The following is a 57,671-nucleotide window of genomic DNA, read 5'->3' as shown; positions in this document are numbered from 1 at the left end:
TGTGGCCAACACCAAACGGATCGTTCAACGTGGCAACCATCGAATCGACGGCCGAGGCATCACCCATGCGAGCACCCGAACGCATGGCCGGCAGCATATAGGTGCCGCGCGACATGACTTCGACACCACCACCGATGCCGTAGTCGCTGTCACCAAGCATGATGTTCTGTGCCGAACTGACGATTGCCTGCAGACCTGATGAGCAGAGGCGGCTGACCTGCATGGCGATGGAGTCCATCGGCAAACCGGCCTGAATGGAGGCAACGCGCGAGACGTAGGCAAAGCGCGAATCGGTCGGAATGACGGTACCTACGGTCACATAATTGATTTCCTTTGGATCGACTCCGGAACGGGCAATCGACTCTTTCATGACGATACCGGCCAACTCGCATGGCTCGATGAAGGCAAGTGAACCGCCAAAGGTACCGATCGCCGAACGGGCTGCGCTTAAAACAACAATATCTCTGCTCATGTGAAAACTCCTCCAGTTAATTAATGAATTAATGATTCTATTTGTATTTTTTGATTACGCTCCCACCAGACTGGCCAAACCCAACAACAGCAACAGCAACAACCAGAGCACCAAAGCCCGCCAGACCAGGCCGACAGCACTCTGCATGAAATCCACATCGGCTTCGTCACCGGTGCCCATCTCGGCACGATCGGCAATTTCGCCGGCCTCGACCACCGGCATGCCCAGACGCACACCCAGCGCACCGGCACCGCTTGCCAGAACAATGCCGATGCCACTACCCAGTTGGCTATCCGGCCATTTGTCCGCCTGCGTACGCCAGCAATAAATCGCATCTTCAAAATCACCGACAATGGCGAATCCGGCGGCGGTAACCCGCAAGGGTAGCCAGTCTATAACAGCAAAAGCTTGTTGTGAGAATTTTCCGAAATGCCCTGCATCGGCGTCGCTGCGCCGTCCCCAGGCGTCAGCAAAAATTGCTGCTGCGCGATAAAGAACTGCACCGCACGGCCCCGGCAACAGCAAGAAACACACGAGCACGCCGAACACATGACGATGTGATGCGCTGAGCGCTTCCTCAATCGCCAGCCGGGCGATATCCGATGATGAAAGATCATCGGCAGGACGCTTCCGCCATTCAGCCAGCAACTTGCGCGCGTGCGGCAAATCGTCCATGCGCAGGGCGAGTTGAATATCGGTGTAATAGTGGCTGAACTGCCGGAAACCCATGGTCAGATAAAGCATCAGGACGTTCCACAGCCAGGCCAGTAGCGGGTTGAGTTTGCTGAGGGCCAAATGAACACCACCGGCAACCAGAACAAGTCCACCGACGCCGATCAGCCAGGCGATCAAGCCGTGAACGCGCTCACCTGCGTTAAAGTGACCTTCAAGAAACCGGGCGAACCGTGAAAGCGGTTCGTGAACAGCCCAGTCGTAGGGCAATGGCCGGAACTGTTCTATCAGCAGAACGGCGATCAGAGAAAAAAGACCCATAGTAAAAATTTGATGGCACGACGCAAAATCTTCCGCGCCCGCCTAGTATCTTAAAAGCTCAAGATAACATAATTCATAAGCATTTGCAGAACAGGTCAAATGCATGGCATGGGTAAATTTGTTCTAACCATCCGTCGTCATACCGGCGAAGGTGACCGAAGGAAATGCAGAGCCCGGTATCCAGATTCGTCCATCTGATCAAGATGTTAAAAGACCTGTTTGATAAACGAACTGGCTCTGCATTTCCTTCGGTCAGATTCCGGGTCAAGCCCGGAATGACGGTATATCAATGGGTTAGCGGTAGAACAAATTCACCCTGAAATGCATGGAGACTCGATCCAGCAAGGAGTTTCAAGGGTAATAACCTGGCTCATTCGGCCAGCGCCCGGGAAAGGGTTACTATAATTCCGGCGGTTGCGCCCCAGATGAAATACTCTCCGTAGGGCATCGCGAAATAGTGCCGCAACTTTCCGCGATAGTGCATTGAATGCCGTTGATGGTTGGCTGAATCCATCAGGAATGCGAACGGCACCTCGAAAATTTCCGCAACCTCAAAGGGATCCGGACGCAAATCAAATGGCGGCGTCAGTATCGCCACCACGGGGGTAACGCGAAAACCCGTTCCAGTGCGGTATTCGGGAAGATATCCGACGATCTCGACATGCACCGACGACAGGCCGATTTCTTCCTCGGCTTCACGCAATGCGGTGTGCGCCGGCGAATAATCTTCGGGTTCGACACGGCCGCCGGGAAAGCTGATCTGCCCCGGATGATCCTTCAGGTGCGCTGTACGCTGGGTTAGCAGCACCGAAGGCCCGCTTTCGCGCAAGACGATGGGAAAGAGCACTGAAGCCGGTGTCAGTTCCTCGTCACCGACACCATCCTCCAGAACAAATTCGGTTCGCGACGGGACCGGCAGCAGCACCGAGCGCAGCCGATCAAGATCAATGACTTCCGGATTCAAGCGGCTTGGCGTCTGGGCAAAGGTACCCGTTTCAGTCGACAGCTTCCTCATCCTCGATTTCGGCACGTACGGCATTCAGAGCGTCCTGCAATGTTTCTTCAGGCAGCGCATTGATCGTCGTGGCCACCAGATCGGCAGATTCTACGGATCCGACTGGCAGACGCTTGCTGTCCAGACTGGCGATCAGGGCAGCGGTCGCACCCACAACCTGCAGCAGGGTCTGCCGCTCGCCCATCAACAATTCAAGTTCGCGGCGCAACATGATGATTTCCTGGTCGCGATGGGGCATGTAATTCTCCTAGTAGCGTTTCTTCAGCGTCATGGTATCTCCATCACGCTGCATTTCCATACGGTTCAAAAAACTCATGCCAAGCAATGCAATTGGCAGATCGTTTTGATGCACTATGGCGTCGACATTATTCATGACAATTTCACCGACGCGCACGGTATCGAGCTTGACACGCAACACCATCGTCTGACCATTGGCGGTATTGGCGATTCCAGGCTGCCCTTTGCTGGAGTCGATGCCAAGTCGGCGTGCATCGCTGGCACCGAGGGAAATCAGGGAGGCGCCAGTATCAACTATAAAACGAACGGTCTTCCCGTTAATGCTCCCGGTCGCCAAAAAATGCCCGCCCGAGTCTGCCGTCAGCACGACCGTTGCCGGACCGCTACCTGACGACTGCGAGGCAACGTTCTGGCCGACACGCAGCACCCGCTTCTTGCCATCAACTTCGAGAGTGGCAGTTTCTCCCTCGATGGAAAGCACTTTCACCCCTTCGTCAGTCTTGACACCCAGCGCTACGATGCGAGGTGCTCCACCATTGATGGTCAGCAAGGCCTTGCCCGGAAACAAGCCGGCCAGACCGACGTCTGCGCCATGGAGCAAGGGGGCGGCCAGCAATAGGCAGAGTAAGGTCGCGCGCGTAAAATTCACCGCACACCATGAAACATCGCCTCTAGCCATCAATCGTCCAATCATGAAACCCATCGCAATTTTCCGTCACACCGAAACCGAGGGAGCAGGCTATTTTGCCACATTCCTCGATCGTCGCTCGATTCCATGGAAACTGATTGCTATCGACCGGGGTGAAACCGTTCCCGCACAGGCAAACGAATTCTCCGGTATCTGCCTGATGGGCGGACCGATGAGCGTCAACGACCCGTTGCCGTGGATCGATAAGGTATGCGCGCTGATTCGCGCTGCCGACGCCGGGAACATCCCGGTCATCGGACATTGCCTGGGCGGGCAGTTAATCAGCAAGGCACTCGGCGGCAGCATCACGCGCAGCCCGGTCAAGGAAATCGGCTGGGGAAGTGTCAGCGCAGATAACAACGAAAGCGCGCGTCAATGGCTTGGCGATTGGCGTGAGGAAACAGGCATGGCGACGGTGTTCCAGTGGCATGGGGAAACTTTCAGCCTTCCGCCCGGTGCGCAACGTATTTTCACCAATGAGTTCTGCCCCAACCAGGCATTTACCCGTGGCCCGCATCTGGCGCTGCAGTGCCATGTCGAAATGGATGTTGAAATGATCAGCGAGTGGTGCAAATCCTGGGCCGCCGAGGTGGAGGGACTCGATCCGTTGCCAGCAACGCTACAGACACCGGAACAAATGCTGGCGGAGACGCCAACCCGCCTCCCGACCATGCGTCGCCTGGCCGACCAGTTGTACTCGGCATGGATCAGAGGGTTGAATTACAGCGCCTCTGAATGACTTGCTTTCAGGTATTGCAGCCACGACACCAATCTTAAGAAATTCTGCATGAACAAATTTTTCTTAACCGAGCTGCGAGGCAGGCAGAATGGACGTCTTGAGATGACCATCCGTGGGAGTCAATGTTTACGGGGCTCCAACGGCATGCATCGCCAGGATCGCCTGTTTATGCGGCTCGCAGCCCTTCGCCTCTGGTATGTAAACTCCCATATTTGGCTGCGTTCATTTTATTGCCCTGCCCCCACGGGTAAGCCTCTATTGATTTTCTCCTTTTCCACGCTATGATAGTAAGCAACTAATTACTTACTTATATCGGAATGAATCCAGCCAAACCACTCAAAGTGACCGCAATCCGCCTCAGTTCTGAGGCAAGAAAAACGCAAATCATCGAGACGGTGCTGGCCCTCGCCGCGGAACATAGCCCAGGACAGATCACCACACAGGAGATCGCCAACCTGGTTGGCGTCACGCAGGGCGCACTCTTTCGCCACTTCCCGAGCAAGGAGGCGATCTGGCTGGCAGTCATTGCCTGGGTTGAGGAAAACCTGCTCAACGCGCTGGAAGCGGCGGCAAGCCAAGCGCCAAGCCCGGTCGACAGCCTGCAACGGGTGTTCTTCTGCCACGTCGATTTCGTTGTTGCCAGACCCGGAGTGCCACGCCTGATTTTCAATGAATTGCAGCAGCCCACCGATTCGGCCATCAAGGTAGCCGTACGGAAAATGCTCCAGCGCTATCGCCAACTCGTGATCAGCCTGATTGAAGCGGCTGCTGCATGCGGCGAGATTGATCGAAATGTCGATGCCGGCGCTGCCACCACCCTCTTTATCGGATCTTTCCAGGGACTGGTCATGCAATCGATGCTTTCCGGCAGCGTGAACTCCATGCAGCAGACGGCCGAACAGATCTTTCCCCTCTTTCTGCACAGCCTCAAGGAATCGGCATGAATACGCCTTTCAAGCTGCACTATTTTTCGCAAAGATTCTGGCTGATCATCGTCGCTATTGTCGTGCTTTCAGGTTTCGGGTTTGTCGTTGCACGTAGCGGCCCGCTGGCTCCGATAAAGGTGACTGTCGCCGAGGTTATCGAAGCCGATCTGGCGCCCACGCTGTTCGGAATCGGCACTGTCGAAGCGCGTCGCAGCTACCAGATTGGTCCTACCGCCGCTGGCCGGGTGCAAAGCGTAGCGGTAGATGTGGGGGAGTTGGTCAAGGCCGGGCAATTACTGGCCGAAATGGACCCTATTGACCTTGATCAGCGCGCGGCAGCCGGCGGCGCCGCACTGGCCCGGGCAAGCAGCGCAATCGCCGCCGCCGCGGCGCAACGACGCGATGCCCAGGTTCGCCGCGAGCTTTCTGGCGCCAACGCCAGGCGTTACGTCGAACTGGGTGAAAAGGCTTTCGTCACGCGCAGTGTTGTCGACGGCAAACTTCAGGAAGAACAGTCGGCCATTGCCCAACTCAACGCCGCCGAAGCCACTCTTTCCGGCGCCCGCCAGGATCAGGCCCGACTGAGATCCGAACACGCTGGTCTGCTTCAACAGCGGGCAAAGATCCGCCTTGTCGCACCGGTCGACGGCATCATCACCGCACGCGACGCCGAACCCGGCTCGACCCTCGTGGCCGGCCAAAGCGCCGTGCGCATGATCGACCCCGGCAGCCTGTGGATCAAGCTCAGGCTGGATCAAAGCCGATCCAGCGGCCTGCAACCGGGCCTGTCGGCCAAGATCACCCTGCGCTCGCAACCTGGTATCGAGATCTCCGGCAAGGTCGCTCGCGTTGAACTGATCGCCGACAGCATCACCGAGGAGCGCCTCGCCCAGGTGAGCTTTGAGCGGATTCCAGACACGCTGGCGATCGGAGAAATGGCCGAGGTCACCTTGCAACTCCCTGCCATCAAAAAAGCACGGGTCATCCCCAGTGCCGCCTTGCGTTATCAGGGTGACATAGCTGGCGTATGGAAACTGGTCGATGGCGCACTGCAATTTACCCCGGTAAAGTTGTCCGCAAGCAGCAGCGACGGCAAGATTCAGGTCAACGAAGCTTTATCCGTGGGAGACAGCATAGTCGTCCATAGCGAGAAGGAGTTGAAGTCCGACAGCCGTATCAAGGTCGTTACCGCGTTGACTGGATCGGGAAAATGATCAGTCTGGCTGGACGCGACATCCTCCACTCCTGGCCAAAGTTTGTCCTGACCGGCGTTGGCCTGGGGCTGCTGATTGGTGTCACGCTGAGCATGGCCGGCATCTACCGCGGGATGGTCGATGATGCGCAGGCACTGCTCACAAACAGCGGCGCCGATCTGTGGGTGGTGCAAAAGGACACGCTCGGCCCCTATGCCGAACCCTCAAGCATCCGCGACGACATTTATCGCGACCTTCTCGGCATGCCGGGTGTGCAACGCGCCGCGAATGTCACTTATCTCACCATGCAGGTGAGCAAGAGCGGTGCCGAAAATGCCGACGAAGTGCGCACCATGGTCGTTGGCTTCGAACCCGGACAACCAGGTGAACCGCCCTATCTCGTTGCTGGACGACAGATCATGCGTAGCCACTATGAGGCCATTGTCGACATCAAGACCGGCTTTGTCGTCGGTGACCGCATCCGCATTCGCCGCCATGACTACACAGTCGTTGGCGTCACCAGGCGCATGGTCTCCTCGGGCGGCGATCCGATGATCTTCATCCCGCTGAAAGACGGGCAGGAGGCTCAATTCCTCAAGGACAATGACGCCATCCGCAACGAACGTTCGCGCACGGCCGCCAATCCGACTTTGAACCGCCCCGGCACGCCCGGACTGCTCGAAGCGATACAGTCTTCACAAACCATCAACCACAACGTCAATGCCGTGCTGGTAAGGGTTTCGGATGCCTATTCAGCAACCGCTGTGGCGCGCAACATTGAGCGCTGGAAACACTTGCAGGCCTTCACGCAGGCCGAAATGAGCGAGATTCTGGTGGCCAAGCTGATCACTACCTCGGCCCGGCAGATAGGCATGTTTCTGGTCATCCTGTCCATCGTCAGCGCCGCTATCGTAGCCTTCATTATCTACACCATGACGATCAGCAAAATTCGCGAAATAGCCGTGCTCAAGTTGATCGGCACCCGCGACCGCACGATCGCCGGGATGATCCTGCAACAAGCGCTTGGACTGGGCCTGATCGGCTTCATGGTCGGTAAAACAGTGGCCACGGCTTGGGCGCCCATCTTCCCGAAATACGTTTTGCTCGAACCCGGCGATGCCGTGCGCGGCTTCGTGCTGGTCATGCTGATTTGCGCCATCGCCAGCACTCTGGCCATCCGCGTCGCCTTGAAAGCCGATCCCGCTGACGCCATTGGAGGCTGAGGAATGAACAGCAGAACAAGCAGTACCGGACTCGGCATTCGCATCGAAGGGTTGCGCAAACGTTATGGCGAAGGCGACATGGCCGTCGAAGCGCTGCGCGAGGTCAACATGATCGTCGCCCCTGGCGAAGTGGTCGGCCTGGTTGGCCCCAGCGGCTCTGGCAAGAGCACCTTGCTCAAGTGCCTCGGCGCCATCATCACGCCGACGGCGGGGAAAATGTGGCTGGGCGATCAGCCTATTTTCGATAATGGCTGGAAGACCAACGACCTGCGCGCCTTGCGCCGCGACAGCATCGGTTTTATCTTCCAGGCGCCCTACCTGATCCCGTTTCTCGACGTCACCGACAATGTCGCCCTGCTTCCGATGCTGGCGGGGCTCTCGAACGACAAGGCGAGAAGCAGGGCGCTTGATCTGCTCACCGAACTCGATGTCCAGCACCGCGCCAAGGCTCAACCATCAAAGCTTTCCGGCGGCGAACAGCAACGCGTTTCGATCGCCCGCGCTCTGGCCAATCAGCCGCCGGTAATTCTCGCCGACGAACCGACAGCGCCGCTCGACAGCGAACGGGCTCTGGGGGTGATGCGCATCCTCAACCGCATGGCCGTGCAGTACAAAACCGCGATCATTGTTGTGACGCACGACGAAAAGATCATCCCCACCTTCAAGCGCATTTACCACATTCGTGATGGGAAAACCTACGAGGAAGCGGGCGAAGGTCGAGAGCCATAAAAAAAGCGCGGCACACAAGGCCACGCGTTTTCAGGATTTCGCAACACCGGTACGCCCTCAATCGGGCGAGACCGCATTCAGGGTTTGTGCTCAACCACAACGCACTGATAAACACCGCCGAAGAACGTTTTCTTGCTCCAGGAAAAGCGGTCGGACTGGCTGGCGTAAGCGCTTATTTCGTTCTTCCAGAGTGCCTCGGCAAACGGTTCCAGATAGTGATTGACGAGTTTCAGGACGTAACGAATCGGCTGCCACTTTGCCGGGTTATGGTAATCGACAAACACCGCCTTGCTGCCCTTGGGCAATTTTTCCAGCATTTTGTTGACGATTTCGTATTTTTTCTCTTCAGGGACTTCGTGCAACAGGAAAAAGCTGCAGATCAGGTCGTAATCGACAAACTCTTCACCAATGAAAGCTGCGGCATCACTACGAATGACTTTGGTCCATTCCATGCCATCCAGCTTGCGAAGGCCATGCTCGACCTGAATCGGAGTAACGTCTGTCAGATGAAAAACGCCTTTGGGCCCTACCTTCTGCGCCGCGCGGGTTACCAGATCGCCATATACGTGGGCCAGTTGCCAGACGCGCATACCTTCCTTGATCTCGTTCAGGTAGGCACGCATCAGACGCTGGTCGTTCAGGAACAGCAACACCCGCACCACCCAGATGCGATCAAGCGCATGAACCCACTTGGGATTTACATAAGCCCAGTCATACACATCGGTCATGTAAACGGGGACGCCGTCGTAATAGGGGTCTATGGCGAGTGAGGCGTGATTCTTGGTCATTACTCTGATCCTATCTAGTCAAATCACAAGCAGTCTGCCAAAACCTCCAGACATGAGAAACACCTGTGTGGCAATCCGAACAGCGGATGAGGCATAAAGTTTTGAATTATCCCTGACCTGGTCATTCCGGTCAAACAACTATAGCTATGAAACTCGCTGAAAACCCCTTGTATTTCATGGCATTCGTACTGATGAAGCGCCTGTTCGAAAGCCTTATTTTATGTCTTATAGATACAATTTTCTGTTCTCACCGCACTACGACTGATCTTGACCACAGATAAACCAGAAAGGAAACCAGAATACTTATCATTGATATTGTTCAAATAATCAGACTTCCAACATCCTTATAGGTTCCAAAATTTATTATTGGACAATGGATTTCGCTATAAAGCGCAATGAAAAGTGCTGACACCGGAATCAACCCATACAGGTAGGCAAAACATCGTCAAACCGCAAGAAAATTCTATTGCGAAGGGAAAAGGCAAGGTGCACCAGCACTTGAATACACCCCGCCCTGCACCGACTTTGCGTCAAACGGGGAGCGGGGCAAAAAGAGCGGCTATGTCGTCTTCGCCAAACTTCAGGTTGATAGTGCGATCCTCGGAGAGAATACCGGCCGCAAGGTCTGCCTTGCGTTCCTGCAGGACGAGAATTTTTTCCTCAATACTGCCAGCGATGATGAGTTTGTAGACAAAAACCGGCTTGTCCTGGCCGAGACGATGGGCGCGATCAGTCGCCTGATTTTCCACCGCCGGATTCCACCACGGATCATAGTGAATCACGGTGTCGGCCGCCGTGAGATTGAGGCCAACGCCTCCGGCTTTGAGGCTGATCAGGAAAATCGGAACCTCACCAGCCTGGAATCGACGCACCGGCGTTTCGCGGTCAGTGGTATCGCCGGTCAGAATTACGTAGTCAAGACCGGCATGTTTCAGTTCGGTCTCAATCAGTGAAAGCATGCTGGTAAATTGCGAGAAAAGCAGAATGCGCCGACCCTCTTCAACCTGCTCGGGCAGCATGGTCATCAACAGTTCCAGCTTGGCGCGCTCCTTGACCCGTTGCGCTGAAACGGTCTTGACCAGGCGAGGATCACAGCAGATCTGCCGCAGTTTGAGCAGCGCATCGAGGATGACGATCTGGCTGCGGCCGAAGCCCTTGCTGGCAACCTCTTCTCGCACCATGATATCCATGGCCGCGCGGACGGTTTCGTAGAGGTCGCGCTGGCTACCGGCAAGTTCGACCTTGCGCAGGATGATTGTTTTTGGCGGCAACTCACGTGCCACTTCTTCTTTCTTGCGGCGCAGGATGAAAGGTCGTATCCGCCGGGCAAGCAAATTGCGGCGGGGCGCATCGCCCTGTTTCTCGATTGGCGTGCGCCAGTATTTGGTAAAGGTATTGCTGTCGCCAAGCAAGCCGGGCAAAAGAAAATCAAACTGGCTCCACAACTCGCCGAGATGGTTCTCCAGCGGCGTGCCGGTCAGGCACAACCGGTGCCGCGCATCGATCTTGCGCACGGCTTCGGCCCCCTTGCTGCGGGCATTTTTAACGGTTTGTGCCTCGTCGAGAATAAGCAGGTGATAGCGGTGCCGGGTCAACTCGTGGGCATCACGCCAGAGAAGAGGATAGGTAGTCAGCACCACATCGTGCTGCGAGATTTCAACAAACCGGCTTTTTCGTTCGGCACCGTGCAGCGAAAGGATCGACAGGCTGGGCGCAAAGCGCGCTGCCTCATTCTTCCAGTTGAAAATAAGTGAAGTAGGCAAAACGATCAGTGCCGGGCGATCCAGCCGCCCGGCTTCCTTTTCCAGAAGCAAGTGGGCCAGCGCCTGGGCTGTTTTGCCCAGCCCCATGTCGTCGGCCAGAATGCCGGACAGATTTTGCTCGCGAAGAAACTGCAGCCAGGCCAGCCCCTCCTTCTGGTAGGAACGCAGTTCCAGCCCCAGACCGGCAGGTGCGTCAATGTGACTGATTCCCTGCGCCGCCGACAACTGGTCGGCAAGCGCCAGCAAGTCCCGCTGCCCGCGAAACTGCCAGCGGCTGGTGTCGCTGAGTTCAGCCAGACGCGGGGCATCAAAACGTGACAAGCGAATGGTATTTCCACCAGAAAAACCGTCGAAGAGATCAATCAAGGTCGCAGCGAGTGGCTTCAAACGCCCGGCTGGTGCGCGGATACGCTGGTTGGCCGGCGTTTTAAGCTCGATCATCTCGTCATCAGCAATCCGCTCCAGCAGCGCCGTGTCCAGCCAGCGTGGGTCACGCCGAAACAGGGACGCCAGAAGCGGCGCCAGCGGCAATCGCTCGCCTTCTACGATAATGCCCATGTCGAGGTCAAACCAGCCGTTTTCCGATTCGAGAAGCTCGGCTTCCCAAGACTCTACCTGCAGCGTGTGATGACGAAAGTCGTCTTCAAACTCGATCTGCCAACCTGCATTGCGCAATGCAGGTAGCGCTTCCTGCATGAAGAGAGACCAGCTTGATTCATTGGCCAGACCATACGCACTATCGGGTGGACTGCCGAAGGTATGGAGAGCATAGCCCGGTATTTTCTGCAGCCCCGTTTTAGCCAGGCTGTCCATCAAGGCGTTTTCCCGCTCGTTCTGACGCAGGATACGAACGGTTTCACCATCAGGCAATGTTGAAAACTCGCGAATGTCGTCCGGCTTGATCTCGGCGTCCTGATAGCGAAACACCGGCAGAACCACGTCGAAAGAACCCGCATTATAGCTAGAGGAATAACCGCGCCAATTCCTGTTACCGTGCGTATCCAGGGTCTGCAGGCGCAATACAGGAACCGGACTGGCTTCTATGCGGCGCAGGCAGGCACTGGCGTTTTCAGCGGAAATCTGCAATTCGGGCGCCAGTTCAGTCAGCGTTTCGGTAACCAGTGCTGCCTCCTTCGCCGAAAGCGGTGGCAGCGAAAACAGTCGCGCAATGACTGCCGGGTTGCCAAGGACTTCAAGAGTGCCGATGACACCTTCATCCAGATCGACATACCAGGGAGGTTGCAGCGGGATAACCAGACTGGCTGCCAGCGTCGGCTTGAAACAAGGCCTTTGCCGCCCATTGGCATCAAACTGCCAACTCACGATCGCCGGACGCGCCTCGCCCAGCAATAGCGGGGAGAAATCATTTTCCGGATAGAGACGACCCGTGCGTGCCATCCGCTGCAGAATATCTCCGCCGTGCTGCGGGCCCAGACCAAAGGCCCGCAAACCGGAGTCATGGGCCCGCTCCGCCCACAGCAAACGAAGAATGCCTAGATCCTCCTCGGCTACGAAAAGTGGCTGTTTGATCAGCGCCCGATCAATGGTCCACCACTCCTCGGCACTCTCGGGGTCACGGCCCTTGTGAACGGTCACCCCGAAGCCACAAGCGTCCGCTGTCCATTGCAGGATATAGAACAACTGGGTTCGGCTGGCGGATGCCTTGCTGGTCTTCTTGCTGACCGCCATCGAAACCTGGCGTAATTCTTCCACCCAGGAAAGTACTCCAGGATTGATGCGCACTTTTTCTTCTTGATTTTCAGCAGTCTTTGACGACATGGGCATCAGAACTCAATTGGCAAACAGCGCCGTACGTCGGCAGAAACAAATGCCATGCACTTGCAGGAGATATTTCATGAAGCGGGCCAGAAGCGAGACATGTTTAACTGGCAGGACTTTCAATTGACACCGCGAACATACCCCCGGTTCAACAAAGATCTCAATCGCGAAAGTTGCCGTACTTGATCGGAAAGTCGGTAATCGCCTTCTTGACCAGGGAAATGGCTTCCTGCAGCACATCGCGCTTGGCACCGGTCACCCGCACGGCGTCGCCCTGAATGGCCGCCTGCACCTTGAGCTTCGAGTCCTTGAGCAACTTGACGATTTTTTTGGACAGTTCGCTCTCGATGCCGATCTTGATTTTCAAATCCTGCTTGACCTTGTCGCCCGAGACTTTCTGTACACCCTGATGATCCAGGCGCTTGGTGCAGTCCGGCTCTTTCTTTTCCATCTCCGGGAAAAGAATATCCTTGATCTGGTTGAGCTGAAAGTCCGAGTCGGCATAAAGGGTAATGAGCTTATCCTTTTCGTTCAACTCGACCTTGGCACTCGTACCCTTGAAGTCGTGGCGCCCGATGATTTTTTTTCCGGCCGAATCGATGGCATTCTTCAGTGCCACCATGTCCACTTCAGAAGAAAAATCGAAAGATGGCATCAGAACCTCCGCTTAAGCGAAATGACAAACGTAATGATAGGGTTCGTCGCAAGCGATTTCGAACGACGATTCGCCGGGCACATTAAAAGACTGCCCGGCAGCGTAGGTTTTCCAGTCACTTTCACCCTTCAGGCAAACCCGGCAGGAACCACCGACGCCTTCCATGACTTCAGGCGCTCCTGTATTGAAAGTCAGCGATGAGGGCAGGATCACACCCACCGTCTTCCTGGTGCCGTCAGCAAAGAATACGTTGTGGCTGATGCACTTGCCATCGAAGTAGACGTTAGCCTGCTTGACGACACTCACGTTATCAAATTGCGACATGATCACATTCCCCAAAATATTTGAAAGACTGACTTGGCGATAAAACCAAGCATGCCGAAAGAGAGTACGAAAAACAGGACGAAGGTGCCGACCTTGCCGGCCTTCGCCTTCCACGCCAACTCGCCGATGATGAAAAGCATGTAGAGCATGAAGGCACCGATCCCGAAGGTCATGCCGAAATCCGAAACCTGCGCTTCAGTCAGTCCAAACATGGATGAACAATTTCAACGCTTGTTGCTGTTGGCAAGATTGGCCGCGATGCGCATGCGCAGGGCGTTGAGTTTGATGAAGCCGCCGGCATCCTTCTGGTCGTAGGCGCCGGCATCGTCCTCAAAGGTCGCAATAGTCGAATCAAACAATGAATCGGTCTTCGAATCACGAGCGGTGATGATGACGTTACCCTTGTAAAGCTTGAGCCGCACCCAGCCGTTGACCGTTTGCTGGGTGGCATCGATGAGCGTCTGCAAAACACGGCGTTCCGGACTCCACCAGTAGCCGTTGTAGATCATGCTGGCGTAACGCGGCATCAGATCATCCTTGAGGTGGGCAACCTCGCGGTCCAGTGTGATCGACTCGATGGCGCGGTGCGCGCGCAGCAGGATCGTTCCACCCGGCGTTTCGTAGCAGCCACGCGATTTCATGCCGACGTAGCGGTTCTCGACCAGATCAATACGGCCTACACCATGTTTGCCACCCATCTGATTGAGCAGAGCGAGCAATTGATCGGCCGGCATGCGCTTGCCGTTGATGGAGACCAGATCACCCTTCTCGAATTCCAGGTCAACGTATTCGGCCGCATCGGGAGCGGCTTCAGGCGACACGGTCCAGCGCCACATCGATTCTTCAGCCTCGGCTGATGGCTCTTCCAGATGGCGCCCTTCGTAGCTGATATGCAGCAGGTTGGCATCCATCGAATAGGGCGAACCGCCTTCCTTGTGCTTCATTTCTACCGGAATGCCGTGTTTCTCGGCGTAGGCCAGCAATTTCTCGCGCGAGAGCAGGTCCCACTCGCGCCAAGGGGCAATTATCTTGATGTTCGGCTTGAGCGCGTAGGCGCCTAGTTCAAAGCGCACCTGGTCGTTGCCCTTGCCGGTCGCACCGTGCGCAACCGCATCCGACCCTGTCAGGTTGACGATTTCAATCATCCGCTTGGCGATCAGCGGACGCGCAATCGAGGTGCCGAGCAGATATTCACCTTCATAAACCGTATTGGCGCGAAACATCGGAAAGACGTAGTCGCGCACGAATTCTTCGCGCAGATCTTCGATGTAGATGTTCTCAGGCTTGATGCCGAACTTGATGGCCTTCGGGCGCGCCGCTTCCAGTTCATCTCCCTGACCAAGATCAGCCGTGAAGGTCACGACTTCGCACTGATAGGTATCCTGAAGCCACTTGAGAATCACCGACGTATCCAGACCACCCGAATACGCCAGAACTGCCTTCTTGATATCGCTCATTGATTTACTCCAGTAAGTAGCGAAGAGAGATGAGTGAGGAGTGTGGAGTGGAACTGGATTCGCTCCTCACCCCTTACTCTTGTCATTTCACTGATCAACTTTGCCAAGGATCAGATACTCCATCAGCGCTTTTTGTACATGCAGACGATTCTCGGCCTCATCCCAGACAACGCTCTGCGGACCGTCAAAAACCTCGGCAGAAACTTCTTCGCCTCGATGCGCCGGCAAGCAGTGCATGAATAGTGCATCCGGACGGGCGACACGCATCATCTCGGCATCCACCTGCCACTCGGCGAAATCGCGCAAACGTTCGGCGTTCTCGGCTTCAAAGCCCATCGAGGTCCATACATCGGTCGACACGATGTCTGCATCCTTCGCCGCCGCCATCGGATCAGCAAATTGCTCAAAGTTGTCGGTACCGTAGAGGCCAGCACGTTCGACTTCCACCTCGTAACCCGGCGGCGTTGACACATGGACATGAAAATCAAGCACCTCGGCGGCCTGCAGCCAGGTATTGCAGACATTGTTCGAATCACCAATCCAGGCTACCGTCTTGCCCTGAATCGGGCCCCGCTGTTCGATATAGGTGTAGATATCCGCCAATATCTGGCACGGGTGGTACTCGTTGGTCAGCCCGTTGATCACCGGCACCCGCGAGTTCGCCGCCAGCCGCTCGACAATTCCCTGCTCAAAGGTACGGATCATGATCAGGTCGCTCATGCGGGAAATCACTTGTGCGGCATCCTCGACTCGCTCCCCGCGACCGAGCTGTGAATCACGTGTGTTGAGATAGATTGCTGCACCGCCAAGCTGCTGCATGCCGGCCTCAAAGGAAAGACGAGTACGGGTGCTGGCCTTCTCGAAAATCATCACCAATGTCCGGTCAATCAACGGCCAGTGCTTTTTGTAGGACTTGAACTGCTCCTTGATCCAGTGCGTACGCTCGAACAGATATTCGAACTCCGCACGCGTGAAGTCCTTGAACTGAAGGAAATGTTTGACGCCTGGTTTGGCAGTTGTCATGGCAGCTTTCGATCAGGCAGCGAGAAAATCACGAATCAAAACAGAAAGTCGCCTGACCAACTCACGCCCTTCTTCAGTACTGAAGGTCAACGGCGGCAGCAGGCGCACGACCTTGTCTGCTGTCACGTTGATCAGCAACCCGGATTCGAGAGCCCGTGTCACCAATTCACCACAGGGACGATCCAGTTCGATGCCGATCATCAAACCCTGACCACGGATTTGGACAACACCTGCGGCGCCGGAAAGCTCCTGCGCCAGACCTTCCCTAATCAAGCATCCGACAGATTCGGCATTAGCGATCAACTGATCATTTTCAATCACCTCGATGGTGGTCAACGCAGCCGTTGTCGCCAGTTGGTTGCCACCGAAGGTCGATCCGTGATTGCCCGGTTTGAAGAGGCCTGCCGCTTTGCCTGCGGTAAGGCAAGCACCAATCGGAACGCCCCCGCCAAGCCCCTTGGCCAAGGTCACCACATCCGGGCGAATAGCGGCATGCTGAAAGCCGAACCAGGTTCCGGTACGACCCATACCACACTGCACCTCATCGCAGATCAATAGCCAACCGTTTTCGTCGCAAAGTTTACGCAGCCCTTGCTGAAACTCGCTTTCAGCGATACGGATACCGCCTTCGCCCTGCACGATTTCGAGCATGACTGCTACAACACTCTTGTTATGTTCGGCAATCGCACGAATCGCTCCAAGATCGTTGTAAGGCACCCGCGCAAAGCCCGAAACGAGCGGCTCGAAACCGGCTTGTGCCTTGCGGTTACCTGTTGCCGAAAGAGTCGCCATGGTGCGCCCATGGAAAGCATTTTCCATGACGATGATGGCTGGAGTGTCAATACCCTGCTGGTGCCCATAAAAGCGCGCCAGCTTGATCGCTGCTTCGTTGGCTTCACAACCCGAGTTGCATAAAAACACCTCTTCCATGCCGGCCAGTGCTGTCAGCTTGTCGGCCAGAAGCTCCTGTTGCGGCATACGGTAAAGATTTGAGGTATGCAGAAGTCGCCCAGCCTGCGCAGCAAGGGCAGCCACCAACACGGGGTGATTGTGCCCCAAAGTGGAAACGGCAATACCCGACAGCGCATCGAGATAGATTTTCCCCTCGCTGTCAGTTATCCAACTTCCGTCGCCATGACTGAAAGCAACCGGCAACCGGGCATAGGTATTCATTAGGTGTGACATATAAAACCCCTGGATGAGGCCCTGAAACTGAAACGGCGGCTTGCGCCGCCGGAATGATCACGCATCAGTACAACATCGGTACTTACCGGCAAACCCTTGAAAGCCTTGCCTGCCGATATGGCAAGGGGAAGAATTTTAAGGGAAAACCAGTGGCTTGTATATAAAATCGAAAAGCACGCGCGCTACGTACAGCACGCTATAATGTGGAATGCGCATCGCTCTTTTCAACCAGAAAGGTGGCGTCGGAAAAACCACGACGGCGCTCAACCTCGCTGCCGCCATTTTTAGAGAAGGCGGCCAGCCGCTACTGCTGGACCTGGATCCACAGTGTCACCTTACAGTCATTCATGGATCAACCCCGCGCGATTCAGGGCGTAGCCTTTTCGGTTTTTTTCAGGGCATCCGCGCTCTTGATGAACTGGCCATTCCCTGGGAAGGCATTGGCAGGCTTGTTCCCTCGCACCAGCAATTGATCAAGGTCGACTCGATATTCGGCAAAGGCCCTGCCATTCTGAACAAATTGCGCCTTGGCCTCGATGTCATTGATGAATCCATACCAGGCAATGCGGCACAAAACACAATCATCGACTGCTGCCCCTACGTTGGAGTTCTGGCGCTTAACGCCATCTTTGCGTGCGATGTATTGCTCATCCCGATATCGACCGATTACATGTCCTTGCAGGCCGCAGAACAAATGACACGGACGCTGGAAATTCTCGAACCAGTGCTAAAACGGCGTGTAGAGCGTCGCTATCTGCTGACGCGCTATGATCGCCGACGAAATATGAGTAAAGACATTCAGAACCAGCTTCGCCAGCGCTATGATGAAGAGGTCTTGCAAACCGTGATTTCGGAGAATGTGGCCATAGCAGAAAGCCCTTCGAAAAAACGGGATGTGTTTAATCATAATGCATCCAGCGTCGGCGCAAAAGACTACATGGCTCTATACAAGGAACTTCGGCAACAAAATCTCATTTGATAACACCCAGCAAACGCCGCTATTTTGCGTGCTGGACCGAATTTGAACCCGCGATGAGATCAACAACCTCTTCAAAACTAACCGGGCCAGTTCTCGGCGCTTGAATTACCAAACGCTTTGCATCGATAATTTCACACCCAAGATAAATCTGGCGCAACTTACGCTCCGCATCCGGTTCGTCCTTGCCAAATATCAACAGATTATCGACAACGGCACCACTCCGTGTGCGAATACGGAAACCATACTTGGCTGTAGGCGAAACCTGCATAAATTAGCTCTATATCAATGAGATAATTGAACTATATGCAGTAAATTATCTGAATGCAAGCCAAGGATCCATTTTTCCGATATAACCGATTTTTTCAGACACATAATTTCGACATGATACGGATCCAGGTATCTGCGATAAAGACTGCTTTCTGTTAAAATTGCCGCATCCACTTGGCCCGCAGGGCTTCAAAAAAACAATTTTCGGCTGAACCCGCCAATACATGCGATTTTCGTCCAATATCCCGTTCATCATCGTCGGCCTGACCATAGATGGCAAAAGATTCCGCCCCAGCGACTGGGCTGAAAGGCTATGTGGCGTTTTATCTGCGTTTGGCGCTGAGAAAAAAATGAAGTACTCGCGCTATGTTGGTCCAGGGCACTACAACGGCGAAAAAGCTGTTTTCGTCGATGGACAACTCTACGAGATTGAGCCGATGGCTTATCGTTTTGTGCTCAACTTTGCACAGGACAATGATCTTCAGCTAATCGAGGGTGCCTGCAAAATCGACATCAAGGATTAGCAAACCTGATTTGAGAAAATGGCAAACGCCCCCACACCGGTATTTTATTGTAGATGGGTGCGCGATTCTAAAAGCGTGCCTAAAAGCGTGCCTTGCACCCTGAAAGAATTCCTCGGGGAGAGTAATGCAAGCAGGCCGGGAACTCACCTGAATTGGGGCAAACCAAGTCCATGCCCGTTATCTGGTTCAGCAATGAAAAACGGCGCCTAAAGACGCCGTTTTTAAATTTCCGAACCCAACGAGGATCAGGCTGCTAGCGCCTTGATCTGAGCCGACAGGCGGCCTTTGTGGCGGGATGCCTTGTTCTTGTGGATGATTTTCTTGTCGGCAATGCGATCTATCACCGAAACGGATTCCTGATAAATGCTTTGAGCAGCAGCCTTGTCGCCAGCTACAATCGCCTTTTGCACACGCTTTACTGCCGTGCGCAAAGTAGAGCGCAGGCTAGCGTTGTGGGCGCGTTGCTTAACGGATTGGCGTGCGCGCTTGCGAGCTTGTGCGCTGTTGGCCATGGTTGGTCCCTAAAAAAGCTGATTGGTTAATCGAGAACGCGTTATTCTATAGATTTCAGTCGCCTAACGCAAGCCTCATTTGTGAGATGCCATTCAGTTTGTCTCCGATAAAAAATCCAGCTTCGCACAATGACAGCGCCGAGGCCGTGAAGAAATTTCAGCCCCCCCGAGCGCAGATGTGCCCAAAGAAAATCCTTTTGGTGGGGCATCTCCGCGGTTGCGCCGGCATGGCCTTGGGCCTTGGATTTTCAATATTTCCCCTGGTTTTCAAAGAAAATAGTCAAATCCATCTTCATAATGCTGCCATCGGCGGATCACGAAAATGTGCGCCATGTCATGGGCCGGATCCAGTTCGACATAGGCTTTCGGGCCACGCCAGAGATAGCGCTCGTCGGTGAGTAGATCGTGCGCTTGGTACATCTCGTCCTCGCGTATGCCAAACTTGGCGATCGGCATGTGGATGAACGAATGGTGTTTGTGGAAAGGGTCCAGATTGACTACGCACACGATGATGTTGGACTTATCCTCAGTCATCTTGAGATAGGCGATGACGTGGGGACTATCGACCTCCAGAAAAACAACATCGTTGTAGCTTTGCAGTGCAGGGTTCTCGCGACGGGCTTGATTGATACGCGTGATCAGCGGTGCGATGCTGTGAGGTGCATTCCAGTCGCGCAGCTTGATCTCGTACTTTTCTGAATCCAGATACTCTTCCTTCCCCGGAATCGGTGCGTTTTCGCTCAGTTCGTAGCCGCTGTAGATGCCATAGACGCTGGACAAGGTCGCGGCGAGCACGGCGCGCATGATGAATGCCGACCGGCCGCCAATCTGCAAGATGGTGGGCAGGATATCCGGAGTGTTGGCGAAGAAATTGCCAGTGTAATACTCCTTCATCGGACCGGCGGTCAACTCGCTGACGTATTCAGTCAGCTCATGCTTAGTGTTGCGCCAGGTGAAGTAGGTGTATGACTGCGTGAAGCCGGCCTTGGCGAGTAACCGCATCATTTTTGCTTTGGTAAATGCTTCGGCCAGGAAGATGACACCAGGATGCTGTTTATGCACTTTACCGATCACCCACTCCCAGAATTCGACTGGCTTGGTGTGTGGATTGTCAACGCGGAAGGTGGTGACACCCTTCTCGATCCAGAACAGGAAGATTTTCAGCATCTCCTGCCACAGTCCGGCACGGTCTGTCGTGCCGAAGTTGAGCGGGTAGACGTCCTGATACTTCTTGGGCGGGTTTTCTGCGTACTTGATCGAGCCGTCGGGTCGGTGGTAGAACCAGTCTGGATGATCGGTGACATATGGATGGTCAGGCGAGCAGTTCATCACATAATCAAGCGCAATCTCGATTTCCAGTTTGCGGCAACTGGCGACGAATAGCGCCCAATCGTTCCAAGTGCCAAGCTTCGGTTCCAGCGCCATGTGGCCGCCATGCTCGTTACCGATCGCCCAAGGGCTACCTACATCGTCAGGTGCGGCCACCAGGTTATTGTTCTTGCCCTTGCGGAAGGCATGGCCGATGGGGTGGATTGGCGGCAGATAGACGACATCAAAGCCCATCTTCTTTACCTCCGGCAAGCGGCGGCAGCAATCCTGCAATGTGCCGTGCTGACCAGGCACGGAGCTCTGCGAACGGGGGAAGAACTCGTACCATGCAGCGTAACGCGCTACCGGTCGCGTCACGACGACCTCAAGAGCGGGCTTAAGCTCGGCGCCCTCTGATCGATCGGGATACTTGGCCATCAGCCTGTGCATCAGGCTGCTGGTGCCTTGGTCAATGGCAACTTCCTGCTCGCCCTCGGCCATCACGGTTTCTATCGCGCGGATGATGCCGTTGATAAGCGCCTTATCTTCATCCGACGCCAAGGCGGCGGATGCCTTTAGAATCACCATGCCCTCCAGTAACTCGCTGGTCAGGTCACCACCCTGCATGCTCTTCTTGGTGATCTCGTCGACCCACGAAAGATAGCGCTCGGCGTAACCCTCGACAGTAAATTCCCAGCGACCAAGCTCGGTGACAGTGAATTCACCACGCCAACAATCATTTTCCAGCTGGATCATGAGACTCTTCTGCCACAGCCTGTCGCCCTGTTTGCGATACTTGACGACTGCGGCGAGAATGTCGTGGCCTTCCTTGTAGATGTCGGCGGTGACGGTAACTTTCTCTCCCACCACACGCTTGATGGGGAAGCGGCCGCAATCGATCTGCGGCTGGACCGCCTCAATAATGACACGCGGATAGTCTTGGGGAACCATGAAGTTAATCCTCTAATATGAAATTGTTGAGTTAAACCAATGTTCTGTACAGATCCTTTGTCTGCTGAGCGATGCTGGTCCAGCTGAACACGTCATGCGCACGTTGCTGACCGGCGGCAGCCATCGAATCCGCCAGTTTTGGATCGTCCAGCACCTTGTTGATCGCAGTAGCCAAATCGCGCGCGAAGGCATCCGGATTCACTGGCTCGAAGGGCGCTACGTGCATTTGCTCAATCGGCACCAGAAAACCGGTGACACCATCGACCACCACCTCCTTGATGCCACCGACAGCACTCGCCACTACGGCCGTGCGACAGGCCATGGCCTCCAGATTGATGATTCCGAAAGGCTCGTAGATCGACGGACAGCAGAATACCGTAGCATGCGAATACAACTGGATCGCTTCTTCCTTGCTCACCATATCCTGGATCCAGATCAGGTGCTTGAAGCCCTCGCGGCGAACATGCTTGACCGCTGCTTCCATCTCGGCGTGAACTTCCGGGGTATCGGGCGCGCCAGCGCAGAGCACAACCTGAACGTCAGGATTGATGTACTTGATCGCGTTCACCAGGTGGATGATGCCTTTCTGACGCGTGATCCGGCCGACAAACAGAACGATAGGCTTGCCCGGATCGACGCCATATTTTTCAAGAGCACTTGTTTCGGTTGTCGGCGAGTACTGTTCGGTGTTGATGCCGTTGTAGATCACGGTGATCCTTGCCGGGTCGATATCGAAATGTTCGAGGATGTCGTCCTTGGTTCCCTGTGACACGGCGATCACTGCATCGGCGAGGCCGAGCGAGGTGCGCTCGATCCACGACGACATGTCGTAACCGCAACCGAGTTGCTCGCGCTTCCAAGGGCGCAGCGGCTCAAGTGAGTGCACCGTATGGACCAGCGGAATGCCATACAAAGTCTTCGCCAGGATACCGCCGAGGTGTGCGTACCAAGTATGAACATGCACCAGGTCGGCATCAATCTGCTCACTCAAGGTCTCAAGGTTGGTCTCGAAAGTATCCAGTGCACCGCTGAGCTTCTTGTCTACGTGCGAGAAACTGCCCTTCCCGAAAGGAAAACCCTTGACCCTCACGCCTTCTTTCACCGTGTCCTGGTTGCCAAAACAGCGGACTTCGACGTGCATCACTTTGGCCAGTTCACCCGCCAGATAATCGACGTGAACCCCGGCGCCACCGTAAACGTAAGGAGGAAATTCGCGAGTAAGAAACAGAACTTTCATTGAGGCACCTTTCCTTAGTGTGAATCAGAGGAGATTGCTAAAAAAACAATCGCGGCAATGGCTACCGCACTACCACACACTGCTAAGGATAGGCATTTCAACCGCATGACCCGAAGTATCCTTGACCTCTGCATCCCGGTCAAATGCTGATTTTCTTCGACCAGTCACCGAGAGACTATGAATACATATCTCCCCTTCAAGTAAGGTAAGGGATCTGTGGATTCATATCTGTAAAATCAGGTCATCCTTGCACTGATCGGACACGCGAATCCGGGAAGAGTGGGCAATATTGCTCGTTAACCAGCGATGAAAGGTGCCGCCCGGTGTGACTTGAAACATACCAAGCGAATCCGGCGAAATCGTTTATCGTAGCAGCGACAACAGAGCCCGCGACCAGCTGTTGGCGCAAGCGCCAGGCAGGTCACGTATGTACGCGAAAAACGCAGCAGGCTGCGTTTGTTTTGCGAGCTTCAGGCGATTCGAAGCTGTGCCAGAGAAGCGACCGCGTTCCCGCCACTGATATCCGGTGTAATGATCAGTTCGAGCACGGTGACCCCTGACAACTCGATCTGATGCTCTTCGGTTTCAGTGGTGGCACCTTGCGGGTTGAAGTTCCATTGTTGCCGCACAATCTCCCGGAACGAATGCCCACCGTCCGCAGACCATCGCAGAACATACTCTTGTGTTCGCTGCGAAGATGTCTCGACAAAAAAGAGATGTATCCGGCGAAGCCGTTGCGGCTGCGAAAAGAGCAGCCGGATCGTCTGCTTACCTGCCACTGCGGCACGCCAACCAAGGGTTTCACCAGGCAACAGTGCGGATTCAATGGGATACCCGGCCTCCTCGGAGCTGATCTCAACCTCGGCCAGCTCCTCAAGGTCAAGCCACTCTCCAGTCGCCGCAGATGCCCCCTGCTTGACCTCGGTGATCAGTCTTTTGCGCATTCGTTCATCTCTCTTCAGTAGCAAGTGTTCCTGAAACAGGAACCCGTTATTTCAAGCCGCGGCTTCGCCCAACTGGATGGCAATCTCTTGCTCGGCCAGTGCCCAGTAGTGCGTGTCATGCCGCTGAAATCCATCCTTTTCAGCGATGAAGTACGCAGCGGACTCAATCATCCGATAGCGTTCCTCAGCACTTGGACTTGGCTGTGCAGGCGCCTTCTTGGCAGAAGGAGCTGCAGGCCGTGTTACGGCTGCTTGCTGCCGCTTGACTTCGGTGGCTGGTGCCTGGACAGCCTTTTCGGCAACCGCCGGTATGGCCTTCTTTACCTCCGGAGCCTTGGCTACCGCATCGGCGATCTTCTTCTCAATCGCCACCGGCTTCGCCACAGGTTTCGCCACCGGCTTCTTGGCTGTGGAAGATTTCTTGGTGGTGATCTTTTCTTCAGTCATGATTATCCTTTTAAAGTTAGGCATTGCTATCGAACGAGTCGAAGTATCCTTGAACTCTTCACCCCGGTCAATTGCTCATGATACCCAATTCTAAAGAAGCAGAATCAAACACGAAACATTTAATTTTTACACAACAGAAACAGTTCAGTTGCAGGTAAAAGACAGGACGATCCCGATATCGTTCTGTAGCTGCATCGAGGACCAAACCCGATTTGTAGTTTAGCCAAGCAACACGCAACCCCAAACCGAAACCACATTGATCAACGCCAGCAGCACGGCCGCACTGCCGATATCCTTGGCGCGTTTGGACAGATGATGCCGATCAAGGGATACCCGATCCACGGTGGCTTCAATTGCCGAATTGAGCAATTCAACAATCAACACCAATAAAACGCTTGCGATCATCAGAGCGCGCCCGACCCAGGTCACGGGCAGAAAAAAGGCGGCGGGAATCAGCAATACGGCAAGCAGAGCTTCCTGACGAAAGGCATCTTCACAGGTAAAGGCCGCATGCAAACCGGCGAGCGAATAGTGCAGGGCATTCCACACCCGCTGCAATCCGGTTTTTCCCTTGAAAGGGCTTTCCTCAAGCACACACTTCTCCTTGCCAGATTCTCAGCCCTGGATTATGCCGGCTTTTCTGGTAATGCGGAGTTGATCACAGAGCGATTTTCCCTGATTTCAATTACTGACGCTGATGCGGGCAACTGGCATACATATCTGGCCTGCAACGTAATAAATACGGGCATCTTGAGCCCATATCCCCTGGAAGCCTTTATTCATGAGGATGTCGCGGCACCCTACTCCATGATGGCCTATTGACCTGCCTCTCAGCCTCATGCATGACGGCAAACCGGGCATGGTTAAGGCAGAGACAGATTGAAGTCGGGAATACTTTGCCCAATGTGCCAGGAAACGATCTGCCGGTAAAGTTCCGCCATTCTTCCGGCGAGCTTGTCGTCCGACCACTCGGCGGCGTATTCGCGCCCTTCGGCCGAGAGACGATTCCGCAAATTGGCGTCACGCAGAAGCCCGGTCAGGGCAACTGCGAAGGCACACGGATTATCGTCAGGCACGATCGCGCCGCGACCGGCGCCGAGAATGTCCACCGTTCCCATCTCCGCCAAAGAAACCACGGGCAGACCGGCGGCCATCGCCTCCAGCAGAACCAGCCCCTGCGTCTCCGTGCGTGAGGCAAAGACAAAGGCATCCGCCGCGGCATAACAGGCCGGCAGATCGGTTTTCCTGTCGAGATAGCCGATGAACTGGACGCAGCCCTGCAATCCGCGCTCTGCGACTGTCTTTCGCAGAGCGGGCAGCGCCGGCCCTTCTCCAGCAATCACCAGAAGTACGTTGGGGAGCGATTCACGCGCCAGATCGATCACATCCAGCAGAAAGCCGATGTTCTTTTCGTGCGCCACGCGGCCGACAAAAAGTGCCACCGGCCGCGATTCGTCGATACCGAAGCGGGTGCGGAAATCCTGGCGACCAGCGCGGTGGCCATCGTGGTTTCCACCGCTGTTGCCATCACTCGCCGGAACTTGCAGCGAGATACCCGTCGGCAGCACGTGCATGGGCGCCTTCACGCCGTAGCCGCCCAGCCGTTCATGAATTGCCTTTGACGGCACAATAACGGCATCGAGCGCGTTGCACTGGCGGCGCGAGAAACTGCGTGCCAGCCCGCGTAGCCAGGCCGCCGGAATCAGCGGCGCGTAGTGTTTCAGGTATTCCTCGAACAGCGTGTGATAGGTGGCTATAACGGGAATCCCGTTACGCCGCGCCGCCGCGCTGGCGGCATAGTGCGCGACAAACGGGGTCTGCACGTGAATCAGATCGCAACCCTGTTCGACGGCGTCTTCAACCGCCTGGTGCATGGCTCCCCAGCGCACCAGACGATCTTCCGGATCGCCGGGCACCGGTCGCGCCGGCACTCGGGTAATCCACGATTCAGAACAGGGCTGACCGTAGTCGGGCGCCACCAGACTGACCTCGACACCATGCGCTCGCAGCGCTTGGTGATAGGTCTGAATGGCGGTTGATACGCCATTGATGCGGGGAAAATAGACATCCGAAACCATTACGACACGCATGCGACTTCCTCCTGTTGTGCATTGACCACGGCGAGTTCCTTGCTGCCCCAGGCAATCAGTTCCAGACGGCCGTCGAGGTGTTCGACGATCGCCGTGCAACTGTCGACCCAGTCGCCGCAATTCACATAGGTGATTCCGTCTACATCGCGAATCACCGCGCTGTGGATGTGTCCGCAGATGATTCCATCGAGGCCGCGCTGTCGTGCGGCATGACTGGCGCGGGTGCCAAGATGGATGTCGGAGAGAAAGATTGAACGTACGGTAGGCATGCCGCGCATGTTGCCGGGCAATCATTACAGTGCCGTGTCTTGCCGGTTACATTTTATGTTTTGCTACGACATGACTGGCCACCTTGACATTGCCGCAAAGACAACAACGTTGCCAAGCATCCTGTCATCGCTACCTGCAATTGTATAAAATGAACGTTCACCTCACCATATCAGGACTTGCATCGCCATGACTCAGGACGAACTCAAACAAGCGGTGGCGCGTGCCGCGCTCGCTTACGTTGTTGAAGGCCAGCTTGTTGGCGTAGGCACGGGCTCCACCGCCAGGCTGTTCATCGAAGTATTGGTCGGGATGAAGGACAGGATCGCCGGCGCCGTAGCCAGTTCCGAGGACACGAAGAAACGCCTCGAAGGCCACGGCATCAAGGTCTTCGACCTCAACGAGGTAGCCGAACTTCCGGTCTATATCGACGGCGCTGACGAAATCAATGTCGAGATGCACATGATCAAAGGTGGCGGCGGCGCCTTGACGCGCGAGAAAATCGTTGCCGCTGTCGCCAAAAAATTTGTCTGTATCGTCGACGGGTCGAAACTGGTGCCGGTGCTTGGCACCTTTCCGCTACCGGTTGAGGTCTTTCCGATGGCCAGCGCCCATGTTGCACGCGAACTTACCAAGCTTGGCGGGACGCCGGTGCGGCGCGAAGGTTTCATCACCGACAACGGCAACCTCATTCTGGATGTGAAAGGTTTGCAGATTCTCGACCCGGTTGATCTGGAAACTCGCATCAACCAGATCGTTGGCGTGGTAACCAACGGCCTGTTTGCCCGCCGTCCTGCCGATGTCTGCCTGCTTGGCACCAGTAGCGGCGTGCAGACATTGACGGCTTGCTGAAACATTAGACTGAAACAAAAATGTAATCTTGTTGAGTTAGACTTTGATCTCAGCAATTCCGATGCAAAATAATTCTGGAGCAAGAGGCATGAACGATCATCACGATCACACTTCCAAGAATTTCGATCTTGAACTCGAAAACTTGCGTACGCGCGTCCTGCAGATGGGCGGCATGGCTGAAGAGCAGTTTCGCAAGGCGATCGAAGGTCTCTATAGTGGCGATCACGCGCTCCTCGAATCCGTGATTCGCGACGACAATCTTATCAACCAGATGGAGACTGAGACCGAGACCTCGTGCTATCAGATCATCGCCAAACGACAGCCGACAGCTGTTGATCTGCGCATGGTGGTGTCCGTACTCAAGGCCATTTCCGATCTGGAGCGCGTCGGCGACAAGGCTCGCAAAATCGCACGCCTTAGCATCTCCCTCACCAACCACACCGCCACAGGCACGCTGAATATCGAATTGAATCACATGGCCGAAACGGCGTTGAATATGTTGCGCCTCTCGCTCGACGGCTTCGCCCGTCTCGATCTCAGCCTGGTCACCAAAGCCATCCATCTGGATTCCCATGTCAACGCGGAGTATGAGTCCGTGGCCCGCCAGTTGGTCACCTACATGATGGAAGATCCGCACACCATCACGAGCGCGCTGGATATCCTATCGATCGCCAAAGCCATCGAGCGCATCGGCGATCACGCCAGCAGCATCGCGGAATACGTGGTCTTCATGGTCAAGGGACTGAATGTACGTCACGCGACAGCCGACGAAGTAGAAGCGAAGATAGCCAATAGCTGAGTCCGGCGATCGTCACCTCGCGTAACAATCGCTGCCCACAAAAAAGCCCCTTAAAATAAGGGGCTTTTTTGTGGGCAGCAGAATCAGGCTTTTGGCGGTACGTAGCCCTGTACCTGATCGACACCACTTCCGAAAAAATGTTTCTCGATCTGTTCAGCCAGATATTTGCGATGCGCGGCATCGGCCAGATTGAGACGGTTTTCGTTGATGATCATCGTCTGCATGCGAATCCACTGCTGCCATGCTTCCTTCGACACGCTCTCGTAAATGCGCTTGCCGAGTTCCCCCGGATAGGGCGGAAAATCCAGCGCTTCGGCCTCGCGACCAAGCTTGATGCAATTGACCATTCTTGCCATGAAATTAACTCCGTAAAACAACATCCGAATTCGATAAAAACGCTTGGATTATACCGCGCTGGACGACGACAAACGTTCTCACACCGTTTTGGTAAACACCTTGGAACGGCGTTGCAGGTTATAGAGCAGCCGTTTTTCTGTCGGCAACTGATCGACCGACTGAGCGACAAAGCCACGCTCCTTGAACCAGTGTGGCGTCACCGTGGTGAGCACGAAAAGGCGCTTGATACCTGCAGCCCGGGCACGTGTTTCGATGCGTTTCATCAACTGCTCGCCATAACCCCATCGGCGATAGCTTGGATGCACGGCGACGCAGGCCAGTTCGGCCTGATCTTCACCATACGGGTAGAGCGCGGCACAGCCAACGATCAATCCATCGTGCTCGACCACCGAGAAGCGGGTAATCTCGCGTTCGAGTAGTTCTCGCGAACGGCGAACGAGTGTCCCGTCCTCCTCAAGCGGCTCGATCAGCGCCACCAGACCGCTGATATCGTCCGGACGGGCGTCGCGCAGAATTTCAAGCGACTCGCGGGTGATGATGGTGCCGACGCCATCGCGCGAGAAAAGCTCGCGCAGCAGCGTGCCATCCTCGTTGTATCCGATCAAATGCACACGACCGATACCTGAGCGGCTGGCACGCACGGCACACGGCAGATAACGCTTGATGTCGGGTGACAGCCACTCGCCAATCGTGATCAGGCGTTCGGCCGTATCGGTGGTCATCTCGTCGAGGAGTTTCCCGTCGATATCGGTCACGCCCTGGCTATCGGTCAGAAAAATCAGTTTGTCGGCGCCGATGGCGATCGCCGTCGACTCGGCCACTTCCTCCATCGCCAGATTGAATATCTCGCCCGTCGGACTTGAACCCAGGCTGGAAAGAATCACGATATTACCGATGCCGAGTTGGGCCCGAATTCCCTCGGCGTCGATCTTGCGCACGCTTCCGGCGTACTGCATGTCCACGCCGTCGAGCACGCCAAGGGGTTTGGCCGTAATGAAATTGCCGGCAATGACGCGAATCGTGCTGTTGGCCATCGGCGTATCGGGCAAACCCTGCGAAAGCAGAGCGTCAATTTCCAGATACACGCTGCCGACGGCATCAATCACGCAATCGAGCGTCGCCGCGTCAGTCACGCGATAGCCCCCGTGGGTGACTGACGCGATGCCCTTCTCGGCCAGTTCCTCCTCAATCTGCGGGCGCGCTCCATGCACCAGCACCAGGCGCACGCCCAGAGCGGCTAGCAGGTTAGCGTCATAAGCCAAGGTCCGTGCCAGCGGCCCGGAAATCGCCTTGCCGCCAAATGCGATGACAAATGTTTTGCCACGGAACAAATTGACATAGGGCGCAACTGACCGGAACAGGGACACGAAGTGGGCGGGACTCAACTCGTCGGACATGTCGTTATTTATCCTTAACAGTTTCTTTTGATTTAACGGCTGGAATTTCGGCGTTCAGCGCATTTTCCAGGCGCTCGCAGATGGTTCGCAGAATCTTCACCCGCGCGTAATTCTTGTCATTGGCCTCGACCAGCGTCCACGGTGCGGTACTGGTACTCGTCCGGTCAACCATGTCGCAAACGGCCGCATGATAGGACTCGCTTTTCTCGCGGTTGCGCCAATCTTCCTCGGTGATCTTGAAGCGCTTGAACTCGATTTTCTCACGCTCCTTGAAGCGCTTCAGTTGCTCATTGTCGCTGATCTGCAACCAGAATTTGATGACAATCGCGCCATCTTTATGCAACTCATGTTCGAAGTCATTGATTTCGGTGTAGGCACGCAACCAGTCCGCTTCGGCGCAAAAACCCTCGACGCGCTCAACCAGGACACGGCCGTACCAGGTGCGATCGAAAATCGCTATCCGGCCGATGCGCGGTATGTGCCTCCAGAATCGCCAGAGATAGGGCTGCGCGCGCTCCTCTTCGGTCGGCGCAGCCACGGGTATGATCTGATACTGGCGCGCGTCCATCGCCGCTGTAATGCGCCGGATGCTGCCACCCTTGCCTGCGGCGTCGGAGCCTTCAAAGGCGATCATCAAGGAGCGTTTCTTGAATTCGGGATGACGCACCAGTTCCGAAAGCCGCCCCTGCCACTTGGCCAGTTGGTCTTCGTAAGCCTTGTGCTCCAGTTTCTGCGTGAGATCCAGCGCGGTCAGGACATCCAGCGTGTCGATCTTCGGTGCCAGCGGCGGCGCCACCGGGAAGTTCTGGTCGCGCTTGTCGGCCAGCCGTTTTTGCATCGCATCGAGGACAACCTTGCCGACGGTCAGCGAACGATAGCGATCATCGGTTCCTTCAACAACGATCCACGGGGCCCACGGCGTGTTGGTCATGCGCAGTACATGACCGGCCGCTTCCTGCAACTTGTCGTAGGTTTTAAGGCGCGCCCAGCTTTCCTTGGTTACCCGCCAGGCCGTTCTCGGATCTTTTTCCATTGCTTTCAAACGCTGGCGTTGGCCGTCCTTGGACAAGTGGAACCAGAACTTGAGGACCAGCGCCCCTTCATTGACCAGCATCGCCTCGAAACGATTGATCTGATCCATGCGCTGATCAAGATCACCTTTGTCGAGCTGGCCGAGGATTCGATCCCGGATCGGGTCCGAGTACCACGATCCGGCAAACACGCCGGCCCGCCCCTTTGGCGGCAAAGCGCGCCAGTAGCGCCACATGTAGGGACGTTCGCGCTCTTCATCACTCGGCGCCGAAAAAGCGAGGGTAGACAGGAAGCGCGGATCCATCCATTCGTAGAGCACGTTGATGGTCTCGCCCTTGCCCGACCCATCAACACCGCTCACCAGAATGACCACTGGAAACTTGCCGTTCTCACGCAAATCGAATTGTGCGTCGAGCAAAGCCGCGCGCAGCTTCGGAACCTCCTCGCGGAATGTCGCCTTGTCGATCGTGTGTCCCAACTCTGCCGATTCAAACATGATCTGCTCCCTCTCTGAAGTCGCCCCATAAACACTGAATCGCCGCCAACGCGGCAAGCCCTGCTGTTTCGGTACGCAGAATGCGTGGCCCGAGCCTAACGGAAATAAAGCCAGCCAGTGCGGCCATCTCCATTTCTTCCGGTGCCAGACCACCCTCGGCACCAATCAGCAATTCAACTTGTCCTCCCGGCGCTGGTGGCGTAATGCTGTCCAGAGTCAATGCCGATCCGGGGGCAAGCATCAAACGCAACGCACCTTTGCTGGCTGGTTTGCCCAACCATCGCTCCAGCCCTTCCAAAGCCGGCACTTCCGGTACCCGATTGCGCCCGCATTGCTCGCAAGCCGAGATGGCCACGCCTCGCCAGTGCTCGACGCGGCGCATCGCCCGCTCGCCATCGAGGCGCACCACGCTACGCCTCGAAGCCACCGGAACGATACGCACCACGCCCAGTTCCACGGCCTTCTGCACCGTCATGTCCATCTTCTCACCAGACTGCAAAGCCTGAACCAGCGTTATATTGATCGGCGCTTCACATTCGGTGTCGTGCCATTCCAGGATGTCTACGGAAACCTTCTCACGACCAAGCTCTGCAATGCGTGCCACGTATTCGCCACCATCTCCATCGAACAGCACGAGATCGTCGCCCTGACGCAGACGCAACACCCGGCAAGCGTGTCTCGCCGCGCTCTCCGGCAGATCGAGGTGCAAATGGGCCGACAGCGGCATCGGGCAGTAAAAACGAGGCAAACTCATGGTGATATTATAGGGACAACTCAAAGCATCTTAGTCAACAGGAGTATTGCTGCTATGGCTATCAACACCCCATTGTGCAATTTCGGCTGGAAAGCACCCGATTTCGAACTCGGCGACACTTTTGGCGAACACCAGACGCTGGCTACCCTGCGCGGACCCAACGGACTTTTGCTGATGTTCATCTGCAACCATTGCCCTTACGTAAAGGCAATCATCGACCGCATCTGCCGCGACGCGGTGGAATTGCAGGCGATGGGATTCGGTGTTGCGGCAATCATGAGCAACGACACGGACGCCTATCCGGAAGATTCTTTTGCCAACATGCAGGAGATGGCCAGGAGGTTCAGCTTTTCCTTCCCTTATCTTTACGACCCGACCCAGAACGTCGCTCGCGACTATGAGGCGGTATGCACGCCGGACTTCTTCGGATTCAACAAGTATCTGGAATTGCAATACCGCGGCCGACTGGATTCGAGCGGGCGCTCTCCGGCGGCAGCCGATGCACGGAGAGAACTTGTCGAAGCCATGCGCCAAATCGCCACCACTGGCCATGGCTCGGCCGAACAGGTGGCGAGCATGGGCTGCTCGATCAAATGGAGAGTTTGATCGAGCATTACCTTAAAAGAGGAGTGAATCTTCCTCCCCTGATTTAAATTCCCGCGTTTATTGTCAAACATCTTTCTTCTTTGCACATAGTATTGTTGTGACTGGAGTATTTTGGCTGCTGCACTTTTTCCATTTGGTTCAAGTTGCCAAAGAGCAATCAACACGCTATGACACCCTGATCGTCACGATTATTTGACTACCGACTATGCGTCCGGTAATACTTTACCCTTTACAGTTGCAATAGCCTTCCCAAACACGGACTGGTCATCTCCCCCTAGCGTAGAAAAGACAATCATGCAAACGCCCACACTGAAATACCTGAAACTGTTGTCAGAAAAATACCCATCAATCCAGGCGGCATCTACGGCGATCATCAACTTCACAGCCCAACTCCAACTTCCCAAGGGCACTGAACACTTTCTTTCCGACATCCACGGCGAGTACGAAGCTTTCCAGCACGTCCTGCGCAATGGTGCGGGATCAATCTGTCGCAAGATCGACGAAATGTTCGGCAATACCATGTCGAAGTCCGAGCGGCGGAATATGGCAACACTCATCTATTACCCGGAGTTGAAAACACCGTTGATGTTGCAGAGCGTCCCGGACAAGGAAGAATGGAGTCGGTTGACCCTGGTTCGCCTGGTTAAATTCAGCCGCAGGCTGAGTGCCAAGTATCGGCGTGAAACGGTCAGAAATCTTCTGCCGAAGCATGTTGCTGAAACCATCGAAGAACTGCTGTACGACCAGGAAGGTGTCGAGCACAAGGCGGCCTACTACCAGAGCCAGATCGACACCATCGTCTCAACCGGCAGCACGCAGGCCTTCATCACCAGCCTGGCAGAGTTGATTCAGCGATTGGCGGTTGAAAGACTGCACGTCATCGGCGACATCTATGATCGAGGTCCTGGCGCCCATCTCATTCTTGACACCCTGATGGATCACCACCAAGTCGACATTCAATGGGGAAATCATGACATTCTGTGGATGGGTGCGGCCGCAGGCAGTGAGGCCTGCATAGCAAACGTCATCAGAATTTGCCTGCGCTATGGAAACATGGAGTCGCTGGAAAACGGTTATGGGATCAGTTTGCTGCCTCTCGCCTCCTTTGCCCTCGAAACCTACAAGAACGATCCCTGCGATCGTTTCATCCCCAAGGTTTCGTCTGACAGCTCGTTCAGCAGTCAGGAAATCCGGCTAATGGCTCAGATGCAAAAGGCCATGGCGGTCATGCAGTTCAAACTTGAAAGCCATGTCATCAAGAGGCGTGCGCAATATCAGATGCAGGATCGCCTGCTTCTGGAAAAAATTGACTATCAGCGTGGCGTCATCACTCTGAACGGCATCGAATACCCGCTGCTTGACAGCTTCTTCCCGACCATCGACGAAAAGAACCCGGACGTACTGACGCCAGAAGAGCAGATTGTCATTGAAAAGCTGAGGCTTTCCTTTATCAACAGCAACAAGCTCCAGCAGCATGTCCGATTCCTATTCTCGACGGGTAGTCTCTACCTCATCCATGACGGCAACCTGCTCTATCACGGTTGTATCGCCATGAACGACGATGGCGAGTTCAAGGCCTTCAACGTCGACGGAAAATCCTTCAGCGGAAAGAAGTTTCTCGACCGGGTGGATCGCCTTGCGCGGCAAGGCTATTTCGATACTGACAATCTGGAACAAAAGCAGTACGGCATGGATGCCATGTGGTTCCTGTGGTGCGCGTCCCAGTCTCCGCTGTTCGGCAAAGAGAAAATGGCAACCCTGGAGCGCTACTTCATTGCCGACAAGGTCACCCATGTCGAAAAGCGTAATGCCTATTACACCCTCCGTGATACCGAAGAAAGCGCCCGCAAGATACTGAAAGAGTTTGGACTGAATCCTAATAGTGGGCACATCATCAACGGCCATGTACCGGTCAAGGTGGCAAAGGGCGAACGTCCCATCAAGGCCAATGGAAGGCTGATCGTCATCGACGGCGGTTTTTCGAAAGCCTACCAGCGGGAAACCGGGATTGCTGGCTACACCCTGATCTCCAATTCACGCGGCTTGCTGCTTGCCGCGCACCAACCCTTCGAGTCAACGGAAAAAGCCGTGTCCGAGGAACTTGATATCGATACCGAAACTGAAATCATCCACGGCCACCCAGACAGGATGCGGGTACGCGACACCGACCGGGGACGCGAAATTCAGGAGCAAATCGATGAACTTCAAGCCCTTTTGCACGCCTACCGTGAAGGCCTGATCAAGGAACACAGCCTGCTTTAGAGGTTCTAACTTGCACAGAAAAATTGTGTCGAAACGCACGTTTTTCAGAAAAGTTGTTGTTGATTCGACTAAAGGCCACGCCCGAACTGGGTTTGTGGCCTTAAAAAATTTCAGCTTTCCTGCAGCAATGTCAATTCATCATCCGTATGCCTAAGGCGTATCGCCAGCGTACGGGCGAGTTGCGAAACCAGCACAAATGCAATTCGTTTGTGCTCTTCTGCCAGATAGTTGAATTTTTCCAGGGTCAACACATACAGATCCGAATCTCTGGATGCGATGGCGTCGTTGCCTCGCGGCTGGTGATCAAGAAATGCCAACCCACCAAAAAACTCTCCGCGTCCGAAGGTGGCGATGTGGCACAAACGCGAACTCCCGCCAACATAGCCCATGATCCGCACCTCACCCCGGCGGATGAGGTAGAGATCTGCTTCTGAATCACCGCGCTTGTAAATGTTTTCTCCGGCCTTGTACGAACGAATCTCCATGCAGGCTTTGAGATCGGTCAGCGTATCTGGCTTACTGCCCTTGAACAGTTCGATCTCGTGAAGTTCAAGTGGCGGCAACTCGACTTCCGGCTTACTAACATCGCCGAGCAGACGATCTTCAACCCATTCAATGGCGGCTTCCAGCGTCGGCATGATAATCACCGCGGTTCCATCCGAAACCAGCCCTGCGAGTTCAAGAAACTCACGCAGATTACGGCCGTTGGGCAGGCTTTCGCGCACGCTGGATAGCAATAGCGGAACGCCACGCTCGGACAGCAGATCACGCACCAACTTGAGCATGTGAATGGCCGTCACGTCGACCGATTGCACACGCTGCATGTCAAGTATCAGGAAATCGGTTGTCATCAACTCAGGTTCAAGGGTCAGATAGAACTGATGCGTGGTGCCAAAAAACAAGCTGCCCTGCAATTCGAAAATGACTGCTGTATTCCCTTTCTTTTCGAGCACTTGCATTTCTGCTTCCGGTCGGTACCAGGTAGACGAGCGCTGACCGACAAAACTTTTCCGGCGCACCACATTGCCACCCACCTGCTCACGCAGGAAAAGGATGATCGAAAGAATAACGCCCACCGCCGAAGCCGCAATCAACCCGACGAAAAGCGCAACGCCAATAACCGCCAGCACCACCGAAAAATCCAGCACGGTCGAGCGGGATTCCAAAAACCGCAGTGGATCCGTGTCGATCATGCGTAAACCGACCACGATCAAAACGCCGCTCAGGGTAGCTATAGGAATCCAGGCGACAAAAGCGCCCAGCAGCAGGGCAACAAGCAATGCCATCACCCCTTCGACGATGCCAGAAATCCTCGTCTTGGCGCCACTCGACAGATTGACCAGACTGGCGCCCATGGTTCCGGCACCCGGCATACCACCGATGGTTGAAGCCACGACGTTAGCAAATCCCTGTGCCGCCAGTTCGCGATTCGGATCATGGCGCGTACGCGTCATCTGATCGAGAACGACGCAGGTTTTCAGCGTATCAATCGAGAGCAGTGCAGCCAAGGTGATCGCACTGCTGACAAGACCCGCCACCTGCGAGAGTTTGAGTTCACCGATCTGATACCAGCGATTCGTGATCAACTCGACATAACCTTCGCTAGTCGCACCGAGCGAACCGACAACCAGGGAATTCCCCGAAAGTTGAAGCATCGAAGGGTCGGTGCTGGCGATACCGGCATAGGTCAAAATACCAGTGAATATTCCGATGATTGTTCCCGGCACCGCCTTGGTAAACTTAGGTGCCACAAGCATTGCCAAAATGGTCATACCGCCGATAGACAGGCCTCGCCAGTCCCAATGATGTGGAGTTATCAGGACTTCCAGCCAGTAAATACCTGCTGGTGCTCCGGCAAACTTCGGCAACTGACTGCCGATGATGATCAGACCAACGCCGCTCAGATAACCGCTAACCACTGGATAAGGAATATATTTTATCAGCTTGCCGATACCGAGAAAACCGATGAGTATCTGGATCAAACCGGTGAGTATGCCGAGAACGGTCATCATCAACACCACGGGTACCGGCTGCACACCCTGCGACACCAATTGTATGGCGAACGCCGAAAGTACGGCCGCTGCGGGCGCGCAGGGCGCACTTATGAGGCGATCCGTGCCACCGAAGGTAGGCGCAATGAGCCCGAGGGCGGTCGCTCCAAGAATGCCGGCCAGCGCACCGAACGCCGCATATTGCGGGCTGATCGCTGAATAAACAGTAACGCCGAACGCCACTGCCGCAGGCAATGCTACAAGCATGGCGGCGAAGCCACCCCAGAAGTCCCCCGAATAGCGCATCCAGGTTCCTGAAAATATGCGCATCACACTCCCCTCTTTGATATGAACTTTTTTTACATTAGATGCTCAAAGTAATCCAGGTCGTATGTTAAACGCGATGCTGTTGAAAGCCGCTGGTAATTTATTGAGCTGAACTTGAATGCACCAAGCTCGACTACAAGCTATTTAGTTTGCGAAATGAAGGCTCATGACACCAACAATAATCGTCCGGAACTTTCATTGATGACACTTTCTCGCCCGACCATGCCGAAGAATAATATGATTTTTTCATCCGAGAATTATATCTGGCAGGGAGTTTTTGATGGCTAGCACTCGAATGTTTGCCGACGCCTGAATCTCCAATGACATGCGTATATTTTCAACCGATATAAGTCTTTTTGCTGTCTCGTAGCCAAGAGCCGCTTTAGATCACACTTGGCTGTTATCCCAACTTATGTAATGCTATCCTCTGTACCGGTTCAGCTTGGCCTCGCATTAAATTTGTTCAAAGCCGATGGTTGCACGAAAACTTACTGGAGTACCTGACCGATGTCCGACATGAAAAAAACGAAGTCTGATACAAAAAAATCCGAAGTTGATGGTGCAGCGTTTCGCTCACAAATAGACCACAAGTTGCTTACATCTGTTGCAGCAGAACCCATTACGGCAAATACCAAGGAACTCTACAAAGCTCTATCGCAAGTTGCTCGCGACCAACTTGCGCAGCGCTGGGTGGACACGCAGGTGGCTGATCGCAAGAAGAAGACACGTCGCATCTACTACATGTCAATGGAGTTTTTGATCGGTCGCACACTGAACAATGCGCTTTCGGCACTTGATTTGCGCGACAGTGCAGAGGCGGCTTTCACAACTGCCGGCGGCCCATCGCTCACCGATGTCATCGAATGCGAACCGGATGCCGCGCTCGGTAACGGTGGCCTCGGTCGCTTGGCGGCCTGTTTCCTCGACTCGATGGCCACGCTGGAACTACCGTCCTGGGGCTATGGCATGCGCTATGAGTATGGCATGTTTGCACAGTCGATCATCAATGGCGGGCAAATCGAACATCCTGATTCCTGGCTGATCGACGGTACTCCTTGGGAATTTCCACGACCCGGCACCCACTTCACAGTTGGTTTTGGCGGCACAGCAGAACACCATGGCGAGTGGGCAGAATGGACCCCCGCCGAGGCTGTGGAAGCCCGCGCCTACGACTATGTCATTCCTGGTCACGGCACTGAGCGGGTGAGTACCCTGCGGCTGTGGAAAGCAGGCGCACCGGCTCACATCGATTTGAATGCTTTCAACTCCGGTGACTACGCACGTGCCGCCGAATTCAAAAACCGGTTCGAGAACATTTCCTGGGTTCTTTATCCTAACGACAGCACCCCTGCTGGCCGCGAGTTGCGCCTCAGGCAGGAATATTTCTTTGTTGCCGCTTCGCTGCAGGATATTTTGTTCCATCACCTTGAGGAGCACGGCAGCCTGCATAATCTGGCTGATCAGGTCGCAATCCACCTCAACGATACCCATCCGGCAATCAGCGTAGCCGAATTGATGCGATTGCTGTGCGATAACTACGGCATGCTGTGGGATGATGCCTGGAGTCAATGCACACGCATATTCTCCTACACCAACCACACCCTGATGCCAGAGGCACTCGAAACTTGGCCGGTAGGCCTGATGCATTATCTTCTACCGCGCCATATGCGTATTATCTACCGTATCAATCAGGAGTTCCTGAACGAGGTAGAACTACGCTTCCCTGGAGACATCGACCTCATTCGACGTCTCTCGCTCATTGATGACGGCGATGGCCATGAAGACAACAAACGGGTTCGTATGGCACACCTGAGCATCGTTGGCAGCCATCGAGTCAATGGGGTTTCACAATTGCATTCTGATCTGATGGTCCAGACAATTTTTGCTGATTTTGCGAAACTCTACCCGGATCGTTTTCACAACAAGACCAACGGAGTCACCCCGCGCCGCTGGCTGGCACAGGCCAACCCAGGACTGGCAGGCCTGCTTGACGAGCGTCTCGGCAGCAACTGGCGGATTAACCTTGACCGCCTGAAAGAACTGCAGCCTTTAGCAACCGATGAAGGTTTCCGTACGGCGTTTGCTGACGCCAAACGCAACAACAAGTTGCGCCTGGCTGACTACATCAAGCGTGAGACTGGGGTCATCCTCAATCCGGATAGCCTGTTCGATGTGCAGGTAAAGCGCATTCACGAATACAAGCGGCAACTGCTCAATGTGCTCCATGTCATCACCCGCTATAACGCGATTGTGCACGGACTTGCCGACGACGTAGCACCACGTTGCGTGATTTTTGCCGGCAAAGCCGCATCATCCTACTATATGGCGAAGCAAGTGATACGGCTGATTCACGATGTTGCCAATGTAATCAACAACGACCCGCGCACTCTGGACAAACTGAAAGTTGTATTTGTCCCCAATTATGGTGTTTCGGTAGCAGAATTGATCATGCCGGCTGCCGATCTTTCCGAGCAGATTTCCACAGCCGGAACCGAGGCTTCCGGTACTGGCAACATGAAGTTTTCGATGAACGGTGCGCTGACTATTGGAACCGAAGATGGCGCCAACATCGAGATCCGTGACAACGTGGGCGCCGAAAACATTTTTATCTTCGGCAACAGCACCCCTGAAGTCGAAGCAATCCGCATCACAGGTTACGATCCGAGATCCATTTACCAGAACAATTCAATGCTGAATGAAACACTGAACAAGCTTGATGGTGGATTCTTCTCCCCTGGCAACCGTAAACGCTATCATGACATTTTCAATAGCCTGGTGCATTATGGCGACCACTACCTGTTGCTGGCAGACTATGCGAGTTACATAGAGGCTCAATCCAGAGTCGATCAACTTTATCTGACGCCATCCGAGTGGCAACGCAAAGCCATTCTCAACGTCGCCGGCATGGGCGCCTTTTCGTCCGACCGCACCATCCGGGACTACGCCGTCGACACTTGGAACATGGGTTCACTGCTTAAAAAGGCCTGACATGCTTAGCAAAACAGAAGTTACTTCCCTTTGCCTCGGCGAACATGGCGACCCATTTGCTGCACTTGGACTACACGCCGACGCTAAGGGGAGACTTTGGTTGCGTAGCCTGCAGCCTGGTGCGAACTCGGTTTCGGTCATTGACACCGATAGTGGATTGATGTTGGTTGAACTGACACAACGCAAAATTGAGGCGCTGGGAGGCGCATCTGGTTTTTTTGAGGCGTCCATTCTCGGTCGCAACAAGCCTTTCGACTATCGCCTTCGGATTGACTGGCCGGGTGGTGTACAGGAGATTGACGACCCATACCGTTTCTCCACCGTTCTTGGCGAACTTGACGTCTGGCTGCTTGCCGAAGGCTCCCACTTGCGACCCTTTGAGCGCCTCGGCGCTCATTTGCGGGAAATCGACGGCGTAAAGGGAACTGCATTCGCCGTCTGGGCACCGGATGCCCAGCGTGTAAGTGTCGTCGGTGACTTTAACACCTGGGATGGCCGTCGCCACCCGATGCGCCTGCGCCGTGAATGCGGAGTCTGGGAACTCTTTTTGCCAGGCGTTACGGAAGGGGCACGCTACAAATTCGAAATACGCTCGAACGAGGGTCATGTGCTTCCGCTCAAGGCTGACCCCTATGGCTTTGCTGCTGAAATGCGGCCTTCAACAGCCTCGATAGTCTGCGCATTGCCACAGATTGCATCACGCGCCTCAGTCGCAGCCGGTAGCAAGCTGAACACACCGGTATCGATCTACGAAGTCCACCTCGGCTCCTGGAAAAGAGCAGATGACGGCGGCTTCCCTGACTGGCAGCGCATTTCTGAAACGCTGATTCCCTACGTCGTCGATCTTGGTTTCACACACCTTGAACTGTTGCCGATTTCTGAACACCCCTTTGATGGCTCATGGGGTTACCAACCGCTCGGCCTTTACGCACCAACCTCACGCTTTGGTTCACCACAAGGCTTTTGTGACTTCGTATCAGCCTGCCACACTGCGGGTCTGGAGGTCATCATTGATTGGGTGCCCGCACATTTCCCGACGGATGAGCACGGTCTAAGTCGCTTTGACGGAAGGCCGCTTTACGAACACGCTGACCCGCGTGAAGGCATGCACCAGGATTGGGGAACGCTGATTTACAATTTCGGCCGGCGTGAAGTATTCAATTACCTGGTCGGAAATGCTCTGTTCTGGATCGAGCATTACGGTGTGGATGGTCTGCGCGTCGATGCTGTGGCTTCGATGCTCTACCGTGACTACAGCCGCTCAGCCGGCGAGTGGATACCCAATATCTACGGTGGCCGCGAAAATATCGAAGCGGTTCATTTCCTGCGCCGCATGAACGAGACGCTTGGACAGGAATGTCCGGCTGCCGAGACTTATGCTGAAGAATCAACGGCCTGGCCAGCAGTGAGCCGCCCGCCTTCGATGGGGGGATTGGGCTTTCACTACAAGTGGAACATGGGCTGGATGCACGACATGCTTGACTACATGTCGCACGAACCGATCCATCGCCGGTATCACCACAATCAGCTTACCTTCGGCCTGCTCTACGCCTTTACCGAAAATTTTGTCTTGCCTCTGTCGCACGACGAAGTGGTGCACGGCAAGGGTTCGCTGATCAGCAAAATGTCGGGGGACTATTGGCAGAAATTTGCCAATCTGCGGACACTCTACGGTTTCATGTGGGGCCATCCCGGTAAGAAACTGCTGTTCATGGGCGGTGAATTTGGTCAGTGGAACGAGTGGAATGATCAAACTTCGCTTGACTGGTGCCTGCTCGATTTCCCACAACACGAAGGTGTTCGCCGTCTAGTTAGCGATCTGAACCGGCTCTATCGCTGCACACCGGCCTTGCACGAAATTGATTTTGAACCGGCCGGGTTTGAGTGGATTTCCGCGAACGATTCCGATAACTCGGTGATCGCTTTTCTCCGCCGAGGCCGGGACCGTTCGCGTGTGATACTTTGCGTTTGTAACTTCACCCCCGTCGTACGTCACAACTACCGTCTGGGCGCCCCTGGCCCGGGTGTCTATCGCGAACGCCTTAATACCGACTCAGAATATTATGGCGGCAGCAACGTCGGCAACCCCTTGGGCATGGTTGATGCCGAGCAGATACCATCGCACGGCCATGCATGGTCAGTCTCGCTCACTATTCCGCCGCTCGCCACAGTGTTTCTCGAATGGGAACACTGACTTTTGAAGCCGGCCTGAAAGAAGGGCGGCCATGGCCGCTCGGGGCAAATTGGGATGGTGCGGGAGTCAATTTCGCACTATTTTCGGCACATGCCGAACGGGTGGAATTGTGTGTATTCGATCGCAGTACGATGCATACATTTCCACTACCCAAATGCTCCGATCAGGTATGGCACGGCTATCTGCCTGGTGCATTTCCTGGTCTCTGCTATGCCTTCCGCGTGCATGGCCCGTGCTCACCTGGCCATCGCTTCGACCCGCGGCGCCTTCTGCTCGACCCCTATGCGCGAGAGCTGACAGAGGGGTTTTCCTACGACCCACTTCCATCAGCTACTAACTGCTTGAAGTCCTGCGTTACGAATGAGGTTTTCGACTGGGGCAACGATACGTCTCCTGCGATTCCTTGGGCCGACTCGGTGCTTTACGAGATTCATGTCAAGGGGGCTACACGTCAGCATCCTGATGTTCCCGAAGCCCTGCGCGGTACCTATGCCGGACTGGCGTCCCCCCCCATGCTTGAGCATTTCAAGCGCCTCGGCATCACTGCCGTCAATCTCCTGCCAGTGCACTATTTTCTCGACGAGGAACGCCTGGTAAATAGTGAACGCGCCAACTACTGGGGCTATAACACACTCGCCTTTTTTGCACCTGAGCCGCGCTATGCTGCGCGTACCGGCGGTCAGTCAGTCATTTCTGAATTTCGTTCGATGGTGCTCTCCCTGCACGCGGCAGGAATTGAAGTTATTCTCGATGTTGTTTTCAACCATACTGCTGAAACCGACGAAGCCGGACCGACCGTTTCATTTCGCGGCATTGACAACGCAAGCTACTACCGTCTGCCGGCCAATCACCTTGATTATTACGAGAACTACAGCGGATGCGGCAACACCCTCAACCTCGCCCATCCGCGGGTTCTGCAGATGGTCATGGATTCCCTGCGCTATTGGGTTGGCGAAATGCATGTCGATGGCTTCCGTTTCGATCTGGCTGCTACGCTCACCCGTGACAGCGGCTTCCTTGCCGCAATTCGACAGGATCCATTGCTGGCTCAGGTCAAGATGATTGCCGAGCCTTGGGATCTTGGGCCCGACGGATATCATCTTGGTCGATTTCCCCCGGGCTGGGGCGAGTGGAATGATCGTTTTCGCGACGATGTTCGCGCTTTCTGGTTAACCGGTGGAACCGGGCCGGCTGCACTGGCTCAACGCTTGGCTGGATCAAGCAATATATTCCGGCATAGCGGACGTGCGCCGCAAGCCGGCATCAATTTCATTACCGCACATGATGGATTCACTTTGCTAGATCTGGTCAGCTATCAGCATAAGCATAATGAACTCAATGGAGAGAACAACCGCGACGGTCACGGTCACAATCTTTCCTGGAATTGCGGTGAAGAAGGCGAGAGCCACGATCCATCTATCCTGCAACGACGTCGACATCTGCAGCGTGCGCTGCTGACCACACTTTTTGTGGCGCAAGGTGTCCCGATGCTACAAGGTGGAGATGAGTTGGGCCGCACGCAATCTGGCAACAATAATGCTTACTGCCAGGACAACGCTTTGACTTGGCTTGACTGGAACAATGCTGACGCACAACTGATTGATTTTACGGCCGGACTCATCGGTTTGCGGCAGCGCTTCCCACAACTTCGCCGATGCTCATGGCTAACCGGCGAGGCCGACAAGCAGGGACTACGCGATATTGTCTGGTGGCATCCGGAAGGGCGCGAGATGAACGGCAACGACTGGCACTCGTCGCACACATTAGCGCTAGGTTTCATTCTTGCGTCCGAGGACAAAAGTGTGAAGTCTAAAAAACTACTGGTTCTGATCAATCGAGACGCCAACACACTGACCTTCCACCTGCCACCGGGCACTTGGAAGCAATTATGCGACAGTAGCGCCGACGCCCCCTTCGCATTTCTTTTGCGCCAGGAAACCAGTTCGTTAGCTGCACGTAGCGTGCAACTACTATTGCAGGAATAGCACCATGCCATTTAATCGACACAGCGGAATCCTGCTGCACCCGACATCGCTTCCCGGCCCGTATGGTTCGGGCGATTTAGGGCAATCGTCTTATCATTTTGTCGACTGGCTGGGAGTTGGAGGCCAAACCCTTTGGCAGGTTCTACCACTCGGCGGCATTGGCCCAGGCAACTCACCCTATATGAGCCCCTCTGCCTTTGCCGGCAATGAGTTGCTGATTGATTTGCTTCAACTGCGCGATGCCGGCTGGTTGGCGGATGCTGATATTATTCCCGACCCTTCCTTCAAGGATACACACGTCAATTACCCGACCGTTCAGCGATTTCGCATGGTCAAACTACGTTTGGCGGCCAAGCGTTTTTTCGCTGATGCCCGTCGTGACACGCGTAAACTTTTTTCAGAGTTCAGTACAGATGCGAGCGACTGGCTTGATGACTACGCTCTTTTTATGGCACTGGACAAAAGCCATGGTGGCCACGGAAAGGTTTGGCAGGACTGGCCTTCACCACTGGCCAAACGTAAGCAAAAAGCGCTGCACGAAGCGTCTGTAGAACTCACCGACGAATGCAATTTCTGGAGGTTCTGCCAATGGTGCTTCTACAGCCAGTGGGCTTCGCTAAAGAATTACGCAAACACACATGGTGTTGAATTAATCGGCGATATGCCGATTTTTGTTTCGCCTCATAGCGCAGACGTTTGGGCGCATCAAGAATTGTTTGATCTTGATGATAAAGGGCAGCCACGCGTCGTTGCTGGCGTGCCGCCCGACTACTTCAGCGCAACCGGACAACGCTGGGGTAATCCTCTATACAACTGGCCGGCACATGAGAAAGAAGGCTATCGCTGGTGGATCGAGCGGGTGCGCGGAACACTCGCGCTTTGCGATATCGTTCGCATCGATCACTTCAGAGGTTTCGAGTCTTACTGGGAAATTCCAGCCAACGCGAAAACTGCCATTCATGGCCAGTGGAAAGCGGGACCTGGAGCCGCCCTATTCGCCGCATTGCGAAATGCACTGGACAAACGGCAAGAAAAAAACCATGGTCCTCTGAGAATAATTGCCGAAGATCTCGGCATAATTACGCACAGCGTTACTGCCCTGCGTGAGGCGGCTGGTCTGCCTGGCATGCGGATCCTGCAGTTCGCATTTGACGGACAAGCCGATAATCTCTATCTGCCTCACAATTTCGAAGCCAATACCGTCGTCTATACTGGCACCCACGACAACGATACCACTTGGGGCTGGTGGAGCGGGCTAACGGCACACGACCAAGACTATGTTCGCCGCTATCTCGGCATCAGCGGCGAGTTCATCGAATGGGATCTGATCCGTGCCGCGTCATCCTCCGTCGCAGCACTCTCCATCATACCAATGCAAGACGTACTCGGCCTTGATTCATCTTGTCGCATGAACCAGCCGGGACTCGCTGAAGGTTCTTGGGAATGGCGCTTCAGTTGGCATCAGGTGGCGCCTTGGCACGCTGAACGCCTTGCAGAACTGACCCGATTACATGGCCGCATACCGAGACGACGATCAGACACGCATGCAACCCTCGGCAATAAATAATCTGAAGCAGGATCGCCATCACAAAATGAGAAAATACGAAGCTTTATAGAAGATCTATTACAGTATAATTAAAAAGTTAGTCTTTTTTTTGTACTAATATTTCCATCTTTAAAGGATATAATCATGGCCGAGACAACCACTAAAGCAACCCCCAAAAAAATGGCGACCAAGCCCGTCGTTGCCGCTGTGAAGCCCGTCGTTGCCGCTGCCAAGCCCGTAGTCAAGAAACCCTTGGCCAAACCAACTGTTGCCAGCGTCAAGCCTGTAGCAATCATTAAGCCGACTGTGGCCAAATCTGCAACTGCAAAGCCTGTTGCCAAAGGCTCTAAGGCTATGATTGTTAGCGATGAACTACGTTATCGCATGGTAGGTGAAGCAGCCTACTATCGCGCCGAAAGAAACCAGTTCAAAAGCGATCCAGTACGTGACTGGATTGAAGCTGAAGGCGATATCGCCACATTGCTCGGCAGTACCAAGTAACCAGACCAAGGCAAACCAATTGGCATTGACCACGAGTCGGTCTCGGCAGGTTTCTGCTTGTCCGGACCGACCTTAAAACGTCAGGCGATGCTGATGCAAGCAGTCAATCGTTAAAATCTTGGTTTGTATATTCCTAGGCGGCAAGAAGAAAACTCAAAATGAGAACTCCTTCATGCCAGCATTGCTAACAAGCATCGACGCAAACCGTGTTCAATTACAGGCTGCGGTAGAGTGCCTCGTAGTTTGCTGCTGAATCATCCCAGGAAAAATCCATCAACATCGCGCGCCGCTGGACTTTCTGCCAAGCGGTCGCATTGCGGTAGAGGGCGCAGGCTTCACGGATGCGTGCGCTTAGTGCGGGGCATGTTGCCTCGTCAAATACAAAGCCTGTGGTTCTGTCTGACCGAAGATTGTCAGGTGTCGCATCAATCACCGTATCGGCAAGGCCGCCAACCCGGCGCACGATCGGTATGGTACCGTAGCGCAAGGCATACAATTGTGTCAGCCCACAGGGTTCGAAACGCGACGGAACAAGAAGCGCATCTGCACCGGCCATAAAACGATGCGACATCACTTCATCATAACCAATATGCACGGCAACCATTTCCGGATTCGCCGCCGCTGCATACCGGAAACCCGCTTCCAGATTTCCATCCCCTGTGCCGAGAATGGCCAACTGTGCGCCTTCCCTGAGCAGGTCAGGCAAGGCGGCCAATAGCAGATCCATGCCTTTTTGAGAAGTCAGCCTGCTGACGACGGCCAATAGCGGTCCTTCTGCATGCTTGGACAATCCAAGCTCGGACTGCAACGCAAGCTTGCAGACTTCTTTCCCATGGAGGTTGTCCGCACTGTATGGCTTACCTATAACCGGGTCATCCGGATTCCATATTTCGTAATCCACACCGTTAAGTATACCGGTCAGATCACAGCCTCGGTCACGCAGTACCTCATCAAGGCCACAACCAAATTCCGGCGTACGGATTTCGCCTGCATAAGTCGGACTGACCGTTGTGATTTTATTTGAATAAACAAGACCGGCCTTCATGAACGATATCTTTCCGCGAAATTCGATGCCGTTCGGGGTCAGTTTGCTCATTGGCAAACCCAGTTCAAAGTGACAGTCCAGTGGAAAAATCCCACGGAATGCCAGATTGTGAATGGTAAATACGGTTGCAGCCTTCAGGCACGGATTTTGCGTCATGTAGACTGGCACCAGTCCAGTGTGCCAGTCGTGCGCATGGACAACGTCGGGTTGCCAGTCAGGGTCAAGTTCACCGGAGGCAATATGCGCAGCAGCCCATCCCAGCAGGGCAAAACGGAGATGATTATCACTCCAGTCTTGTCCGTCCGGTCCGACATAAGGATTGCCTTCACGTTGGTAAAGAAAGGGTGCATCAATCACATAGGCCTGCAACCCACTGCCTGGCAAGCGACCGATATAGAAAGTTACGATAGCGGCGCCAAACACCGGACCAATCCGTACTAGCGGTTTGAGCCCGAGCATTCCGTTGAGAATACCGGGCAATCCGGGCAACAGAACGCGGGCATCAAGCCCGCGTTTGACAAGTGCTGGGGGCAGCGACGCTACGACATCTGCCAAACCGCCCGTTTTGACTAATGGGTAGATTTCGGCAGCGACGTGCAAGATGCGCAACATTTAATAGTTGATAAATTTTCAGGTAAGCCGTTCAAGCATCTGGCGTGTGACCAGCGTGATGCCATTTTCGGTACGTCGGAAGCGCCGCGCATCATCGTCATGGTCTTCACCAATGACCATGCCCGCTGGAATACTCACTCCGTGGTCGATAATGCACCGGCTTAGCCTTGCTCCGCGACCAATTTCGACATCCGGCAACAGCACTGACCAATCAACCTTGGCGTGAGAGTGAACTCGGCAGGATGAGAAAAGCAATGATCGATTCATTTCACCCGAAATGATGCAACCGCCTGAAACCGTCGATTCGATGGCCATTCCATGGCGATCTATCTGGTTATGCACAAATTTGGCGGGCGGCAGTTGCTGTTGATAGGTCCATATCGGCCAACTCCGATCATAAAGATTCAGTGCCGGCTCAGTGGCTGTCAGATCAACATTGGCTTCCCAATAAGCATCAACGGTACCTGCATCGCGCCAGTAGTCTTCCTTGCTTGATGATTCTTCGGGTGCATGCACGCAACTACGATCAAAGGAATGAGACATCGCGCAACCGTTTTTTACGGCTCGCGGAATGATGTCCTTGCCAAAGTCATGGCTGGATGTCGGATCGGAGATGTCACGCAGCAGCTCGGCGTAAAGATACTTGGCATTGAAAATATAGATCCCCATGCTGCAAAGCGATCGGTCCGGCTTGCCGGCCACGGCTGGCGGATCGGCAGGTTTTTCGACAAATTCAGTAATGCGTCGGTTCTCATCAACCGCCATTACGCCGAACCCGCTGGCTTCCTTGCGCGACACCTCGATGCAAGCGACCGTGCACTCTGCTCCACTCTCCACATGATCAACCAGCATCGCGGCATAATTCATTTTGTAAACATGGTCACCGGCAAGAATCAAAACATACTCCGGTGCCGGCCTGTAGTTTTCGAGAATATCAATATTCTGATAGACCGCATCTGCAGTACCGCGATACCACGACTCCTCATCCACGCGCTGCTGTGCCGGCATCAGATCGACGAATTCATTGACCTCACCGCGCAGGAAGCCCCAACCACGTTGAAGATGGCGTAGCAGGCTGTGGGATTTGTACTGCGTTACGACCCCTATACGCCGGATTCCGGAGTTGACACAGTTGGACATCGCAAAATCAATAATCCGGTACTTGCCACCGAAATAAACGGCGGGTTTTGCCCGACTGTCGGTCAACTCGTACAACCGACTTCCTCGACCACCTGCAAGCACCAGCGCAACAGCCTTGCCGGGCAACTGAAAAGTTCGCCTTTCTAACATTTTGGCACGCTCCTAAAAAAAACTGACCTACCCTTCAATTGCAACTGGCTATTGATAACACCTGCTAGCTGATCACGTCCGGGGCTTTTCTTCCAGTAATCTCTGCAATGCGAGCTATCTTCTCGGCCAGCGCCACGAGCGGCGCCAACGCTTCTTGCGCAGGTATCTCGTGACGAGCCGGATCGGCCACATAGCGCTCAAGGTATAACCGCAAGGTTGCCCCTTCTGTGCCAGTACCCGACAGCCTGAAGACAACGCGCGACCCATCTTCAAGCATAATCCTGATGCCCTGTCTGTCGCTTACTGAACCGTCAACCGGATCCGTATAGCAAAAGTCGTCAGCCGCCTTTACGCGAATTCCGTCGAATTCCATTCCAGCCAGGGTTGGCAGCTTTTGCCGAAGCTCATCGAAAAGCCGATCTGCCTTCGCCGTCTCAATGCCTTCGTAATCGTGTCGAGAATACACATTGCGACCAAAACGTTGCCAGTGCTCGCGAACGATCTGCGCCACCGGTTGGTTGCGGACGGCAAGAATATTTAGCCAGTAGAGGACGGCCCACAGCCCGTCTTTCTCACGTACGTGATTGGAACCGGTGCCAGCACTCTCTTCGCCGCAAAGTGTTACTTTACCGGCATCGAGCAGACTGCCAAAGTATTTCCAGCCGGTTGGTGTCTCATAACAGGGGATGCCGAGATCCGCGGCGACACGATCCAGCGCGCAACTGGTTGGCATGGAACGGGCCACGCCGGCCAGCCCCTTGGCATAGGCGGGAATCAATTTGTAATTGGCGGCTATGACGGCGATGCTGTCGCTTGGACTGACAATAAAATCTCGTCCCACGATCATATTGCGATCGCCATCACCATCAGATGCAGCGCCGAAAGACAGGCCGGAGTGGGGATCAGCAAGCGCAGAAACCAGTTCGGAAGCATAAACCGGGTTCGGGTCGGGATGCCCGCCACCAAAGTCCGGCAACGGTGTTCCATTTACCACCGTACCTAGTGGTGCGCCAAGGCGTCCCTCCAGTATTGCGTGTGCATAAGGTCCATTGACCGCATGCATCGCATCAAAGCGCATGCGAAAGTCGGGGCGAGCCAGCAGTTTGGCGATCCGGTCAAAATCGAACAGCGACTCGAGAAGCTCGGCATGATCGGCCACCGGGTCTATGACGCAAACAATCATCTCACCAATACGCGTCTCGCCGAGACAGCCCAAGTCGATATCAGCCGACTCAACGGTGCGATAAGCACTAATCTCCTGCGTGCGTTTATAAACAGCGTCGGTAAAATTTTCATTTGCCGGCCCGCCATTGCTGAGGTTGTACTTGATGCCAAAGTCGTCATCTGGTCCGCCCGGATTGTGGCTTGCCGACAAGATGATGCCGCCAAAAGCACCTCGCTTGCGAATTACCGCACTGGCCGCAGGCGTAGACAATATCCCATTGCATCCAACGAGCACTCGACCGAAACCGGCCGCCACCGCCATACGCAGAATGGTCTGGATGGCCACATCGTTAAAATATCTGCCATCGCCCCCGAGAACCAGGGTTTTTCCCTGCTGACCACTCAGGTTATCGAAAATGGATTGAACAAAGTTTTCAAGATATCCGGGCTGGCTGAAAACTTTGACCTTCTTGCGTAAACCTGAAGTTCCAGGCTTTTGCCCGGAGAAAGGAGTCGCGGAAACGGTAATAATGTTCATGTCATTCCTCATCGGGCACACCGCCTGGCGGATTACTCAAAACACAAAGAGTTGAAACAAATCGAAGTCATGAAAGATGTTTGCGACTGAAAGATAACAGCCCTTGAGTCGATGCGTCGAGCGTTTTTGCCAATTCCTGATCATAAACCGCCGGAAGAATACGACTTGCGACCGCCTTACCCAGTTCGACACCCCACTGATCAAAAGAATTAATCCCCCAGATTGCACCCTGAACGAATGTCTTGTGTTCGTAGAGTGCAACCAGTGCCCCTAGCGTACCTGGATTCAGGCTTGTCATGAGCAGCGTTGACGATGGCTGGTTGCCGGGAAAAATCCGATGCGGCAACAAATCGGCAATTTCCTTCGCGCTCATCAATTCCTTCTCCAAGCTGGCGCGTACCTCGCTTTCGTTTCTGCCGAAAGCCAGCGCAGCACTCTGCCCAAAGCAATTGGAGAGTAATGCCTCCTGATGCTTTGGCAATGGATAATCGGAACGTACAGAGGCAATGAAATCGCAAGGTACCAGACGCCCGCCCTGATGCAGGAGTTGAAAGAACGCGTGCTGCCCATTGTTGCCAAGCTCGCCCCAGACGATGGGTGATGTTGAGTAATCCAGCGCTTCTCCACTAATGTTCACGGACTTCCCGTTGCTTTCCATCTCGAGTTGCTGAAGGAAGGACGGGAAGTACTTAAGCGACTCGTTGTAGGGCAGTACCGCATTGGTGGACGCACCGAGGAAGTTAGTATTCCAGATACCAATCAGGGCCATGACTACTGGCAGATTGCGTTCGAATGGCGCTGTGCGAAAATGCTCATCCATGCGCTCCGCGCCACGCAGCATTTCGTCGAACGCATGTGGCCCGATGGCGATCATCAACGCCAGCCCCACGGCAGACCACAGGGAATATCTTCCGCCAACCCAATCCCAGATCGGAAAGACCAGATCGCTGCAGACGCCGAACTCTATCGCGCGTTCAGGCTTGCTGGAAACTGCTGCGAAATGGTTTTCTGATACCAGTTCATCCCCTAGATTCGCGCGTAGCCAGTCACGCGCAGTGTTCGCATTGATCATGGTTTCTTGCGTAGTAAAAGTCTTGCTGACGACAATGAACAGCGTGGTGCGCGGATCCAGTGTCTGAAGCAGGGGCGCCAATTGAGCCCCATCGAGGTTCGATACATAGTGAACCCCAAGCACAGGATGGCTGATTGAGCGTAAGCCTTGGCCCATCATCTTGGGACCCAGATCGGAGCCGCCAATACCGATATTGACGACATCCCGGATCGGCATCCCCTTGTGCCCGAGACACTTCCCGTCGCGCAGACGCTCGGCAAACACGGCCATTCTCTGCCTAGTGGCAATAACATCCGGCATGACATCAAATTGGCTGTTCGGGAACGGACCTGTGGAACGTCTCAAGGCCGTATGCAGCACAGAACGATCCTCGCTGATGTTGATCCGCTCACCGGCAAACATTCGTTCCGTCCACTCCGAAACCCGTGCCTCCTTGGCGAGAGATGCAAGCAACCCGAGTGTCTCGACAGTCAGGCGCTGCTTGGAGAAATCGTAGAGGATGCCGTCAAACGACAGGGAGAGCGACTCCGCGCGAGTAGGATCGCTCGCAAAAAGATCCCTCAGATGAGTAGCCGCGAAAGATTGCCGATGGGCTTTGATGGCCGCCCATGCGGGCGAGGTAGTGATCGTCATTTCTGTAACTCCTCTTTTCTTGGTGGTTTCCATGCTCTTACAGATGGGCACTGTAGCGTGGTACATAATCGAGTCGTATTCTATGCGAAATTATTCCCGCGCCGCGATACTCAATCCATAAAAATTTAGATGCGAACTGAACACGGATTTCATGGAATCGGCTTTAGGGACAAAACCCGAATAAATAAATAAGGAACTCTTGCCGTCGTGAAACCTACGAATTATGTGTGTTAACTTTTTGTGACCGACGATGGAGAGGTTTGCAAAGGAATTCCCTACCCTCATACCAGAAAGCGCTGATCAATTTCTCTTGATGAAATCGATTCACCTAAGTGCACTGGAAAAATACTCTGATTTAGAGGATAATCAACCGCCATGGATGGTGGTCTGCAATCTCTTTGGCGCACATATTCGTGTCGCTAACGGAACGTCTGCCACCGGATGGTGTCCCACGTCCGGATCCATTCCCGCTTCAGTTTTTCTGTTTTTCGGCGACGAGATCCTGGTTACGTGATCGCCAAATGCGAATGCACCTTTTATCAACTTTCGATTTTTTCAAAAGGGAAAGTGAATCATGACTATCAAAGTAGGCATCAACGGTTTTGGTCGTATCGGACGTATGGTTTTCCGTGCGGCTGTTCAGAATTTCAGTGACATCGAGATCGTTGGCATCAACGATCTGCTCGAACCTGACTACCTGGCTTACATGCTCAGCTACGACTCGGTGCATGGCCGCTTCAAGGGCACTGTCTCTGTCGATGGCAACACCTTGATCGTCAACGGCAAAAAAATCCGCCTGACTGCAGTCAGGGATCCTGCCGAACTGAAGTGGAATGAAGTTGGTGCCGACATCGTCGTCGAATCCACCGGTCTCTTCCTGACCAAGGAAACCTGCGAAAAGCACATCACCGCCGGTGCCAAGAAAGTCATCCAGAGCGCCCCAAGCAAGGATGACACCCCGATGTTCGTCTACGGCGTTAACGACAAGACCTACGCCGGTCAGACCATCATTTCCAACGCTTCCTGCACCACCAACTGCCTGGCCCCCATCGCCAAGGTTCTGAATGACAACTGGGGTATCAAGCGTGGCCTGATGACCACCGTGCATGCTGCTACCGCCACCCAGAAGACCGTTGATGGTCCGTCCAACAAGGATTGGCGCGGTGGTCGTGGCATCCTTGAAAACATCATCCCGTCTTCGACCGGCGCCGCCAAGGCTGTTGGCGTGGTCATTCCCGAACTGAACAAGAAGATCACAGGTATGGCTTTCCGCGTGCCGACCTCCGACGTTTCGGTAGTCGATCTGACCGTAGAGTTGAGCAAGGAAGCCAGCTACAAGGATATCTGCGCCGCCATGAAGGCAGCTTCGGAAGGCGCCATGAAAGGCGTTCTCGGTTATACCGAAGACAAGGTTGTTGCTACCGACTTCCGTGGAGAGAGCTGCACCTCCACGTTTGATGCTGACGCCGGTATCGCTCTGGACAGCACCTTCGTCAAGGTAGTGGCTTGGTACGACAATGAATGGGGCTACTCCTGCAAGGTTCTGGAGATGGTCCGCGTAATGTCCAAGTAATACCTGGGCAAAGGGGCACTTCAGGGTGCCCCTTTTTTTCAACACAAGTTTTGAATCGAGTATCGCCATGACATTCAAACGTCTCACCGACCTTGACGTCTCCGGCAAGCGAGTTTTCATTCGCGCCGACCTGAACGTACCCCAAGACGACAACCTCGCCATCACCGATGACACCCGCGTTCGTGCGGCCCTGCCCGGCATCCAGTACGCGCTCGCCAAGGGTGCTGCCGTGATGGTCACCTCCCACCTTGGCCGTCCGACCGAGGGCGAGTTCAAGCCTGAAGACTCTCTCGCACCGGTTGCCAAACGCATGTCCGAACTGCTTGGCAAGGAAGTACGCCTGATCCAGAACTGGGTCGACGGCGGCTTTGAAGTCAAGCCGGGCGAAGTAGTCATGCTTCAAAACACCCGTTGCAACAAGGGCGAGAAGAAGTGCAACGAAGAGCTTTCGCAGAAAATGGCAGCGCTTTGCGATGTGTGGGTGATGGACGCCTTCGGCACCGCACACCGCGCTGAAGCCACCACTTACGGCATGGGCAAGTACGCCAAGATCGCCTGTGCAGGTCCTTGTGTTGCTTCCGAACTTGAAGCCCTGACCAAGGCACTGGCGCAACCAGCCCGCCCGATGGTCGCCATCGTCGGTGGTTCCAAGGTTTCGACCAAGCTGACCGTTCTCGATAGTCTCTCGACCAAGGTCGACCAGTTGGTCGTTGGCGGCGGCATTGCCAACACCTTCCTGCTCGCTGCTGGCAAGAGGATCGGCAAGTCACTCGCCGAGCGCGATCTTGTCGACCAGGCCAAGGCAATCATGGCCAAGGTCAAGGTACCGCTACCGACCGACGTTGTCTGCGCCAAGGAATTCTCCGCAACCGCAACTGCGACCATCAAGAGCATTGATGACGTAGCTGACGACGACATGATCCTCGACATCGGCCCTGACTCTGCAAAAGCACTGGCAGAGGTTATCGCCAAGGCAGGTACAGTTGTATGGAATGGCCCAGTCGGCGTGTTCGAAATGGATTCTTTTGCCAACGGCACCAAGACGCTGGCTGCTGCAATCGCCAGTTCCAAGGCCTTTACGCTTGCCGGTGGTGGCGACACTGTTTCGGCCATCAACGTCTTCAAGATCGAAGACAAGGTCGGCTACATCTCAACCGCAGGCGGCGCTTTCCTCGAATTCCTCGAAGGCAAGCGTCTGCCGGCTGTCGAAATCCTTGAATCACGCTTCAAGGACTGAACCACGAGTCAGCATGAAACAGGTGAAGGTGGCTTGATCGCTACCTTCGCCGTCATTTCAAAAAAAATACAGAACGGCTAACTCAACACCATTAAAATGTTCAAAGAAACTTCGCTGTAATTTTTTCATTTCCGGTGACTTAGCATCAAGCCGGACAATCCCATCAGAAAAACATTATGTTTATTGGCCGCAAAGGCCATTTGGCAGAGGCACCCATGACGATCAAACCCGAACTGATAGAAACCCTGCGCAAAAAGCGCGATCACATCACAAACCACATTAGCCCCGAAAAACTGGAGGCGTTGCACGCCAAAGGCCTGCTCTCGGCGCGCGAACGGATCAACTCCTTATTTGACGAAGGAACATTTCAGGAACTCGGAATGCACGCGCGGCACCATGCCGTTTATTTCGGCATGGAAGGGCGTGATCTGCCGGCTGACGGCGTGATTACCGGTTCGGGATATTTGGGCAATGAGCAGATCGCCGCTTACAGCCAGGACTTCAGCGTGCTGGCCGGCACCCTCGGCAAAATGCAGGCGCGCAAGATCACCCGCATCATGCGTTATGCGATCAAGACCGGCATCCCCGTCGTCGCCTTCAAGGATTCCGGCGGGGCGCGCATTCAGGAAGGCGTCGATGCACTCTCCGGATACGGCGACGTTTTCTACGCTAACGTTCTGCTCTCCGGAGTAGTCCCGCAGATCGCCATCGTCTGCGGCCCCTGTGCAGGAGGCGCAGCCTACTCACCGGCGCTGATGGACTTTGTCATCATGACGCGCAAGAATTCGCACATGTTCCTGACCGGCCCCGAAGTCATCAAGGCCGTTACGGGTCGTACGACAACCATGGCAGAAGTCGGTAGTGCAGAGATGCATGCCTCTGTCAGCGGCAACGTGCACTTCATTGCGGAAGACGACCAGCACGCCATTTCGGTGGTGAAGCATATCCTGTCTTATCTGCCATCCAACAACACAGAAGATCCACCGCATAATCTTTCCGTTGAGATTGATGACACTCCTGATTATGGGATGGACGAACTCATTCCGGAAAATCCATCCGAACCGCTGGAAATGCAAGCGATCATCAGGCGCTTGGTGGACAATGGTGAACTGCTTGAAGTGCACGCCAGTTTTGCACGCAACGTCATTGTCGGCTTCGCCCGTTTTTCCGGAGTTATTGTCGGCGTTGTTGCCAATCAGCCGATGGTGATGGCTGGGGCGCTTGATCTTGACGCCGCAGACAAGGTTGCCCGCTTCGTTCGCACCTGCAACGTATTCAACATCCCGCTAGTCACACTGGTCGATGTTCCCGGCTTCCTGCCAGGTGTAGAACAGGAGCGTGGCGGCATCATTCGTCACGGCGCCAAGATGCTGCACGCCTACGCCTCCTGCACGACACCAAAGATTACCATCCTCCTGCGCAAGTCCTATGGCGGCTCCTACCTCGCCATGTGCAGCCAGGAACTGGGTGCCGATATGGTATTCGCCTGGCCGACCGCAGAAATCGCCGTCATGGGTTCCGAAGCCGCCGTCAAAATCCTTTATCGCAAGGAACTTGACAAGGCCGAAGACCGTGCGGCACGTGCGGCTGAACTGGCCCAGGAATACCGTGATGAATTTGCCTCACCCTACGAGGCTGCATCCAACTTCTACATCACCGATGTCATCGAACCCTGCGAGACCCGTGCCACCATATCCCTCGCGCT

Annotated in this window: 49 protein-coding genes and 1 pseudogene (2 of these 50 cut by a window edge); 19 read left to right on the top strand and 31 right to left on the bottom strand. The window is 54.7% G+C overall.

Annotated features, from left to right (window positions below):
- The 5 genes from ACOYNV_RS00520 to ACOYNV_RS00500 all read right to left on the bottom strand — a co-directional run.
- On the bottom strand, positions 1–472 hold the 5' end (the start) of the coding sequence (locus tag ACOYNV_RS00520) for an acetyl-CoA C-acyltransferase family protein (RefSeq protein ID WP_422897771.1). Its footprint begins 710 nt before the window's first position; 472 of the gene's 1,182 nt are visible here — the first part of the coding sequence; it begins with the start codon at positions 470–472; its stop codon lies off the left edge, out of view.
- Positions 473–526: 54 nt separating this feature from the next.
- The gene (locus ACOYNV_RS00515; protein WP_422897770.1) at positions 527–1,465 is read right to left on the bottom strand and encodes a CobD/CbiB family protein; all 939 of its coding nucleotides are present in this window, start codon (positions 1,463–1,465) and stop codon (positions 527–529) included.
- Between the two features lie 370 nt (positions 1,466–1,835).
- Positions 1,836–2,480, bottom strand: a complete 645-nt coding sequence (locus ACOYNV_RS00510) for a CoA pyrophosphatase (protein WP_422897769.1) — start codon at positions 2,478–2,480, stop codon at positions 1,836–1,838.
- On the bottom strand, positions 2,461–2,718 hold the full coding sequence (locus tag ACOYNV_RS00505) for a hypothetical protein (protein WP_422897768.1): 258 nt from the start codon (positions 2,716–2,718) through the stop codon (positions 2,461–2,463). The genes ACOYNV_RS00510 and ACOYNV_RS00505 overlap by 20 nt, the downstream gene beginning before the upstream one ends.
- A gap of 9 nt (positions 2,719–2,727) precedes the next feature.
- Positions 2,728–3,420, bottom strand: a complete 693-nt coding sequence (locus ACOYNV_RS00500) for a retropepsin-like aspartic protease family protein (protein ID WP_422897767.1) — start codon at positions 3,418–3,420, stop codon at positions 2,728–2,730.
- Between ACOYNV_RS00500 and ACOYNV_RS00495 the strand changes: the two genes are divergently transcribed.
- The 5 genes from ACOYNV_RS00495 to ACOYNV_RS00475 all read left to right on the top strand — a co-directional run bounded on the left by ACOYNV_RS00495 (position 3,410) and on the right by ACOYNV_RS00475 (position 8,215).
- Complete coding sequence (locus ACOYNV_RS00495; RefSeq protein WP_422897766.1) at positions 3,410–4,144, top strand: type 1 glutamine amidotransferase; 735 nt, start codon at positions 3,410–3,412, stop codon at positions 4,142–4,144. The two genes, ACOYNV_RS00500 and ACOYNV_RS00495, sit on opposite strands and share 11 nt — an antisense overlap.
- A gap of 317 nt (positions 4,145–4,461) precedes the next feature.
- Complete coding sequence (locus ACOYNV_RS00490) at positions 4,462–5,088, top strand: TetR/AcrR family transcriptional regulator (RefSeq protein WP_422897765.1); 627 nt, start codon at positions 4,462–4,464, stop codon at positions 5,086–5,088.
- Complete coding sequence (locus ACOYNV_RS00485) at positions 5,085–6,284, top strand: efflux RND transporter periplasmic adaptor subunit (RefSeq protein ID WP_422897764.1); 1,200 nt, start codon at positions 5,085–5,087, stop codon at positions 6,282–6,284. Before ACOYNV_RS00490 ends, ACOYNV_RS00485 begins: the two co-directional genes overlap by 4 nt.
- Positions 6,281–7,486, top strand: a complete 1,206-nt coding sequence (locus ACOYNV_RS00480) for an ABC transporter permease (protein WP_422897763.1) — start codon at positions 6,281–6,283, stop codon at positions 7,484–7,486. Before ACOYNV_RS00485 ends, ACOYNV_RS00480 begins: the two co-directional genes overlap by 4 nt.
- Positions 7,487–7,489: 3 nt before the next feature.
- Positions 7,490–8,215 carry an ABC transporter ATP-binding protein gene (locus tag ACOYNV_RS00475; protein ID WP_422897762.1) on the top strand — a complete coding sequence of 242 codons (726 nt, stop codon included), beginning with the start codon at positions 7,490–7,492 and terminating at the stop codon, positions 8,213–8,215.
- 77 nt (positions 8,216–8,292) lie between these two features.
- Here the strand turns inward: ACOYNV_RS00475 and rquA are convergent, their stop codons facing one another.
- From rquA to ACOYNV_RS00435, 8 genes are all read right to left on the bottom strand, one after another.
- Entirely contained in the window at positions 8,293–9,003 is a 711-nt protein-coding gene (rquA, locus tag ACOYNV_RS00470; protein WP_422897761.1) for a rhodoquinone biosynthesis methyltransferase RquA, read from the bottom strand.
- Positions 9,004–9,533: 530 nt separating this feature from the next.
- A complete protein-coding gene (locus tag ACOYNV_RS00465) occupies positions 9,534–12,545 on the bottom strand; it encodes a DEAD/DEAH box helicase (RefSeq protein ID WP_422897760.1) in 3,012 nt (1,003 codons plus the stop codon).
- 160 nt (positions 12,546–12,705) lie between these two features.
- A complete protein-coding gene (locus tag ACOYNV_RS00460) occupies positions 12,706–13,200 on the bottom strand; it encodes a YajQ family cyclic di-GMP-binding protein (protein ID WP_422897759.1) in 495 nt (164 codons plus the stop codon).
- A gap of 12 nt (positions 13,201–13,212) precedes the next feature.
- Positions 13,213–13,524 carry a pyrimidine/purine nucleoside phosphorylase gene (locus ACOYNV_RS00455; RefSeq protein ID WP_422897758.1) on the bottom strand — a complete coding sequence of 104 codons (312 nt, stop codon included), beginning with the start codon at positions 13,522–13,524 and terminating at the stop codon, positions 13,213–13,215.
- A gap of 2 nt (positions 13,525–13,526) precedes the next feature.
- Complete coding sequence (locus ACOYNV_RS00450; RefSeq protein WP_422897757.1) at positions 13,527–13,736, bottom strand: DUF2788 domain-containing protein; 210 nt, start codon at positions 13,734–13,736, stop codon at positions 13,527–13,529.
- Between the two features lie 12 nt (positions 13,737–13,748).
- Positions 13,749–14,981 (bottom strand): argininosuccinate synthase, encoded by a 1,233-nt coding sequence (locus tag ACOYNV_RS00445; protein ID WP_422897756.1) that lies wholly within the window; start codon positions 14,979–14,981, stop codon positions 13,749–13,751.
- An 87-nt stretch (positions 14,982–15,068) separates the two neighbouring features.
- Positions 15,069–16,004 (bottom strand): ornithine carbamoyltransferase, encoded by a 936-nt coding sequence (gene argF / locus ACOYNV_RS00440; RefSeq protein ID WP_422897755.1) that lies wholly within the window; start codon positions 16,002–16,004, stop codon positions 15,069–15,071.
- 12 nt (positions 16,005–16,016) lie between these two features.
- Positions 16,017–17,189, bottom strand: a complete 1,173-nt coding sequence (locus ACOYNV_RS00435; RefSeq protein ID WP_422897754.1) for an aspartate aminotransferase family protein — start codon at positions 17,187–17,189, stop codon at positions 16,017–16,019.
- 208 nt (positions 17,190–17,397) lie between these two features.
- On the opposite strand from ACOYNV_RS00435, the gene ACOYNV_RS00430 reads away from it, so the two are divergent.
- On the top strand, positions 17,398–18,168 hold the full coding sequence (locus ACOYNV_RS00430) for a ParA family protein (RefSeq protein WP_422897753.1): 771 nt from the start codon (positions 17,398–17,400) through the stop codon (positions 18,166–18,168).
- A gap of 19 nt (positions 18,169–18,187) precedes the next feature.
- On the opposite strand, the gene ACOYNV_RS00425 is transcribed toward ACOYNV_RS00430, so the two are convergent.
- A complete protein-coding gene (locus tag ACOYNV_RS00425; protein WP_422897752.1) occupies positions 18,188–18,436 on the bottom strand; it encodes a hypothetical protein in 249 nt (82 codons plus the stop codon).
- A 223-nt stretch (positions 18,437–18,659) separates the two neighbouring features.
- On the opposite strand from ACOYNV_RS00425, the gene ACOYNV_RS00420 reads away from it, so the two are divergent.
- Positions 18,660–18,959: a DUF3579 domain-containing protein gene (locus tag ACOYNV_RS00420; protein ID WP_422897751.1), complete on the top strand. Its 300-nt coding sequence runs from the start codon at positions 18,660–18,662 to the stop codon at positions 18,957–18,959.
- 245 nt (positions 18,960–19,204) lie between these two features.
- On the opposite strand, the gene rpsT is transcribed toward ACOYNV_RS00420, so the two are convergent.
- The 8 genes and pseudogenes from rpsT to ACOYNV_RS00380 all read right to left on the bottom strand — a co-directional run.
- The gene (gene rpsT / locus ACOYNV_RS00415) at positions 19,205–19,471 is read right to left on the bottom strand and encodes a 30S ribosomal protein S20 (RefSeq protein WP_422897750.1); all 267 of its coding nucleotides are present in this window, start codon (positions 19,469–19,471) and stop codon (positions 19,205–19,207) included.
- A 267-nt stretch (positions 19,472–19,738) separates the two neighbouring features.
- A complete protein-coding gene (locus ACOYNV_RS00410; RefSeq protein ID WP_422897749.1) occupies positions 19,739–21,730 on the bottom strand; it encodes an alpha-1,4-glucan--maltose-1-phosphate maltosyltransferase in 1,992 nt (663 codons plus the stop codon).
- Between the two features lie 31 nt (positions 21,731–21,761).
- The gene (gene glgA / locus ACOYNV_RS00405) at positions 21,762–22,967 is read right to left on the bottom strand and encodes a glycogen synthase (protein ID WP_422897748.1); all 1,206 of its coding nucleotides are present in this window, start codon (positions 22,965–22,967) and stop codon (positions 21,762–21,764) included.
- A gap of 470 nt (positions 22,968–23,437) precedes the next feature.
- Positions 23,438–23,911 carry a hypothetical protein gene (locus tag ACOYNV_RS00400; protein ID WP_422897747.1) on the bottom strand — a complete coding sequence of 158 codons (474 nt, stop codon included), beginning with the start codon at positions 23,909–23,911 and terminating at the stop codon, positions 23,438–23,440.
- Between the two features lie 51 nt (positions 23,912–23,962).
- On the bottom strand, positions 23,963–24,358 hold the full coding sequence (locus ACOYNV_RS00395) for a DUF2934 domain-containing protein (protein ID WP_422897746.1): 396 nt from the start codon (positions 24,356–24,358) through the stop codon (positions 23,963–23,965).
- Between the two features lie 219 nt (positions 24,359–24,577).
- Positions 24,578–24,952 (bottom strand): diacylglycerol kinase, encoded by a 375-nt coding sequence (locus ACOYNV_RS00390; protein ID WP_422897745.1) that lies wholly within the window; start codon positions 24,950–24,952, stop codon positions 24,578–24,580.
- 269 nt (positions 24,953–25,221) lie between these two features.
- Positions 25,222–26,448: a glycosyltransferase gene (locus ACOYNV_RS00385; protein ID WP_422897744.1), complete on the bottom strand. Its 1,227-nt coding sequence runs from the start codon at positions 26,446–26,448 to the stop codon at positions 25,222–25,224.
- Positions 26,436–26,663, bottom strand: a pseudogene (locus ACOYNV_RS00380) (UDP-2,3-diacylglucosamine diphosphatase); the annotation flags it as partial. The pseudogene ACOYNV_RS00380 and the gene ACOYNV_RS00385, both read right to left, overlap by 13 nt.
- A gap of 241 nt (positions 26,664–26,904) precedes the next feature.
- Here ACOYNV_RS00380 and rpiA point away from each other — a divergent pair.
- Both rpiA and phoU read left to right on the top strand, forming a co-directional pair.
- Positions 26,905–27,567 (top strand): ribose-5-phosphate isomerase RpiA, encoded by a 663-nt coding sequence (rpiA, locus tag ACOYNV_RS00375; RefSeq protein ID WP_422897743.1) that lies wholly within the window; start codon positions 26,905–26,907, stop codon positions 27,565–27,567.
- Positions 27,568–27,655: 88 nt separating this feature from the next.
- On the top strand, positions 27,656–28,366 hold the full coding sequence (gene phoU, locus ACOYNV_RS00370; RefSeq protein WP_422897742.1) for a phosphate signaling complex protein PhoU: 711 nt from the start codon (positions 27,656–27,658) through the stop codon (positions 28,364–28,366).
- An 83-nt stretch (positions 28,367–28,449) separates the two neighbouring features.
- Here the strand turns inward: phoU and ACOYNV_RS00365 are convergent, their stop codons facing one another.
- The 4 genes from ACOYNV_RS00365 to ACOYNV_RS00350 form a co-directional block, all read right to left on the bottom strand.
- A complete protein-coding gene (locus ACOYNV_RS00365; protein WP_422897741.1) occupies positions 28,450–28,722 on the bottom strand; it encodes an oxidative damage protection protein in 273 nt (90 codons plus the stop codon).
- Positions 28,723–28,800: 78 nt separating this feature from the next.
- Complete coding sequence (gene argA / locus ACOYNV_RS00360; RefSeq protein ID WP_422897740.1) at positions 28,801–30,120, bottom strand: amino-acid N-acetyltransferase; 1,320 nt, start codon at positions 30,118–30,120, stop codon at positions 28,801–28,803.
- 4 nt (positions 30,121–30,124) lie between these two features.
- Positions 30,125–31,648, bottom strand: coding sequence for a polyphosphate:AMP phosphotransferase (pap, locus tag ACOYNV_RS00355; protein ID WP_422897739.1), 1,524 nt, complete (start codon positions 31,646–31,648; stop codon positions 30,125–30,127).
- Positions 31,641–32,402, bottom strand: coding sequence for a 16S rRNA (uracil(1498)-N(3))-methyltransferase (locus tag ACOYNV_RS00350; protein ID WP_422897738.1), 762 nt, complete (start codon positions 32,400–32,402; stop codon positions 31,641–31,643). Before ACOYNV_RS00350 ends, pap begins: the two co-directional genes overlap by 8 nt.
- 54 nt (positions 32,403–32,456) lie before the next feature.
- Between ACOYNV_RS00350 and ACOYNV_RS00345 the strand changes: the two genes are divergently transcribed.
- Positions 32,457–33,008, top strand: a complete 552-nt coding sequence (locus ACOYNV_RS00345) for a thioredoxin family protein (RefSeq protein WP_422897737.1) — start codon at positions 32,457–32,459, stop codon at positions 33,006–33,008.
- Positions 33,009–33,302: 294 nt separating this feature from the next.
- On the top strand, positions 33,303–35,270 hold the full coding sequence (locus tag ACOYNV_RS00340; RefSeq protein ID WP_422897736.1) for a fructose-1,6-bisphosphatase: 1,968 nt from the start codon (positions 33,303–33,305) through the stop codon (positions 35,268–35,270).
- 110 nt (positions 35,271–35,380) lie between these two features.
- Here ACOYNV_RS00340 and ACOYNV_RS00335 read toward each other — a convergent pair whose 3' ends face one another.
- Positions 35,381–37,567, bottom strand: a complete 2,187-nt coding sequence (locus tag ACOYNV_RS00335; protein ID WP_422897735.1) for a SulP family inorganic anion transporter — start codon at positions 37,565–37,567, stop codon at positions 35,381–35,383.
- Positions 37,568–38,095: 528 nt separating this feature from the next.
- Here ACOYNV_RS00335 and ACOYNV_RS00330 point away from each other — a divergent pair.
- The 5 genes from ACOYNV_RS00330 (at position 38,096) to ACOYNV_RS00310 (ending at position 46,802) form a co-directional block, all read left to right on the top strand.
- On the top strand, positions 38,096–40,576 hold the full coding sequence (locus ACOYNV_RS00330; RefSeq protein ID WP_422897734.1) for a glycogen/starch/alpha-glucan phosphorylase: 2,481 nt from the start codon (positions 38,096–38,098) through the stop codon (positions 40,574–40,576).
- A gap of 1 nt (position 40,577) precedes the next feature.
- A complete protein-coding gene (gene glgB / locus ACOYNV_RS00325) occupies positions 40,578–42,770 on the top strand; it encodes a 1,4-alpha-glucan branching protein GlgB (RefSeq protein WP_422897733.1) in 2,193 nt (730 codons plus the stop codon).
- Positions 42,758–44,755 carry a glycogen debranching protein GlgX gene (gene glgX / locus ACOYNV_RS00320; protein ID WP_422897732.1) on the top strand — a complete coding sequence of 666 codons (1,998 nt, stop codon included), beginning with the start codon at positions 42,758–42,760 and terminating at the stop codon, positions 44,753–44,755. The genes glgB and glgX overlap by 13 nt, the downstream gene beginning before the upstream one ends.
- 4 nt (positions 44,756–44,759) lie before the next feature.
- Positions 44,760–46,322: a 4-alpha-glucanotransferase gene (malQ, locus tag ACOYNV_RS00315; protein ID WP_422897731.1), complete on the top strand. Its 1,563-nt coding sequence runs from the start codon at positions 44,760–44,762 to the stop codon at positions 46,320–46,322.
- Between the two features lie 123 nt (positions 46,323–46,445).
- Positions 46,446–46,802 (top strand): DUF2934 domain-containing protein, encoded by a 357-nt coding sequence (locus ACOYNV_RS00310; protein WP_422897730.1) that lies wholly within the window; start codon positions 46,446–46,448, stop codon positions 46,800–46,802.
- Between the two features lie 214 nt (positions 46,803–47,016).
- Here ACOYNV_RS00310 and glgA (ACOYNV_RS00305) read toward each other — a convergent pair whose 3' ends face one another.
- The 4 genes from glgA (ACOYNV_RS00305) to pgi all read right to left on the bottom strand — a co-directional run bounded on the left by glgA (ACOYNV_RS00305) (position 47,017) and on the right by pgi (position 53,189).
- The gene (gene glgA / locus ACOYNV_RS00305) at positions 47,017–48,459 is read right to left on the bottom strand and encodes a glycogen synthase GlgA (RefSeq protein ID WP_422897729.1); all 1,443 of its coding nucleotides are present in this window, start codon (positions 48,457–48,459) and stop codon (positions 47,017–47,019) included.
- Positions 48,460–48,477: 18 nt separating this feature from the next.
- Positions 48,478–49,749: a glucose-1-phosphate adenylyltransferase gene (glgC, locus tag ACOYNV_RS00300; protein ID WP_422897728.1), complete on the bottom strand. Its 1,272-nt coding sequence runs from the start codon at positions 49,747–49,749 to the stop codon at positions 48,478–48,480.
- 64 nt (positions 49,750–49,813) lie between these two features.
- Positions 49,814–51,451 (bottom strand): alpha-D-glucose phosphate-specific phosphoglucomutase, encoded by a 1,638-nt coding sequence (locus ACOYNV_RS00295; RefSeq protein WP_422897727.1) that lies wholly within the window; start codon positions 51,449–51,451, stop codon positions 49,814–49,816.
- A 67-nt stretch (positions 51,452–51,518) separates the two neighbouring features.
- Positions 51,519–53,189 (bottom strand): glucose-6-phosphate isomerase, encoded by a 1,671-nt coding sequence (gene pgi, locus ACOYNV_RS00290; RefSeq protein WP_422897726.1) that lies wholly within the window; start codon positions 53,187–53,189, stop codon positions 51,519–51,521.
- Between the two features lie 541 nt (positions 53,190–53,730).
- Between pgi and gap the strand changes: the two genes are divergently transcribed.
- The 3 genes from gap to ACOYNV_RS00275 all read left to right on the top strand — a co-directional run.
- Positions 53,731–54,729, top strand: coding sequence for a type I glyceraldehyde-3-phosphate dehydrogenase (gene gap / locus ACOYNV_RS00285; RefSeq protein WP_422897725.1), 999 nt, complete (start codon positions 53,731–53,733; stop codon positions 54,727–54,729).
- 67 nt (positions 54,730–54,796) lie between these two features.
- Complete coding sequence (locus ACOYNV_RS00280; protein WP_422897724.1) at positions 54,797–55,966, top strand: phosphoglycerate kinase; 1,170 nt, start codon at positions 54,797–54,799, stop codon at positions 55,964–55,966.
- Positions 55,967–56,181: 215 nt separating this feature from the next.
- Positions 56,182–57,671, top strand: the 5' portion of a protein-coding gene (locus ACOYNV_RS00275; protein ID WP_422897723.1) for an acyl-CoA carboxylase subunit beta. The gene runs 64 nt beyond the window's last position; only the first 1,490 of its 1,554 coding nucleotides appear in the window; the start codon lies at positions 56,182–56,184; the stop codon falls past the right edge of the window.

It is taken from the genome of Propionivibrio sp., assembly GCF_049316945.1.
GTDB lineage: Bacteria > Pseudomonadota > Gammaproteobacteria > Burkholderiales > Rhodocyclaceae > Propionivibrio.
This window is presented reverse-complemented; position numbering and strand designations above follow the sequence as displayed.

Coding starts and splice junctions, on each gene's coding strand:
- ACOYNV_RS00515 (WP_422897770.1), bottom strand. CDS start 1,465: ATGGGTCTTTTTTCTCTGATCGCCGTTCTGCTGATAGAACAGTTCCGG.
- ACOYNV_RS00510 (WP_422897769.1), bottom strand. CDS start 2,480: ATGAGGAAGCTGTCGACTGAAACGGGTACCTTTGCCCAGACGCCAAGC.
- ACOYNV_RS00505 (WP_422897768.1), bottom strand. CDS start 2,718: ATGCCCCATCGCGACCAGGAAATCATCATGTTGCGCCGCGAACTTGAA.
- ACOYNV_RS00495 (WP_422897766.1), top strand. CDS start 3,410: ATGAAACCCATCGCAATTTTCCGTCACACCGAAACCGAGGGAGCAGGC.
- ACOYNV_RS00500 (WP_422897767.1), bottom strand. CDS start 3,420: ATGGGTTTCATGATTGGACGATTGATGGCTAGAGGCGATGTTTCATGG.
- ACOYNV_RS00490 (WP_422897765.1), top strand. CDS start 4,462: ATGAATCCAGCCAAACCACTCAAAGTGACCGCAATCCGCCTCAGTTCT.
- ACOYNV_RS00485 (WP_422897764.1), top strand. CDS start 5,085: ATGAATACGCCTTTCAAGCTGCACTATTTTTCGCAAAGATTCTGGCTG.
- ACOYNV_RS00480 (WP_422897763.1), top strand. CDS start 6,281: ATGATCAGTCTGGCTGGACGCGACATCCTCCACTCCTGGCCAAAGTTT.
- ACOYNV_RS00475 (WP_422897762.1), top strand. CDS start 7,490: ATGAACAGCAGAACAAGCAGTACCGGACTCGGCATTCGCATCGAAGGG.
- rquA (WP_422897761.1), bottom strand. CDS start 9,003: ATGACCAAGAATCACGCCTCACTCGCCATAGACCCCTATTACGACGGC.
- ACOYNV_RS00465 (WP_422897760.1), bottom strand. CDS start 12,545: ATGTCGTCAAAGACTGCTGAAAATCAAGAAGAAAAAGTGCGCATCAAT.
- ACOYNV_RS00460 (WP_422897759.1), bottom strand. CDS start 13,200: ATGCCATCTTTCGATTTTTCTTCTGAAGTGGACATGGTGGCACTGAAG.
- ACOYNV_RS00455 (WP_422897758.1), bottom strand. CDS start 13,524: ATGTCGCAATTTGATAACGTGAGTGTCGTCAAGCAGGCTAACGTCTAC.
- ACOYNV_RS00450 (WP_422897757.1), bottom strand. CDS start 13,736: ATGTTTGGACTGACTGAAGCGCAGGTTTCGGATTTCGGCATGACCTTC.
- ACOYNV_RS00445 (WP_422897756.1), bottom strand. CDS start 14,981: ATGAGCGATATCAAGAAGGCAGTTCTGGCGTATTCGGGTGGTCTGGAT.
- argF (WP_422897755.1), bottom strand. CDS start 16,004: ATGACAACTGCCAAACCAGGCGTCAAACATTTCCTTCAGTTCAAGGAC.
- ACOYNV_RS00435 (WP_422897754.1), bottom strand. CDS start 17,189: ATGTCACACCTAATGAATACCTATGCCCGGTTGCCGGTTGCTTTCAGT.
- ACOYNV_RS00430 (WP_422897753.1), top strand. CDS start 17,398: ATGCGCATCGCTCTTTTCAACCAGAAAGGTGGCGTCGGAAAAACCACG.
- ACOYNV_RS00425 (WP_422897752.1), bottom strand. CDS start 18,436: ATGCAGGTTTCGCCTACAGCCAAGTATGGTTTCCGTATTCGCACACGG.
- ACOYNV_RS00420 (WP_422897751.1), top strand. CDS start 18,660: ATGCGATTTTCGTCCAATATCCCGTTCATCATCGTCGGCCTGACCATA.
- rpsT (WP_422897750.1), bottom strand. CDS start 19,471: ATGGCCAACAGCGCACAAGCTCGCAAGCGCGCACGCCAATCCGTTAAG.
- ACOYNV_RS00410 (WP_422897749.1), bottom strand. CDS start 21,730: ATGGTTCCCCAAGACTATCCGCGTGTCATTATTGAGGCGGTCCAGCCG.
- glgA (WP_422897748.1), bottom strand. CDS start 22,967: ATGAAAGTTCTGTTTCTTACTCGCGAATTTCCTCCTTACGTTTACGGT.
- ACOYNV_RS00400 (WP_422897747.1), bottom strand. CDS start 23,911: ATGCGCAAAAGACTGATCACCGAGGTCAAGCAGGGGGCATCTGCGGCG.
- ACOYNV_RS00395 (WP_422897746.1), bottom strand. CDS start 24,358: ATGACTGAAGAAAAGATCACCACCAAGAAATCTTCCACAGCCAAGAAG.
- ACOYNV_RS00385 (WP_422897744.1), bottom strand. CDS start 26,448: ATGCGTGTCGTAATGGTTTCGGATGTCTATTTTCCCCGCATCAATGGC.
- rpiA (WP_422897743.1), top strand. CDS start 26,905: ATGACTCAGGACGAACTCAAACAAGCGGTGGCGCGTGCCGCGCTCGCT.
- phoU (WP_422897742.1), top strand. CDS start 27,656: ATGAACGATCATCACGATCACACTTCCAAGAATTTCGATCTTGAACTC.
- ACOYNV_RS00365 (WP_422897741.1), bottom strand. CDS start 28,722: ATGGCAAGAATGGTCAATTGCATCAAGCTTGGTCGCGAGGCCGAAGCG.
- argA (WP_422897740.1), bottom strand. CDS start 30,120: ATGTCCGACGAGTTGAGTCCCGCCCACTTCGTGTCCCTGTTCCGGTCA.
- pap (WP_422897739.1), bottom strand. CDS start 31,648: ATGTTTGAATCGGCAGAGTTGGGACACACGATCGACAAGGCGACATTC.
- ACOYNV_RS00350 (WP_422897738.1), bottom strand. CDS start 32,402: ATGAGTTTGCCTCGTTTTTACTGCCCGATGCCGCTGTCGGCCCATTTG.
- ACOYNV_RS00345 (WP_422897737.1), top strand. CDS start 32,457: ATGGCTATCAACACCCCATTGTGCAATTTCGGCTGGAAAGCACCCGAT.
- ACOYNV_RS00340 (WP_422897736.1), top strand. CDS start 33,303: ATGCAAACGCCCACACTGAAATACCTGAAACTGTTGTCAGAAAAATAC.
- ACOYNV_RS00335 (WP_422897735.1), bottom strand. CDS start 37,567: ATGCGCTATTCGGGGGACTTCTGGGGTGGCTTCGCCGCCATGCTTGTA.
- ACOYNV_RS00330 (WP_422897734.1), top strand. CDS start 38,096: ATGTCCGACATGAAAAAAACGAAGTCTGATACAAAAAAATCCGAAGTT.
- glgB (WP_422897733.1), top strand. CDS start 40,578: ATGCTTAGCAAAACAGAAGTTACTTCCCTTTGCCTCGGCGAACATGGC.
- glgX (WP_422897732.1), top strand. CDS start 42,758: ATGGGAACACTGACTTTTGAAGCCGGCCTGAAAGAAGGGCGGCCATGG.
- malQ (WP_422897731.1), top strand. CDS start 44,760: ATGCCATTTAATCGACACAGCGGAATCCTGCTGCACCCGACATCGCTT.
- ACOYNV_RS00310 (WP_422897730.1), top strand. CDS start 46,446: ATGGCCGAGACAACCACTAAAGCAACCCCCAAAAAAATGGCGACCAAG.
- glgA (WP_422897729.1), bottom strand. CDS start 48,459: ATGTTGCGCATCTTGCACGTCGCTGCCGAAATCTACCCATTAGTCAAA.
- glgC (WP_422897728.1), bottom strand. CDS start 49,749: ATGTTAGAAAGGCGAACTTTTCAGTTGCCCGGCAAGGCTGTTGCGCTG.
- ACOYNV_RS00295 (WP_422897727.1), bottom strand. CDS start 51,451: ATGAACATTATTACCGTTTCCGCGACTCCTTTCTCCGGGCAAAAGCCT.
- pgi (WP_422897726.1), bottom strand. CDS start 53,189: ATGGAAACCACCAAGAAAAGAGGAGTTACAGAAATGACGATCACTACC.
- gap (WP_422897725.1), top strand. CDS start 53,731: ATGACTATCAAAGTAGGCATCAACGGTTTTGGTCGTATCGGACGTATG.
- ACOYNV_RS00280 (WP_422897724.1), top strand. CDS start 54,797: ATGACATTCAAACGTCTCACCGACCTTGACGTCTCCGGCAAGCGAGTT.